Source organism: Brevibacillus sp. GCM10020057 (genome assembly GCF_042683565.1).
Taxonomy (GTDB): domain Bacteria; phylum Bacillota; class Bacilli; order Brevibacillales; family Brevibacillaceae; genus Brevibacillus.
This window is the reverse complement of record NZ_JBHUJW010000006.1, coordinates 1-57671: the sequence shown is the minus strand read 5'-3', so window position 1 is coordinate 57671 and position 57671 is coordinate 1. Positions and strand designations below refer to the sequence as shown.

Below are 57671 nucleotides of genomic sequence, written 5' to 3'. Positions count from 1 at the left end.
ATCTGCCGGTCATCCAGGAAAACCTGAACAACTCGCTCATGCTCGTCACGGCACTCAACCCGCACATCGGGTACGAAAACGCCGCCGCCGTCGCCAAGCTCGCCCACAAGGAAGGGCTCACGCTCAAGGAGGCCGCCATCCGCAGCAATCTGTTGACCGAGGAACAATTCGACCAGGTCGTCCGCCCCGAGCAGATGATCCATCCGAAAGAGTGACCGCCAGCCCATGCTGCCGGTCTTTTTTTGCTGTCCATGGAGCGCCGTTACTCCTTTCTCTCCGTCACTTCCCCCCACGCTAAAAGCCCCGACTGACGCTGCCTTTTCCCTCTCTTTATGTTTTCTTTACCTTTCTCTGCTATAGTGAACGTAAAAGTACATGTACCCCAGAAACAGGAGAAGGAAGCTATGCGGATACTCATTGTGGACGATGACAAGGAAATCGTGGAGCTGCTTGCGATTTATCTCGGCAACGAGGGCTATGAGATCGAAAAGGCGTTTGACGGGAAGGAAGCACTGGACAAATTGGCCCAAAAGGAGTTTCACCTGGTCATTCTGGATGTCATGATGCCAAAGCTCGATGGATTGGAAGTCACCAAACGCGTGCGGAAAAACTCGCAGATCCCCATCCTGATGGCCAGTGCGAAGGCGAACGACATGGACAAGATCATGGGCCTCATGACAGGCGCGGACGATTACGTCGCCAAGCCGTTCAATCCGCTGGAGGTAGTGGCAAGGGTCAAGTCGCTGCTGCGCCGCGCCAATTACAGCCATGCCAATCAAAAGCAAGACAACGTGATCGAGGCAGGCCCGCTGATCATCGACAAGCAGAGCCATGTCGCGCAGACCAAGGAAGGCGTACCCATCAAGCTGACCGCGCTTGAATTTTCCATCCTTTTTTTGCTGGCCAGTCATCCCAACCGCGTATTCAGCTCCGAAGAAATTTTCGACCGCTGTTGGAAAATGGAGAACATCGTGTCCTACAAAACCGTGATGGTCCACATCAGCAACCTGCGAGAAAAGCTGGAGAAGGCGACCAATGGAGAAAAAGTGATCCAGACCGTATGGGGGGTAGGCTATAAAATTGAGGCTTAACGTCCGGGACTTCCTGCGGATTTTGCTCGAAATCATGCTCGGCTTGCTCTTCCTGTTTGCTGTATTTCAGGCGCTGTCCTTTTTCGCCAACAACTATCTGTATCGGATACCCGACATCAAAAATTTTGTGTGGAAGTTCCGCAATACCTATGGCTTTGACACGTTTAAAATCCCGATTCTGCTGTTGTCGACAGGTCTGTTTGTGGCATGGACGCTGGTTCGCATCCGGAAATTCAAGGAACAAAAGCAAATGAATCAGATCATCGAAGAGCTTCACTACATTGCAAAGGGCAATTACGATCATCAGATTTCGATCAGGCCGGCGGGGAGCCTGGGGAATGTCGTGGACAGTATTCACGCCCTCGTCAAAAGCACGACCGATGCGATGGAGGAGGAACGCAGGCTCGAGCAGTCGAAGGACGAGCTCGTCACGAATGTCTCGCATGATCTTCGTACGCCGCTGACCTCGATCATGGGCTATCTGGGATTGATTGAGCAAGGAAAGTACCAGGATGAAAATCAGCTTAGACAGTACACCCATATCGCGTATGAAAAAGCCAAGCAGATGAACGTACTGGTAAACGATTTGTTTGAGTATACAAAAGTGCGCAACCGCGGTGCGTATTTGAACAAAACGCAGTTTGACCTGGTGGAGCTGGTCGAACAGGTTGCCGTAGGCTTTCGTATCGCTGCGCATGAAGCGGGCCTGCAGCTGCAAGTGGAAACGCCTGATGAAAAGGTAGAAATGTGGGGCGATACGGACAAGCTTGTACGTGTGCTGGAGAACCTGATTTCCAACGCCATCAAATACGGTCGAGACGGTACGATGATCGCCGTTCGCCTGTTTCGTGTACCGGATGGCGTATCCTTTTCGGTCGCGAACAACGGCGCGCCGATTCCCGCTGAAGCCCTGCCCAATCTGTTCGAGCGTTTTTTTCGGGTCGAGGCCTCGCGTTCCAAAGAAACAGGCGGTTCTGGTCTGGGGCTGGCGATTGCCAAGAGCATTATTGACCTGCATCACGGTCGGATTGCGGTAACGAGCACGGCTGAATGGACGACGTTTACGGTATGGCTTCCGCTCCCCGGTATGCAAGCTTCATAATCTCTTTACCCTTTCTTTAGAAACGATTTTGAGTTTTTTTAATCGAAAAGCCTATCCTTACGGTGTGAAAGAAACGTTGCTCTTACACTGGAAGGAGAGGCTTTTTTGCATGAAACGGACCACGGTGGCAGGGCGGTTTACGGAAACAAAGAAGTTGCTGGAAAAGGGGGTTTCATACCGATGAAAAAAGGAATCCATATTTTGCTGCGAGCTGCCCTTCTGGGTGTTTTTGCACTGTATTTGACACTGGTGATAAAAGTCATCCTCTTTAAATTTCGCTGGACGAATGCGGGAAAGGTATTCCCCTCGATCGCCCACAGCTTATCGCAGCCGCAGGTCATCTGGGAGAGTCTGATGAACAGAGGGAACCTCATTCCTTTTCATGAAATCATAAAATATATCGACAATTTGTTGGCAGGGGGAAATATGCATAGTAACGTCAATTTCATAGGCAACGTGATCGCCTTTCTTCCTTTTGGCTTCCTGCTTCCTTTTCTGCAAAAGGAGAGAAATCGCTCTCTGGTGACCGTCACGATCCTGTCCTTTCTCTTCAGCCTGTGCATAGAAGGGACACAATTGCTCGCCAGCATCGGGAACTTTGATGTCGATGATCTTTTGTTAAATACGGCAGGAGGCATGATCGGATACGGGCTGTTCCGAGGGTTTCGGTCCATTTTTCAACAGCGGCACCCGAAAAGAGTCACACACGAGGAACCTTTATAAAAAATGCGATTGTCGTTTTTCATCAGATCCTGCTCTTCCCCTTGTTTTGTCCCAAAGTAAACAAGTACACTTAAAAAGGATCTGCTCGGACAAATATTCGGAAGAGAAGGTGTATTCTCTTTGTTTGATAAAGCGACAGAAGTCTTGCAGAAATATTTTGGCTACCCGTCCTTTCGAGAAGGGCAAAAGAAAATCATCGAGAGCTTGCTGGAAGGCCGCGACACGTTGGGGATCATGCCGACAGGGGGCGGGAAATCGATCTGCTACCAGGTTCCGGCGATGCTGTTTGACGGGGTGACAATCGTCATCTCGCCACTGATCTCCTTGATGAAGGATCAGGTCGACGTGCTGGTCAGCATGGGCATTCCCGCCACGCAAATCAACAGCTCCCTCGATTCCTCCGAAGTGCGCGAGCGGCTGCGGCTGGCGGCGCGCGGCGAGTACAAGCTGTTGTACATCGCCCCGGAGCGTCTGGAATCCGACTCGTTCCGGGCGTTGATTAGGGACGTGCCGATCTCCTTTGTGGCCGTCGACGAAGCGCATTGCGTCTCCCAGTGGGGGCATGATTTCCGCCCGAGCTATCTGGAGATCGCCCGTTTTCTGCACGCGCTGCCCAAGCGTCCTGTCGTCGCTGCGCTGACGGCAACGGCTACGCCGGAGGTCACGGAGGACATCCGCCGCCAGCTGACCTTGATGGACGAGCGCACTTTCATCACCGGCTTTGGCAGGGACAATCTGATCTTGTCCGTGCGCAAAGGGGAGAACCGGCGCCGCTTCATCGCCGACTACCTGCGCGCGAACAGCCAGCAGGCGGGAATCATCTACGCGGCGACGCGAAAAGACGTGGATGCCCTGCACGCAGACCTGCACAAGCGCGGCTTTTCCGTCACGAAATACCACGCTGGACTGTCCGAGGAGGAGCGGGCGCAAAACCAGGAAGCCTTCCTCTATGACGACGTCCGCACGATGATCGCCACCAATGCGTTCGGGATGGGAATTGACAAATCCAACGTTCGCTACGTCATCCACTACAACATGCCGAAAAACCTGGAGGCGTACTACCAGGAGGCGGGCCGCGCCGGGCGCGACGGAGAACCGAGCGAGTGCATCCTCTTGTTTCAGCCGCAGGACATCCAGACCCAGACCTTTTTCATCGAGCAAAACCAGCTGACAGAGGAGCGTAAGGAGCACGAGTACAAAAAGCTGTACGCCATGATCGACTACTGCCGGACGCCGCGCTGCCTGCAGCAGTACATCGTCCAATACTTTGGCGAGACCGACGCTTTGGCCTGCGGAAAGTGCGCGAACTGCACGAACGACACGGAGCTTGCGGACATCACGCTGGAGGCGCAGAAGATTTTCTCCTGCGTGAAAAGGATGCGGGAGCGCTTCGGGGCGGCACTCGTGGCGCAGGTGCTGAAAGGCTCGAAGAACAAAAAAGTCTCCCAGTTCGGCTTCGATCAGCTGCCGACGTACGGTCTGATGAAGGAGTACAAGGAAAAAGAGATTGCCGACCTGATCCAGCTGCTGATCGCGGAAGGCTATCTGCAGGTGACGGAGAGCCAATACCCGATTGTGAAGCTGGGCGAAAAAGCGCTGCCTGTGCTCAAAGGCGAAGAGCAGGTGTGGCAAAAGATCGCGCTCCGTCCTGTCCAGCAGCAGGAAGACGACGACCTGTTCGAGCGTCTGCGTCAGCTGCGCAAGGAAATCTCGCAGCGCGAAGGCGTGCCGCCGTACGTCATTTTCCACGACAGCACGCTCAAGGAAATGAGCAGCCTCTGTCCGACCGACAAGGCGGCCATGCTCCAGATCAAAGGCGTGGGCGAGTCCAAATATGACAAGTACGGCTTCCTCTTTTTGGAGTGCCTGCAGGCATACGCTGCGGAAAAATCGCTCCATTCCGTTTAAGCACCAGCTGCCTGCTGCCGGAACCATTGCTGATAACGCAAACAACCGCGCCCGAGTGGGACGCGGTTTGTTTGCGTTGGGACCGGCCAGTTCACGCGCCAGTCCGCTTCAGCCGCGCACCTGTTTGCGCAAATTTGCGAGGTACGCGAGGAATGCCAGCAGCAGCACGCCCTGCCCCACGATGGCTCCCGAGACGGAGGCGCCGGCGTAGACGATCAGGTAGTATATGCCGGAGCCTGCTGCCATCAACGTGTTTTCCACAAAGTTTTGAATCGCGATGGTCTTGCCGGAGCCGACCAGCTCCTTGCCTTTTTCCTGGAGGATCGTGTTCATGGGGATGATGAAGACTCCGCCCATAAAACCGACGAGCAGCAGGAAGCAGATAGCGATCGGCGTGAAGTGAATCCACGGGAACAGCACAATGATCAGAAACATCCCGAAGCCGTAGGCCAAGGAGCGCGTGAACTGCTGCAACGGGATCAGCCGGGGGGCCAGGAACGCTCCGACGATAATGCCGATGGACGTTGTGGCGAGAATCAGCGAGACGGAAAAGCTCTGCGGGTCGATGCCGAGAGCCGCAGGTATCCATGCCAGTACCGCCACGCGCAGCACCGCCGAGCTCATCCAGAACGAGCCTGTTCCGACCAGCGAGAAGCGGGTGTCGGGACGCTGCATCAACAGCCGGAAGTCGGCAAAAAAGCGCCGGGTTTCTGCGCCGTAGCGGATGTCCGCCTTGCCCGCCATGCGCGGGATAAAGAAAGTCATGCCAAGCGACAGCAGGTAGAGGGCGAGGCATATGGCCGACGAGGTGAGCGGGGCCGTCATGGAGGCGATCGCTCCGCCGCCGCCGATCCCGAGCAGGATGGCGATGATTGTATACGCTTCGATCCTGGCGTTGGCCCGGAACAGCTCATCTTCGTTTGCCGTCAGCTCCGGCAGGATGCCGTATTTGGCCGGGGAGTAGACGACAGCGCCGACCCCGATGGTGAAATAGGAGAGCATCAGCAGCAAAATGCTGGAATGGTCAATGACGAAGAGCAGCAGGACGCCGACCGCCTTGATCAGGTTGCCGGTGACGAGCACGAGCGATTTGGGATGCTTGTCGGCGAACGGCCCGACGAGCGGCGCGAGAAAGATGTACGGCAGAAAAAAGGAAATGGATACGAGTGCGAGCAGCGCGGGAGAAAAACCGTTCTCCCGAAGCAGATTGGCGATCACAAACAGGATCATGTTGTCGGCAAAGGCGGACAGAAATTGGGTAAAGTACAAGGCTTGCAAAGGCTGTATGCGGATGTTCACAGTGATTCCCTCTCGCTTTCGGCCAGCTGTTTCAGACTGACGTAATCGGTTTTTCCGCTGCCCAGGAGCGGAAGTGCCTTGATTTGCTTGATGGCGCCGGGGATGAGCAGCGGCGAGTATTGCTTTTGCGTCGACCAGGCGCGCAGCTGGGCGAGCTGGGCAGTCTCGTCTGTGGTGTAGAGCAGGATGCGCTCGCCCTTGCGCGGGTCGCTGACGGTGATGGCAGCGAAGCCGGAGTGCCCGAAGCATTCCATGGCGATTTCCTCGACCAGATTGAGCGAGACCATCTCGCCGCCGATTTTGGCAAAGCGCTTCAGCCGGGATTGGATCGTCAGGTAGCCTTCCCGATCCACTTCTACCAGGTCCCCGGTCTGATACCATTCCTCTGCCGGGACGAAACCTTGGCCGTGAATCAGGTAGCCTTTCATTACATTCGGTCCTTTGACCAGAAGCTGCCCGCCCTTCTCGATGCCCTCGACTGGCTCCAGGCGATACGACATGCCTGGCATCAGCCGCCCCACCGTTCCCGGCTTGTTTGCCAGCGGGGTGTTGAGCGACAGGATCGGAGCGGTCTCCGTCGCGCCGTAGCCTTCAAAGATGCGCACCCCGAACTTTTCCATCCACAGCTTGCGCACGTCGTCTTTCAGCTTTTCCGCCCCCGCAAACACGTAGCGCAAGGAGTAAAAATTGTACGGATGCGCCATCCGGCCATATCCGGCCATGAAAGTCGAGGTGCCGAACAGGATCGTCGCATTCTGGTCGTACACCAGCTCACAGATCGCCTTGTAGTGGAGCGGGCTGGGGTACAGAAAGACCGGAACCCCTTTGACGACGGGCAAGAGCGTCCCTGCCGTCAGCCCGAAGCTGTGAAACATCGGCAGTGCATTGAAAAACTTGTCGCGGGACGTGATGTCGATGACGCTGGTCACCTGCTGGATGTTGGCGTACAGGTTCGTATGCGACAGCACGACGCCTTTTGGCTTGCTCTCGCTGCCGGAGGTAAAGAGGATCAGCTCGTTATCCGCCGCCTGCGCTTTTTGCCGTGCCAGGTAGCGGAGCAGAGCAGCGAGTTTGTCAAAAGCCGTGGCGGCTGCTTTCAAATCTTCCAGGTAGACGATCGTGACCTGCGCTTTCAGTCCTTCGATCACGTGCTCCAGCTTGCCTTTCTCGATAAAGACGCGCGATGTCAGGACCGTGTCGATGTGTGCTGTCTCGCAGCATTCGAGCAGGGAACGGACGCCGAGGGAGAAGTTCAGGATGGCCGGTGTCTTCCCGATGCGAAACAGCGACAGGAGCGTGACCAGATGCCCGACGGAATTGGGGAGGAACACGCCGACGGCTGATTTGCCGGACAGCTGCGCCTTCAGCTTTTCGCCGAGCAAATAGCTGCCGATGAGCAGCGTGCGGTAGTTGATCGCGGTGCCCATGTCTTTGGCGATCTCCATCGCCGCGCCGTTCAGGCGGGCTGCCTCCAGCACTTCGTCGAACAGATTGACGCCAGGCTTCATGCGGCTTTGGAACAGTTCGTTTTGCAGCGTGCGCAAGATCAGGTCGCTTGCGGACGCCTTTTGCTCGCGCATGGAGCGCTTCTCGTCGCGTTCGATGACAAAAGGCGTGCCGACGGTCATCGTGACGTCAGGCAGCAGCCGGAGTCGCAGCTTTCCTTTCAGGTAGGAAAAGATGGAGCGTTCCAGCCCGTTGATGGCGACAGGATACAAGGTCGCACCCGTGCGAAGGGCGAGGTAGCCGACTCCGCTGTAGATTTTCATCAGGCTGCCGGTGGTCGTGATCCGGCCTTCCGGGAAAATGACCAGTGTCTCGCCGCCGCGAATGACCCGCAGCATGTGGCGGATGGAGTACGGATTCAGCGGATCGACGGCAATGTGTTTGCGGAAACGAAGGAAAAATGCGAATTTCTTTGCGATTTCCGTATTGACGACGAAGATCGCTCCTTTTGGCAGACAAAACGACAGGAGTACAGCGTCCAGGAGCGATACGTGGTTGGGGATGATGATAGATGGCTGCGTGAGATCGATTTTGTGCAGGCCGATGATGCGCGGACGGAACCAGAGCATCAGGATGGCCTTCAGGAAGGCATGAATGAGAAACATGAAAACCACACCTTTACAAAGAATGATGGCGTTTCGGATAGCTTTCATTGTAAAGAGTGGAGCGTGTAAAAAAAGTACCAACTTTTATTGGTACCTGGTCATAGCCCCTGGTGGGACTGGTGGACAGAGAGCGGGGAGCAGCGCCGCGGCAGGTCAGAACAGCTTTTTCTGACGGGCCTTGGCGGCGGCTTCCTTGCTCGTTTTGACGCCCATTTTTTTGAGGATGCGGTTGATGTGGTTCTTGATCGTGCGCTTGGTGATGTGCAGGGACTGCTCGATTTGGGCCTGCGTCTGCCCCTGGTGGATGAGCTGCAAAATTTCTTTCTCGGCAGGCGAGAGCAGCTTCTGGTTTTCCTCGTTCTTCAGGCGCAGAAATTCGCTGCGCAGAGCCGCCGCTGCCGTAGGATGAATGGCGGACTGGCGCAGATGGGCGGCCCGGATGGCGTCGGGAATTTCCTTGAAGCTGGTCTTGCTGATGTAATTGACCGCCCCTGCGGAAAAGGACTCGATGATTACGTCCTCGGTCGTCAGCGAGGTCAGCATGATGATTTTGCAGTCGGGGGAGAGCTGGATCAGTTCCATGGCGGTTTCGATGCCGTCCAGATTGTTTTCCGTCAGGTTGATGTCCATCAGCACGACGTCCACGCTCGCGGGCGAAAATTTTCTGATGGCTTCTTCCCTGGTCTGGGCTTCTCCCGTGACAGTGATGTCGGGCTCTTTGTTCAAGTAGTCGGACAGCCCTTTTCGCCAGACGGGATCGTCTTCCACGAGCAAGACCTTGATCGCTTCCATCGTTTACGTCCTCCCTTCTACACGTTTTTGGGGAAACAACAGATAGACTGTCGTGCCGCGTCCCGGTTCGCTTTCGATCTCCAGCCGGCCGTGGTGCTTTTGCATGACGTTGTAGCAGTACGACAGGCCGAGACCGAAGTTTTGAGCCGTCTTTTTGGTAGAGAAAAAAGGATCGAGCACATGCGGCAAATTTTCGGGGGAGATTCCGACCCCGCTATCCGCCACGGCGATGACCAGATGCTTCTTGGACAAAAACAGCTGCAAGCGCAGGGTGCCTCCGGTCTTCATCGCTTCAAAGGCGTTCATGCACAGGTTGGTGAGCATTTCCCGCAGGTGTACAGGATCGCAGCGCAGAAGCAGCGATTCGTCCAACTCGGCCAGAACGGAGACCTGTTGTGCTTCGGCGTACGGCTGGAGCGTCTGCGCGACCTCTGCGATCACACGGATCGGTTGGACGGTCTTCTCTTGCAGGACGATGTCGCGCAGCTGCTCCTGGATGCGGTTCATCATCTCCAGAATATGCCGGGAGGACGCGGCCAGCACAGCGGCATCTTCCCGCAGGCCGGGCTGCCTGGTGTCTGCGGCGTATGCGTCGATGCGGTCGGCGTAGAGCGAGATTTTTCCGACCTCGTTTTTGATCGTATGGTTGATGATTTGCGCTCCTGATGTCAGGGCGCGCAGCGTGCTGTCCAGCCGGCGTTTTTCCACGCGGAGCCGCACGCCGAGAAAGCCGTATTTCAAACTAATGGCGACGATCAGGACGAACTGGATGACGACCACCAGGATGTTGTAGCGCCACGCCTCGTAGTCGTTCTGGATGCGCATGACGTAGATGAACAGAAAGACGAAAAACAGCGGCACGATAATCAGGATATTCGTGAAAAAGCTGTTCTTTTTGACGAGAGGGTCCTTCTCGCTGCGGTACTGCAGGACGAGCAGCGCGCACGCCGCCAAAAAGTAGGGGATCACCCAGACGATCATGATCCGGTAGTTGAAGGCGAGCACGGGATAGATCGGCGTGATCGCCAGCATGATGAGCGGCGGAATCAGGGCGGCGTACTGGATGATCGCTTTGGTCTTGCGTGAAAAAGATTCACAGGAATGCACGGCGAACATGAGAAACGCGTAAGGCAGGCCGTCCTGGGTGAGAGCGGACACGCAGCGACTCAGCACGCGCAGCGCGGTACTCCATTCCGGGTGAACAGCGAGCGCGCCTGCCCAGTCAGGCAGGATAATCTCATCGATCACGGCCGCCAAAAAGCCTCCACTCCCCACAAAAGCAGTCGCACTCGCCCAGCGGATCGATGTGCGCCGAGGGTCGGTGAACAGTACGAGCAGGCCGAGCGCCCATATGGTAAACAAAATGAAAACCATCATCGTAGGATGTTCTCCTGTCGTTTGGATAAGTCTATTATACCGTACGGGCGATTAATGAGCGTTATATTCTGAATTGCTACATTAAAGTGTCTTTGCGAATATCATTGTCGACAAAAATCGTGTAAAATCGATGAATAGCAGAAATTTCTAGCACGTTGGGGGCGTTCTATGAGAAAAGATACACTGCCATCTCAAGAACAACAGCGGTTTGGAGGTGAGGCAAGCACATGAGCGGTTTTTTGAAGAAGCATCTGATCGTCCGCATTTTGCTTGGCATCATCCTTGTCCTTCTGCTGATTGCGGCGGGCAATCTGGTAATCCAGTTGGTGCAGACCAAATCAGCTGTCGAAGAGGGCATCAACAACTACAATATCCGCATCGCCCAAAGCTACGCTGCTGGCTTCAAGACAGAGAGATATGTCGAATTTTTGAAGCAGCCAGAGGAGACCGACCTGTACTGGTCTATCCGCCAGGAGCTGGATACCTTTCGGAAACAGATCGATGCCCGTTATGTGTACCTCGTACGTTTTGACGAGAACCGCGTGCCGCTCCTCATGATCGATGGGTGGCCTCCGAATGATCCGGACGCTTCCCCGATCAATGAAGTGACCGATATGCCTCCTGATGCTGTCATCGAAGTCATGGCGGGCAATCCTGCCAGTTCTCCCGTCATTGATAATCCGAAGTACGGCTCTTATTTATCGGCCTACGTCCCGCTCAAGGACAGCAGCGGCGCGGTGATCGGCGCGCTGGGGATCGACACGGACGTCGACGTGTTCGAGCAGCTTGTTGCGAAAGTTATGTGGAAAAGCCTGCCGTTTTACGTTCTGATGCTGGCTGTAACCGTGCTCGCCATCGGCGTCATTATCTGGTTCGTGCAGCGCGCTTTGCGGCCGCTGCATACCGTAAAGGAAAGTGCGGAAAGGATGGCAGCAGGTGATTTGGCTGAAGCGCAGGTCATTTTGCGGTCCCATCCGGTTCGCTCGACCGATGAGATTGGAACGGTCTATCAAGCGATGCTCTTCATGTCCGAAAACTTGCATTCGAGAGTGCGCGGCCTGGTGCTGAACATGGAGCGAACCTCTGAACAGCTGGTTGCATCCACTACGGAATTCAAAGAGAGCGCCGATCTCATGCTGGACATGGGCAACAGCTTGAATGTAACGGTGAAAACGATTTATGAAGGGGCGCATACGCAAAAGAAAAGCGCGGAGGACAGCGTCATGGCGATGGAGGAGATCGCGCATGGCATTGCCAAGATCGCGGAATCTTCTGCGACGGTTTCTGCGGCTTCTGTCGAGGCTCTGGAAATGGCGAGATCCGGCGACGAGGCCATGAATCGAACGAACCAACAGATGCAAGATATTCAAAGCTCTGCTGAACAGACGCTGCGCCTCGCTGTGCAGCTGAAAGGCTATACGGAGGAAATCGAGCGTGCTCTGCACGCGGTCCGCAGCTTTACGGATCAGACGAAAATTCTCGCGCTCAACGCGTCCATCGAGGCAGCCCGCGCCGGAGAGCACGGACGGGGCTTTACGGTAGTAGCCAATGAAGTGGGCAAGCTGGCTGACGCATCCGCTTCGGTGGTCAAGCAGATTACCTCCTTGCTCGATCAGATCGGCATGCAGACCAACTCGATCAGCGCGGAAATGGAGGTCGTCTCGAGCCAGATCGCGGCGGGAGTCCAGCTGTCGGGCGAGGCGGGGCAGTCGTTCTTGCACGCGGTCCGCGCATTCCGGCTGGTCAGCGAACAGATCATGGAGGTCTCTGCCACCACCGAGGAGCTGTCGGCTGGCTCAGAGGAAGTCGTCGCCCAGTTCAGCAGCATTGCCCATATCGCCAGTGAAGTCTCCGCACAGACGCAGCAGATCCAGGCGATGTCCGACAAACAGCTCGGCATGATGCAGCGGGTGCATGAAGTGTCGGATCTGTTGAATGCCAATTCGCAAGGGATGCGGCAAGCCATTCAGCAAGTTAATGTGTGAGGAAAATGTTCCTGCTTATGAAACCGGTTGCCTTTCAGGAGGCAGCCGGTTTTTCCAGTATTGCTTATGTTGCGCGGTCATATTGCCTGACAAAGAAGGTTTTCCCAATTGCGTATGGAAATGGAACTGACATGAGGCAATCTTGCCATCAGATGAACGGCAGGTGATAGCATGAAGCGTTTGGACCTCATTTATCAGAAAGTTGCGGAATTAGGTCCCGAGATAAGGGTGAGCGCCGGCGAATTGGCCGAAATGCTCGGACTTACCCGCGCCAATGTGAGCAGCGACCTCAACCGGCTGTGGAAGGAAGGCAAGATAGAAAAGGTAGAAGGCAGACCGACGCTGTTTCACGCGAAGCAGACGCAAGAGACGCTGTACCGGACCGAGACGGCGCTGGACAGGCTGGCCAAGGGCAACAAGAGCCTGGTCACGCCGATCGAGCAGGCGAAAGCGGCCGTGCTGTACCCGCCGCGCGGGATGCACTGCCTAATTCTCGGGGAGACCGGGGTGGGGAAGTCCGGATTCGCCGCGCTGATACACGAATTTGCCATCGACATCGGACGGCTGGACAAAAATGCCCCGTTCGTCGTCTTTAACTGCGCCGATTACGCCAACAATCCGCAGCTTTTGTACAGCCAGCTGTTCGGTGTGAAAAAGGGCGCCTATACCGGGGCGGAAAACGACAAGCGAGGGCTCGTGGAAAAAGCGGACGGCGGCATTCTGTTTCTCGATGAAGTCCATCGGCTGCCTGCAGAGGGCCAGGAAATCTTTTTCACCTTCATGGACAAAGGGACCTTCCGACGCGTCGGAGAGACGGAGGTCGAGCGGACGGCACAGGTGCAGATCATCTCTGCAACGACAGAGAATCCGGAGTCGAGCCTGCTCAAGACGTTTATTCGCCGCATCCCGATGATTATCAAGCTGCCATCCCTCGAGGAGCGTGGGATCGAGGAACGCTTCGGCCTTCTGGTGAACCTGTTTCGCGAAGAAGCGTTCCGGCTCGGCCGCGAGATTCAGATTTCGGCCAGCGCCATCCACGCCTTTTTGTCGTATCATTGCCCGAACAACATCGGCCAGCTGAAAACGGATATTCAGCTGACGTGTGCCAGCGCTTACGCCGACTTTATCTCGTCGCAGAAAAAACAGCTGCAGGTGTCGGTGCAGGACTTGCCCCATCACGTGAAGCAGGGGCTGCTGCTGGCCAAGGAGCGGAAGGCTGCGCTGGAGGAGCTGGTCGGCAAGGATCTCACCAGCTTTGTCGTGCAGCCTACCCAGGACAGCATCTCCATCGAACGGGAGCAGGAGGATGCGGCCAACAGCGTCTATGAAAAAATCGAGCAAAAAATCCACGAGCTGCGCAACCAGGGGGTCAGCGAGGAAGAGCTGGAATTTGATATCGAGAACTACTTTACCCGCTTCATCAAAGGTGTGCACCAGCGCATCAACAAGGTCGACATGTCGCGCATCATCGATCCCGTCATCATCCATCTGGTGGAGGAAATCGTACGCTACGCCGAGTCGCGGCTGGGCAAGATTTTGAGCCAAAAGGTCATTTTCGGGCTTGCCCTGCACATCCAGACATCCAAGGAGCGTCTCGCCCAAGGGAAACAGATCACCAATCCGCACATCAACAGCGTCCGGATCAAGTACAAAAAAGAGTTTGCGGTAGCGCTGGAATGCGTGCGCATGATCGAGGAGGCCATCCTGATGGACCTGCCGATCGACGAGGCAGGCTACCTGACGATGTTTTTTGTGCTGGACGACGAGAGTATGCAGCAGGAGCGGGAGACGATCGGCGTGCTGGTCATCACGCACGGCAGCGGGGGAGCGACGGCGATGGTGGACGTCACCAACCGGCTGCTCGTCACGGAGTACGCCAGGGCGATCGACCTGCCGCTGGAGCAGGAATACATGAACGTGCTGGAGCAGGCGATCAAGGTCGCGCGGGAGATCGGGAGCGCGGCGGGGCTGCTGCTGCTCGTCGACATGGGCTCTTTGCTGGGCTTTGGCGAGATCATCGAAAAGGAAGTCGGTATCCCGGTCAAGGTGATTCCGATGGTCAGCACGCCGCACGTCATCGAGGCGACGCGCAAGGCCATGCTCGGCCATTCGCTCGAAGACGTGTACCGCGATGTCAGCAGTCTCGCGCTGGCGCAGCGTGAGGAGCAGCAGGCGAAGCAGCGGACGAAGCCGCCGGTGCGCAGTCAGGCGCCGGCTCTGGCTATTGTGGCGGCCTGCCTGTCCGGCGAAGGGAGCGCCTTGTTTTTGAAAAAAGTGCTGGAGACACGCCTGCGGTACGATAAGCAGCTTCTGGAGATCGTGCCCCTCCAGTTGATCGACAGGGCACAGGCGCGCCTCCAGCTGAAGCAGTTCAAGGCGGAGCGAAAGGTGCTCTGCATCGTGAGCAACTACATTCTCGACAAAGACCTGCGCTGCTACGGGATGGATGACGTCCTGAACGGGGAGGCGCTGCAGGACATCCAGCAAATGATCGACCTGGAGGAGGCGTTCCTGAAAATGGTCGAGACGCTGGGCGAGCATCTGACCACGGTAGACGGCCAGCGCGTGCTGGAGGACGTAAGAGGGAGCCTGGCGCGCATGGAAGAGCGGCTGCACAGCGTTCTCGTCTTCGATACGAGGATAGGCGCCTATTTGCACATCTGCTGCCTGATCGACCGGCTCAAGGCAGGGCTTCCCACGGTCGCCTACGCGGGCAAGGAAGCCTTTCTCGCAGAGCAGCGGCGGCTGTACAGCGTGGTGCGTCACGAACTGCAGTTGTTGGAGGAGCAATATGAGGTGCGCATGAGCGATGACGATGTGTGTTACATCATGAACTTCTTTTTGCAAAACAAAACACTTGTGTGAGCAGTGTTTTTAACCTGGCGGAGATGGTTGGTTTTTCCAAAACACTAAAGCGCTTACATCAAAACACTATGTTTTGAACCGGGGAGGCTTGCCGGAAAAACCGCTGCGCTTTGCGGATTTCATTGTAAGCGCATACAGAAAATGGTGTTTTGGCACACGGCTTGCTAAGTATAGAGAGCATATCGAGTCGAAGGGAGGGGAAGGAAGTGAATATTTTGCTGTGCTGCGCCGCAGGTATGTCTACCAGTCTGCTGGTGCAAAAAATGGAGAAGGCAGCCAGGGAAAAGGGGCTGGACGCCAGGATCTGGGCGGTTTCCGCCGACGAAGTCAAGAGCAACATCGATCAAGCAGACGTACTCCTTTTGGGACCACAGGTTCGTTACAAGCTGGCCGAGATGAAAAAGGAAGGGGAAGCCAGGGGAATTCCTGTGGATGTCATCAGCACAATGGATTACGGTACATTGAACGGAAAAAATGTACTGGAATTTGCGCTTCGTCTAAAAAAATAGAGGAGGGTGCGTATGGCGGGATTTGTTTCTTTCCTGGAAGGGCGCGTTATGCCGGTTGCGGGCCGCATCGCGGAGCAAAAGCATTTGCAAGCCATTCGTGACGGAATCATTTTAACGATGCCTTTGCTTATCATCGGGTCTCTTTTCCTCATCATCGGCTTTCTTCCGATACCTGGCTACAGTGATTTCATGAGCGGAATATTCGGAGATAAATGGCTCACCAAGCTGCTGTACCCGGTCAACGCCACCTTCGATATCATGGCGCTGATCGTCAGCTTTGGCATCGCCTACCGGCTGGCGGAGAAGTACAAGGTCGATCCGCTGTCCGCAGGGGCGATCTCGGTGGCATCCTTTCTGCTCGCCACTCCGTACAATACAATGTTCACGCCGGAGGGGGCCAGCACGGCCGTCGAAGTAGGCGGTGTCATCCCGGTCGCGCTGATGGGCAGCAAAGGGCTGTTCGTCGCCATGATCCTCGCGCTTTTGTCCACGGAAATTTACCGCAAGATCGTTCAAAAGAAGATCGTCATCACGATGCCGGACGGTGTGCCGCCTGCAGTGGCTCGTTCGTTCGTCGCTCTGATTCCCGCCGCAGTCGTGATTCTGGTCGTCTGGCTGCTGCGCATCCTCATCGAGAATACGTCGTTCCAAAGCATCCACAATATCGTCTCCGATCTGTTGGTAGGGCCGCTGAACGCGCTCGGGAGCAGCCTGTTCGGAGCGATTTTCGCAGTGCTCATGGTGCAGCTGCTCTGGTCGCTCGGTCTGCACGGAGCGGCTATCGTCGGCGGGGTCATGGACCCGATCTGGCTCTCGCTGATGGATCAGAACCGGGCTGTCTTTCAGGCTGACCCGAACGGCGAGCTGCCGAATGTCATCACCAAGCAGTTTTTTGACCTCTGGATCTACGCGGGCGGGTCGGGAGCGACGCTGGCGCTGGTCGTGCTCATGCTGCTGCGGGCCCGCAGCGAACAGATGAAAAACATCGGCAGGCTGTCCATCGGTCCTGGACTGTTCAACATCAACGAGCCTGTGACATTCGGGATGCCGATCGTCATGAACCCGCTCCTCATCATTCCGTTTATTCTCGCGCCCATCGCGCTGGTCATCGTCAGCTACGTGGCCATGTCGCTGGGCTGGGTAGCCAAGCCGAGCGGCGTAGCGGTGCCGTGGACGACGCCGATCATCATCAGCGGCTATCTGGCGAGCGGCGGAAAAATATCAGGCAGCGTACTCCAGCTCGTTAACTTCTTCGTCTCGCTGCTGATCTACTATCCTTTTTTCAGGCTGTGGGACAAACAAAAGCTGGCGGAGGAGCAAGCCACGAAAGCGGCGGACACTACTGCTTCTCTGTAATCCGGCCAGGGGAGTGGGCTTGACATGAAGCTGATCGTAAATGCAGACGATTTTGGCTATTCCAAAGGCGTCAATCTGGGGATTATCGAGGCCCATGTCGAAGGAATCGTATCCTCTGCCACCATGATGATGAACATGCCGGAAGTAGGGCACGCCTTGCGTCTGGCTTCCGAGCATCCCGGGCTGGGGGTCGGCGTGCATCTGGTGCTCACCTGCGGCTCTCCGCTGGAGGCGAATGTTCCCTCGCTGACGGATGAGCATGGGCGTTTCCGGCGAGGACAGAGCCATCTTGCAGAGGCGTCTGCGGAGGAAGTGGAGCGCGAGTTTACCGCGCAGTTGGAGCGGTTTCTTCGCTCGGGGCGCAGACCGACGCACCTGGACAGCCACCATCACGTCCACGCTCATGAAGTCATTCTGCCGGTCGTGCTGCGCCTGGCAGAGAAATACGAGCTTCCTGTGCGTTTTCCGTGGATGATTGCGCAGCAGGGGCGCGTAGCACATCCGCGCATACGCACGACAGAAGGCTTTTCCCAGCGCTTTTACGGCGATGGCCTGACGGTCGAGACGCTGCTTGGCATCGTGGACGACCTGGCGGATAGCTCGACTGCGGAAATCATGACCCATCCGGCATATGTCGATGAGGAGCTGCTCACGGGCAGCTCCTACGCCATACCGCGCACCCGGGAGCTGAAGATTTTGACTGCTCCGGAGGTAAAGGAATACATCAAAAGCAAAAAGGTACAGCTCGTGACCTTTAACGAAATCGGATAGGTGGAGATGGATGTGGATCATACGGAAGTGATTTTCCAACTGATACTGCACGGTGGCAACGCAAGGAGTCTGGCGATGGAAGCGATCGCTCTGGCGAAGAACAAAGACATGCCGGGGGCGCAAAAAGCGCTGGCAGAGGCGGGCGAAGAGCTTAGCCGCGCCCATCACAACCAGACTGCCCTGATCCAGAAAGAAGTGTCCGGCGAAAAGACACAGATCAGCATGCTGCTGATTCACGCCCAGGACCATTTGATGAATGCCATGACGATCAAGGATTTGGCCCATGAGTTCGTCGAGCTGTACGGCCATATTCACGAGAGCAAGGGGGCGGGAGTGTGAGTGGAATCAAGATCGTGACCATCGGCGGAGGCTCGAGCTACACGCCTGAGCTGGTAGAAGGGTTTATTAAACGATACGATGAATTGCCTGTCCGGGAGCTGTGGCTCGTGGATATTCCGGCCGGGGAGAAGAAGCTGCAGATCGTGGGAGCGCTGGCCAGGCGAATGGTCGAGAAAGCCGGCGTGCCTATCCAAATCCACCTGACGCTCGATAGGAGAAAAGCGTTGGAAAATGCTGATTTCGTGACGACGCAAATCCGCGTAGGACAGCTCGACGCGCGGGTGAAGGACGAGAAAATCCCGCTCAAATACGGCGTCATCGGGCAGGAAACGAACGGTCCCGGGGGACTGTTCAAAGGACTGCGCACCATCCCTGTCATTCTGGACATTTGCCGCGACATGGAGGAGCTGTGCCCGAACGCCTGGCTGATCAACTTCACCAATCCGGCCGGGATGGTGACGGAAGCGGTACTGCGCTACACCAACCGCAAAAGGGTCATCGGTCTGTGCAACGTACCGATCGGGATGAAGATGGGCGTGGCTTCTATGCTGGGAGTCGACGCATCGCGCGTCCACATTGATTTTGCCGGGCTGAATCACATGGTTTTCGGCCTGGGCGTCTACCTGGACGGGGAAAACGTGACTGCCCAGGTGATCGACAAGCTCACGGGCGAGCAGTCGGGCATTACGATGAAGAACATTCTGGACCTTGGCTGGGACAAAGATTTTATCAAGGCGCTGGGCATTTTGCCGTGCCCGTACCATCGTTATTACTATCAGACGAAAGCGATGCTCGAGCACGAGCTGGCGGAAGCGCAAAAAGGCGGGACGCGCGCAGAGGTCGTGAAAAAGGTCGAGGAAGAGCTGTTTGAGCTGTACAAGGACCCTGACCTTGCCATCAAGCCGCCGCAGCTGGAAAAGCGGGGCGGCGCGTACTACAGCGAAGCGGCCTGCAACCTGATCCACTCGATCTACAACGACAAGCGCGACATCCAGCCGGTCAACGTGCGCAACAACGGCGCGATCGCGAGCATCCCCGACGATTCTGCCGTCGAGGTCAACTGCGTGATTACCCGTGAAGGGCCGATTCCGCTGGCTGTCGGCGATCTGCCCGTGCCAGTGCGCGGTCTCGTGCAGCAAATCAAGTCATTTGAGCGGGTCGCGGCAGAGGCCGCTGTCACCGGCTCCTACCATCAGGCGCTGCTGGCGATGACCATCAACCCGCTGGTTCCCGGAGATGCGGTCGCCAAGCAGATTCTGGACGAGATGCTGGAGGCGCACAAAGATTACTTGCCCCAGTTTTTCAAGCCGGTGTCCTGATGCGGGAAGGTCTCTCGATACAAGAAGGAAAAGGGGGCAAAGAGAAATGATCCGGCTTACCGTGGAAGTTTCCGTCAGCGGCGGCCTCCATGCACGTCCTGCGTCCGTTCTGGTCCATTTGCTCAACCAGCATCAATCGGCCACCAAAATCATCTATAACGGGAAAGAGGCGAACGGCAAAAGCATCCTCAGCGTCATGGCACTTGGGGTGAAGGCCGGAGATGAGATTACGTTTGAGGTGGAGGGCACAGACGAGCAGCAGGCCGCAGCGAGCATTGAACAGTTGTTTGAAAGCGACTTTGCCGTATAACGGCATACAGGAAGCGATGGAAAAAGCCAATCACCGGCAGGAACGCAGGTGATTGGCTTTGCTCTTGTCACGGTTCAGCGGCGGAACGTGACGATCACTTTGAAATAGTCGCCGTCGATGTCGATGTGCAGCGTGCCGCCTTGCAACTCGACGATGCTTTTGGCGATCGCCAGGCCTAGACCGGAGCCTTCCGTATTGCGCGACTGGTCGCCCCGCTTGAAGCGTTCAAACAGCTCGTCGGCAGCAAAGTCGATTTCGTAGGCGGAGACGTTTTTAATCGACAGGATGACCTCGTCCTGCTTTTCCGCCAGATGAATGTGGACGCGAGTATGCGGCATGGAGTATTTCAGGGCGTTGCCGATCAAGTTTTCAAAGACGCGCCATGTCTTTTTGCCGTCGAGCGGCGCGTAAATTTTCGGCTGCTCGATATTTACGCGGAAGGTCAGCGCCGATTCTTCCGTTTTGTCGCTGAACTCGGCGATCGCCTGATTGAGCAAGGCAGAGACGTTCACCTGCTCGATGTTCAGCTCGACCGAGCCGCTCGCCGTTTTCGCGGCCTCGAACAGGTCGTCGATCAAGACTTTCAGACGATTGGTCTTTCTCTCCAGGATGTCCACGTAGCTTTTGATGTCTTCCGGAGTCAGGTCATCCCGTTTGAGCAGGTCGACGTAGTTGATGATGGACGTCAGCGGCGTTTTCAGATCGTGGGACACGTTGGTAATCAGCTCGGACTTGAGCCGTTCGCTTTTCATCTGGCTTTCCACGGAACGCTGCAGTCCCTGCTTGATGTTGTTGAGGGAGTGAGCCAGGTCCGCCAGTTTGCCGCGCGGCTTTTCCACGATCGTCGTATTCAGGTCGCCCGCGGCCATTTGGGAGGCGCCGAGCAGAACTCTGTTCAACAGCGCGATCCGCCGGAAGATGTAGGGCAGTACGAATATGGCGTAGAACATCCCGTACAAAAAGACGGGAACCAGTAATGCCTCTATTCTTTCTACAAGAGCGACAAAGCCTAACGCCACGCTCATTCCCAACCCGACTGTCAGCGTGAAGATGAGAGCCACCTTGAAAAATACGCTGCGGTTGGAGTAGCTTTCTTGCAGCAAGGCGCGCTGGCGAAACAGCAGACTCTTCTGCCACTGCGCGTGCAACTGCTCCGGATTGCTGCATATGTACCAGCCCTCAATGACGTAGAGCAGGAAAAAGGCAGTCAGAGGGAGCATGACGATCATGGTGAAAATTTGCTCCAAGCCGATCGGAAATGCGAAGAAATTCACGTTGAATGCGGTAGACAGATAGATCACGATCGCTGGAAGCAACAGGACGATCCGGATGTCTACGGGGATGCGCCGCAGCAGTCCCAGAATTCTTTGCGCGACAGGAAGCTGTACAGCGCGGTGCTTCACTGTGTACCAGAGCAGTCCGGCGCTCGCCAGAAGCGTGCCGGCGAGCAGAGTGCATTCTGCCATGAGCCGATCCTGTATGGAATTGTAGTACACGGCGTCTGCGAGAATTTGGCTGTACCCGTCGGAAATGCGCGGCACGTAGATGATGCCTTTCCACTGTTTGAGTTGGAACGAACGGTTCAAATCGGCATATGATCTCGAGAGCGCAGCAGAGCTTTGCGGGAACTGATAGAAAAAGAGGGCAGCATCCCGCAGCTCGGCCGCTGTCGGCTCGTGGTCGAGATTCGTGTACACAGTGCCACGTTTTGCGTCCCGAATGTAGTATTTAAAAGAACCGTCGCGGAGGGTCAGGCTGCTGCTGCGCTCCTCGTACTCCTGATCCTGTTCCTTTATGAGTTCGTTCAGCCGATCTTCCGTTTCCGAGCGGACGAGTTCGGCTGCTTCGGCAAGCTTCGCTGTCTGTTCCTTCGTCAGCCTGGCGACTTCATTGGCATTCCCGGCTCGCTGCGCTTCCTGGATGCGGCTTTCGTATTCATCCCGGATCGTCTGCTGTCTTTCGCGGAGGCTTTGGGCCTGCTCGGTTTGGATCTGCTTGACGACCTCCGCGGAGAGCTTATCCTGTGCCTGTTTGTTTGGATACCCTGCAAAATCGACGTGAACGCTCTGGATCAGATCGACTTCGGTGTACAGCTCGTTGAAAAAGGACTGGCTGTCAAAGTAGTAGTCCTCGCGCAAATACTCGCGGTGGTCGTAGAGATCGACGACTGTCAATAACGAAAGGGACAGAGTCAGCAGCAGCGCGAGTGCGGCAGGCAGCACGTAGCGGCTATTTTTCAATTTTGTATCCAATTCCCCATACCACCTTTAAATATTTCGGATCTTTCGGGTTGATCTCGATCTTTTCCCGTATGCGCCGGACGTGGACCGCAACGGTGTTTTCTGCATGGAGATAAGGCTCCTTCCAGACGCGCTCGTAAATTTCCTCGATGGAAAAGACGCGCCCTTTGTTTTCCATCAGCAGTTCGAGAATCTTGTACTCGGTTGCCGTCAGCCGCACTTCATTGCCGTCTACGGTGACGGTCTTGGTGTTCTTGTTCAAGGTCAGCCCGCGCACCTGAATCTCGTCTTCTGCCATCCGCCAGTTGCCCAGATTGGTGTAGCGGCGCAACTGGGATTTTGCCCGCGCCACCAGCTCCAACGGATGAAACGGCTTGGTGACGTAATCGTCGGCCCCGACGTTGAGTCCGAGAATTTTGTCGGTATCCTCGGACTTGGCCGACAGCATGATGATGGGGATGTTGCGCTCCTGGCGAATCCTGAAGGTCGCCGTGATCCCGTCCATTTTCGGCATCATGATGTCAAGGATGATGAGATGGATGTCATGCTCTGCCAAAATGTCCAGCGCTTCCAAACCATCCTCCGCCTTGTAGACGGTAATCGATTCGTTTTTGAGATAGATTTCAATCGCGTCCCTGATTTCCCGTTCGTCGTCAACGACAAGGACATTGTGATTCGTCATCGTCACTTCCCACCTCGTGTTTCTTTGCATGCTTCTATCTTACCGGGCAGTTTTAACAAATTCGTATAGAAAACTCTTACATTTTTCTTAATATCAAGCTATGTATCGAGGAAAATGAAAAAATGAAAGACCGTACCAGCCTTCCAAGAGGCGGATACGGTCTTGTCTTTTGCCGTGGCGGTCTTACTGCTGCGAGTCGGGGAAGAGGCGGGAGCGCGTCAGGAAGCGCACACCCTCCGGTCCTTCGAGGGAAAACATGCCGCCGCGCCCGCTCACTACATCAATAATGAGCTGCGTATGCTTCCAATACTCGTACTGCGCTTTTCCCATGTAGAACGGGCAACCGCCGATCTCGCCCAGCAGCACGTCCTGGTCGCCGACGAGAAACTCGCCCAGCGGATAGCACATGGGGGAACTGCCGTCGCAGCAGCCTCCTGACTGGTGGAACATCAGGTCGCCGTGCTTGGCGCGCAGTCGTTCGATCAATTGCAGGGCCGCTTCGGTAGCGATTACCTTTTCCTGCTGGCTCATCGATCAAAAGAAGCCCAGAGCCTGATCGCTGTAGCTCACGAGCAGGTTTTTGGTTTGCTGATAGTGGGAGAGCATCATTTTGTGCGTCTCGCGCCCGATGCCGGACATTTTGTAGCCGCCGAATGCAGCGTGAGCCGGGTAGGCGTGGTAGCAGTTGGTCCAGACGCGGCCCGCCTGGATTTCACGGCCTACGCGGAAGGCGGTATTCACGTCGCGGGTCCAGACACCGGCGCCGAGGCCGTACAGCGTGTCATTCGCAATCGAGAGCGCTTCTTCCGTGTCTTTGAAAGTCGTGACGGACACGACCGGACCGAAGATTTCTTCCTGGAAGATGCGCATTTTGTTATGGCCTTTGAAAACGGTAGGCTGGATGTAGTAGCCGTCCGCCAGATCGCCTTCAAGCTGGGCGCGGCTGCCGCCGATCAGACAATCTGCGCCTTCCTGTTTGCCGATGTCGAGGTAGGAGAGGATTTTTTCCACCTGCTCGAGGGAAGCCTGTGCTCCGATCATCGTGTCGGTATCGAGCGGATTGCCTTGCTTGATGGCTGCTACGCGTTTTACGGCGCGCTCCATGAACGGCTCGTAGATGCTCTCATGAATCAGGGCGCGGGACGGGCATGTGCACACTTCGCCTTGATTGAGCGCGAACAGGACGAAGCCTTCGATGGCCTTGTTCAGGAAAGCGTCGTCTTTGGCGTACACATCCGGGAAGAAGATGTTCGGCGATTTGCCGCCGAGCTCCAGCGTTACCGGAATAATATTTTGCGAAGCGTACTGCATGATCAGGCGGCCGGTCGTCGTCTCGCCCGTGAAGGCAATTTTGGCGATGCGGTTGCTCGAGGCGAGCGGCTTGCCGGCTTCCAGACCGAAGCCATTGACCACATTGACGACGCCTGGAGGCAAAAGGTCGCCGATCAGCTCCATCAGCACCATGATGGAAGCAGGTGTCTGCTCGGCAGGCTTGAGAACGACGCAATTGCCTGCAGCCAGAGCAGGAGCGAGCTTCCACGTCGCCATCAGCAGCGGGAAGTTCCACGGAATGATTTGGCCGACGACGCCGAGAGGCTCATGGAAGTGGTAGGCCACTGTATCGTTGTCGATCTCGCCGAGCGTGCCCTCCTGCGCGCGGATCGCACCGGCGAAATAGCGGAAGTGGTCGATCGCCAGCGGAATGTCGGCAGCCAGCGTCTCGCGCACAGGCTTCCCGTTTTCCCACGTTTCGGCGACGGCGAGCAGCTCCAGATTGGCTTCCATGCGATCTGCGATTTTCAGCAGGATGTTTGCACGCTGCGCCGGGGATGTGCGACCCCAGGCCGCTTTTGCTTCATGGGCGGCGTCCAGAGCCAGCTCGATATCTTCCGCAGTCGAACGGGCTACCTCGCAGAATACTTTGCCGGTGACCGGCGATACGTTCTCGAAGTATTCCCCTTTTACTGGCGGTACCCAGTTTCCTCCGATGTAGTTCTCATAGCGCTTCTTGAACGTCACCTTAGATCCGGCTTGGCCGGGCTGAGCGTAGATCATGCGAACCCCTCCTCATTTCACTTTATGGTCTTTACGCTGTTTCCTAATAGCAATACCCGTACCAATTGCAGGAACCGCGTCGTGACAGCGTTTTCAATCGCGGGCAGAGAGAGGTTTGCTCCTTTTTGAAACAGCGGGTGTTCCATATCGGAACAGGTAGAGGATGGCAATCTCGTGCTATAATGGAAAGGAATGATTTTGAGGGAGGGAAAGAGCGTTGTCTACGATTGTCCAAGAGTCATGGAAGCGCTGCCGGGAATCGAAGCTCATTGCCACGCAGAAGGCGAATGATCAAATCATTTCCACCAATCGAATCAAAGAAATCATTCAGGAAAATCACCCTCTGATTCGAGAAAGCCTGCCTCTTTTCAACAAGCTGTCCCCGTTCCTTTTGTCCACGGAGCACATTGCACTGTTGTCCGATGCAAGCGGCAATATCATTCATACCGTGGGCGACCCGGCTTTTGCCGACCAGGCGCAAAAAGTGCAGCTGCAGGTCGGGGCGAACTGGCAGGAGAGCAACAAAGGAACCAACGCCATCGGTACGGCACTCATCGCCCAGCAGCCGATCCAGATTCATGGGGAGCAGCACTATTTTCGGGAAAACCAGTTTCTGACTTGCTCCTCCTCGCCGATCTTCTCGCCCGCGGGAGAGCTGCTGGGCGTAATCGATATCAGCACGAGAAAAGAAAACACCCATCCGTTCGCCTTGACGATCGTCTGCATGATCGCCGAGGCGCTGCAAAACCGCCTCCTGTTTATGGAGGCCGAGCGGGTGATGATGCTCCCGCCGTCACACCGGGACCAGTCCCGCACACAGAAAGGGCTGCCCCTCATCGGTCTGGACCGCGACGAGCGAATCGTCGGACTCAATGGGAGGGCAAAGCAGCTGCTCGGTCCGGATGTGATCGGCAAAGAGCTGGACCCGCTGCTGGAGCGGAGCGGGCGGACGGTGCAGGACAATCGGCCAAGGGTATGGCCGTCGGCAGCGGCTGCGTCTCCCGCTTCTGCCCCCAATCAAAATCTGGACCCGAAAGAAAAGCCTGCTCTGAAGCAAAATCCGGCTCCGACAAGCCAGCTCAAGCCTTTCCCGCGCCTGGCAGGTTCGTGCCCGCGCTTTCTTCAGGCGAAGGCGCTGGCGCAAAAGGCGGCGCAGGTCGACTTTCCCGTGATGATCCTGGGGGAGAGCGGCACAGGCAAAGAGCTGTTTGCCCAGATGATTCACCAGACGGGACCAAGGGCCGATGAGCCGTTTATCGCAGTGAATTGCAGTTCGATTTCTGAAAATTTGATTGAGAGTGAATTGTTCGGCTACGAGGGCGGGGCGTTTACCGGCGCGCAGCGCGAAGGCCGGATCGGAAAGTTTGAAGCGGCGAAAAAAGGGACGATCTTTCTGGACGAGATCGGCGACATGTCCTTGCGGGCGCAAGCGGCGCTGCTGCGGGTCCTGCAGGAAAAAGTGGTGACGCCCGTGGGAGGCAACCAGTCGAGGCCGGTTCACGCGCGGGTAATCGCCGCGACGCACAGGAATCTGCCCGAAGAAATCAAGGCGGGCCGTTTTCGCGCCGATCTGTACTACCGCCTCAAAGGTGTGCTGATCGAGCTGCCGCCGCTGCGAAAGCGCAGCGACATTTTGCAGATCGCGATGCACCAGCTGAAGCAAATCGCCCCGGACCGTCCGCTTGTCTTGTCCAGAGAAGCCCAGGCGATGCTCTCGGCGTATTCCTGGCCGGGCAATGTGCGGGAGCTGCAGGGCGTGCTCATCCAGGCCGCGTTTTTGACAGATGGCGACGTGATCGGCTGCGAGCACATCCAGCTGGAAGGGCTGGAGGAAGAACACTTGCAGGCAGCCGCCGAGCCGGGCGTGAAGCCTTTGCGCGAGACGGAGTGCGAGGCGATCCGCAGGGCCTTGCACATCAGCCGGGGCAACGTCAGCCAGGCTGCCAAGCTGCTCCAGATTGGCCGGAACACCTTGTACCGCAAAATGGCGGATTACCGTATCTTGACGCAGATGAATCAGGAGGAGCCATGATCGCCCTATACAGGTCACTTCCCGCCGAGAGGAAGCATTTGCCGGGAGATTTTGCCCGGTTTGTGCTGGGCGGGTCTTTCTTTTGTGCCGAAAAGAGGGTTCCGGGGAAAGGAGAAGTGACTACAATGTGGAATGTAGAAGTTGGTCATGAAACAACGAATTCACCGATTGCAGGGAGGAACGCATGAAGCCGATTGTGGAGATTGCCAGGACAGTTGGTATCGAAGAGCAGGATCTGGAACTGTACGGAAAGTTTAAGGCCAAATTATCAGACGAACTGTGGGAGAAGGTCAAAGATCGCCCGGACGGCAAGCTGATCCTGGTGACCGCGATGAACCCCAACCCGGCGGGAGCAGGCAAAACGCTCACGACGATCGGACTGTCCCAGTCGCTGAATGCGATCGGGAAAAAGGCGATGGCCGCGCTGCGGGAGCCATCCCTTGGCCCGTGCATGGGCATCAAAGGGGGCGCCACAGGAGGCGGCCAGGCACAAATTCTTCCGGCGGACGAAATCAACCTTCATTTTACCGGTGACCTACACGCCATTACTTCAGCGCACAATTTGCTCGCTGCCATGATCGACAACCATATTTTCCAGGGCAATCCCCGCCGTTTGAATCCGAAAAAGATCGTCTGGAAACGGGCGATGGACATGAACGACCGCGCCCTGCGCAACATCGTGGTCGGTCTCGGCGACGGAAACGGTATGGCGCGGGAAGACGGCTTCATGATTACCACCGCATCGGAGATCATGGCGATTTTGTGCCTGAGTGAGAATATGGCTGACTTGCGGGAGCGGCTGGGCCGCATCATCATCGGCTACGATTTCGACGATGAGCCGGTGCGGGCCGAAGAAATCCACGCGGTCGATGCCATGTGCGTCCTGTTAAAAGAGGCGATCAAGCCGAATCTGGTGCAGACCATCGAAGGGACGCCTGTCCTCGTCCACGGCGGGCCGTTCGCCAACATCGCGCATGGCTGCAGCAGCGTCATCGCGACGAAGACAGCGCTCAAGCTGGCGGACTACGTCGTGACGGAAGCGGGCTTCGGCGCCGATCTGGGCGCAGAGAAGTTTTTTGACATCAAATGCAGAATGGCGGGCCTGACACCGGCAGCGGCAGTGGTCGTCATTACGGTGCGGGCCTTGAAATACAACGCCGGGATTAAAGTAGCCGACCTGGATGCGGAAAATGTGGAAGCGGTGAAGCAAGGCTTCGCCAACGTCCGCCGTCATATCGAAAACCTGAAAAAATTCGGGGTGCCAGCGCTGGTGGCGATCAATCATTTTACGACAGACACAGAAGCGGAGCTGGACGCAGTCGTCGCTTTGTGCACAGAGCTGGGCGTGGAAGCCGCAGTGTCCGACGTCTGGGCGGAGGGCAGCCGCGGCGGAGTGGAGCTGGCAGAAAAAGTCGCGCGTGCAGCCGGGCTGCCTTCCTGCTTCCGTTTCCTTTACGAGGAAAGCCTGTCGATCGAGCAAAAAATCGGGACGGTCGTCAAGGAAATCTACCGCGGCGCCGATGTCGCCTTCTCGCCGGCTGCCCGCAAAACGATGCAAAAGATCGAGGAGATGGGGATGTCCCATCTGCCGGTATGCATGGCGAAAACGCCGTACTCCTTTACCGATCAGCCGCATATTTTGGGAGCGCCGACCGGCTTTACCATCTCGGTCAGCGAATTGCGCATATCGGCCGGAGCCGGTTTTGTCGTGGCGCTGACGGGCAGCCTGGTCACAATGCCGGGGTTACCGAAAAAGCCTGCCGCCGAGTCTTTGTACATCGACGAGGATGGCCAGATCAGGGGTTTGAGTTAAAAGAAAGAGAGACGAGTGAAAAGCTGACGACCTGTGCGCGGGTCTGTCAGCTTTTTTGCATGAAATGGTGAAGGGGATATGAACCATCAGGCGAACGTCCCGGTTGCCTGCAACATATGGTTATGGGTAAGTAATTTTGCCGAAAGCGAGGATTGCACCACGAATGACTCTCTATCTCGATTACAAGTCGCCATTGATCCAATACTTCGATGACGTCAACAACAATCGGCTGTTTACGAGGGACAATCAAAACTACATCAATGTCCTGTCCGCGCAGACGCTAAATTCGCTGGACAACACATCGCTTCTGGACATTTTCCTTAGCCAGGGAAGCGTAGTCGAACCGCACTACCACCAAAACGCGGCCGAGCTGGTCTATTGCGTAGCGGGAGCGGCCAGCGTCTCCTTCATCAATCCGTTCACGAATGTCGTCTCGACCTATCCAATCACACCGGGGCAAGTCACGAACATCCCGCAAGGATGGTGGCATTGGGAGGTGGCGCTGACAGACAATACGCACCTCATCGCCATCTTTAACGCCCCGATACCTGAAGTCATTCTCGCCTCCGACATTCTCCGGTTGACGCCGAGCAATGTCATGGCGCACACGTACTGCCTGAATGAAGCGCAGCTGAGGGAGACGTTGGCTCCGATCCGGATGTCGACCTTCATCGGCCCGCCTGCCAACTGCTACCAAGGGTATGTCCAAAGCCCGCCTCCAGTGCAGCCAGAGGTATACGGCTATCAGCTTCCTGGTCCGTCAGCGCCGATGCCTTCGCAATACGGGTACGGTCAGCCGCAGGGTTTCCCCTACGCGCCGCAAGGACAGTACCGGCAATTTTAGCAAAAATCTGTTGCGAAGAATCGGCCGCTGGCTGGTTTCTTGCTCCTGTAGGGGGAAGCAAGAACAGAAAAGGAAGTATACCGATTGCAATCTGATGAAATACGTGGTACGATTACAGCTATGTTCTTTCTGGGTGCTTTTGTACAATCGGGGATAAGAGGGCCTGTTCCGGATCGTAAGGAATAGCGCCCTTTTTTAGTGAGAATTTTATAGAAGAAGGTCAGAAAAGGAGACTGAATTACATTGAGTACATTTTATGATTTTGGTTTGCATCACTCCATTGTGAGAGCGTTGAGCAATATGGGCTTTGAGGAAGCGACGGCCATTCAGGAGCAGACGATTCCGACCGCCTTGCAGGGACGGGATTTGATCGGACAAGCGCAGACAGGTACAGGGAAGACCGCCGCGTTTGGCATTCCGCTGGTCGAGCGGCTGGACGAAGAAAGCGGCAATGTCCAAGGGATTGTCCTGACGCCGACGCGCGAGCTGGCTGTGCAGGTAGCGGAAGAAATCAACAAGATTGCCCAGTTCAAAAGAATCACGGCGTTGCCGATTTACGGCGGACAGGACATTACGCGCCAGATCAAGGCGTTGAAAAAACGTCCGCAAATCATCGTGGCGACGCCGGGACGGTTCATGGATCACATGCGGAGAAGAACGATCCGCCTGGATGCCATCGAGATCGTCGTATTGGACGAGGCCGATGAAATGCTGAACATGGGCTTCATCGACGACATCAAGGAAATTTTGCAGGAAGTGCCGGACAACCGCCAGACGCTCCTGTTCTCGGCAACGATGCCGCGCGCGATCCAGGAAATCGCGCAGCAGTTCATGACGGAGCCGACACTGATCTCGGTCAAGCCGAAGGAAGTGACCGTTCCGAACATTGAACAGCAGTATATGGAAGTGTCCGAAAAGCAAAAGTTCGACGCCCTCTGTCGTCTGCTCGATATCCACTCTCCGGAGCTGGCGATCGTCTTTGGCCGCACCAAGCGCAGAGTAGACGAATTGTCGGAAGCGCTGACCAAGCGCGGTTACGGAGCGGAAGGAATTCACGGCGACTTGAACCAGGCCAAACGGGACAGTGTCCTGCGCAAGTTCAAGGAAGGCACGATCGAAGTGCTGGTTGCGACCGACGTAGCGGCGCGCGGTCTGGATATCAGCGGGGTTACGCACGTATTCAACTTTGACATCCCGCAAGACTCCGAGAGCTACGTTCACCGGATCGGCCGTACGGGCCGCGCAGGAAAAACAGGTCTGGCGATCACGTTCGTCACCTCCCGCGAGATGGACCATTTGCGCCTGATCGAGCGCGCGACGAATCGCCGCATGGAGCGCCGCCCTGTCCCATCCATGGCAGAGGCGCTGGAAGGGCAGCAGCGCATGGCAGTGGAAAAATTGCTGGAAGCGGCCGGGCTGGAAAATCTGCAAGCGTACAAAACGCTGGCAGAGCAGCTGCTGGAGGAGGTTGATTCCGTCACGCTCGTATCCGCAGCCCTCAAGCTGCTGACGAAAGAACCTGATCTGACGCCAGTCCGCCTCACAGAAGAAGCGCCGCTGCGCGTCAGCAAAAAGAAATTCCCGCCAAAAGGCAAAGGCAGCTCGGGCGGATACGGTGCAAAACGACCGCAGCGCCCGCGCAGCGGCGAATTCCGTCCCCGCTCCGGTGAATCTCGTCCCCGCACGTCGGATTCCCGTACGCGTGGAGATCGCCAACGCTAAAGAATTCAGCAGATAAATGGTTTGCCGACAAGGCTTTCGCATCGCAGCGGGAGCCTTGTTTTTTTGCCTTTATAGACCCTCCCTGCCCGCCAAATCGTGGATTTGCCGCTTTTTTACGCTCTTTCGGTAGTTTTTTTCCGGAATCAGAAAGAATAAGCGACGTGAGCAAGATGACTGATTTCCCAACAAAATCGCCCGCAATACCTTGGTGCCCGGGCTGGTGCAACGGCTGCTTTATTAACTTTTGTCAACATGATGCAAGACAACACCTCTATTTGATTTTGTTGTGACGCTAATGAAAACGCTTTATATTTAACGTAAGCAATAGAACTTTTTAATTCTGTCATGATCTTATGAATGAAAAGGAGGTCCAAGTATGGGAAAAGTAGCCACAAGTAATCAAGCGTCAGGTGGTGTTCGCGTCTCAGTACAAAAGTTTGGCCGGTTTTTGAGCGCGATGGTCATGCCGAATATCGGTGCGTTCATCGCCTGGGGATTGATTACCGCACTCTTCATTCCAACGGGCTGGTTGCCCAATGAAAATCTGGCCAAATTGGTAGGGCCGATGATCACGTATCTGCTGCCGCTCTTGATCGGTTATACGGGCGGTAAAATGGTTCACGATGTACGAGGCGGCGTAGTCGGTGCAGTCGCCACGATGGGGGTCGTCGTCGGTACAGACATCCCGATGTTCATGGGTGCCATGATTATGGGGCCGCTCGGCGGTTGGGTCATCAAGAAAGTTGACCAACAGCTGGAAGGAAAAGTAAAGTCCGGTTTTGAAATGTTGGTAAATAACTTTGCCGCCGGGATTATCGGCGCGCTGCTGACGCTGCTCGCCTTCCTCGCGATCGGACCGGTCGTAGAAGGCTTGAGCAAAGCGCTTGCCGCTGGCGTGCAAGTGATCGTAAGCGCCGGTCTGCTGCCGCTGGCGAGCATCTTCATCGAGCCAGCCAAGATTATGTTCCTGAACAATGCCATCAACCACGGTATCTTGAGCCCGATCGGTCTGGATCAGGCTGCCAAAGCAGGACAGTCGATTTTCTTCCTGCTGGAGACCAACCCGGGACCGGGACTTGGTATTTTGCTGGCATACTGGCTGGCTGGCCGGGGCAATGCGAAGCAATCTGCTCCAGGTGCTGTCATCATCCACTTCTTCGGCGGGATTCACGAGATTTACTTCCCGTACATCCTGATGAACCCTCGCCTGATTCTGGCGGTTATCGGCGGCGGTATGGCAGGCGTGTTCACCTTCACGCTTCTGGGCGCAGGTCTGGTAGCGCCACCATCGCCGGGTAGTATCTTTGCCCTGAGCGCTATGGCCCCTCGCGGAGGTTTGCTCTCGGTATGGGCCGGTGTAGCCGTAGCAGCGATTGTCTCCTTCGTGATTGCATCCGCCCTGCTGAAAATGAGCAGCAAAACGGATGAGGACGAGTTGGAAAAAGCAACGGAAAAAATGCAAGAGCTGAAAGGCAAAAAGCCTGCGGTGCAAACGGAAGTAGCAGCAACGGCAATCAACGCTTCTGATGTGAAGAAAGTCGTATTTTCCTGCGATGCCGGGATGGGCTCCAGTGCGATGGGGGCGGCCGCCCTGCGGAAGAAATTCCAGAAAGCCGGCCTGGACAGCATTACCGTCATCAATACGGCGATCAACGACATTCCGAATGACGCTGATATCGTCATTACGCACAAATCGCTGACGGAGCGTGCCATTGCGAAGGTACCTCACGCTGAGCACATTTCCATTGACAACTTCTTGAATAGTCCGGAGTACGACAATCTCGTCAACCGTCTCGTGTAAAGGGAATCAACGCTAGTGAGAGCTAGCGTTTTCCCTCTTTATGCCATCAAGGGGGTCTTCGGCGGAGCTGCGCGCTTCTTGCGTGTTTCTAAAGGGAAATGGGGTGGGATCTTGCAGGTATCTTCACGGCAACGGGCGATCATCGAAATTTTGTTGCAGGAGCAAAAGGACGGCCTGACGGTAGCCGTCATCGCCGAGCAAATCGGCGTGAGCACCCGGACCATTCACCGGGAGCTGGATGCGCTCGAAACGTATTTCGCTCATTACGGGCTGCAGCTGGTGCGAAAAGCCGGGGCGGGAGTGGACGTGGTCGGCTCCGAAGAAGAGAAGCAGTCGCTTCGTGCCCATTTGCTGCATCAGACGACAACCGAATACACCGCTCAAGAGAGAAAGGTGCTGATTCTGTGCGCCCTTCTGGAAGCGACAGAGCCTGTCAAGCTCATTTCCCTCGCCCTTGACCTGAAGGTGACAACGGCTACGATCAGCCACGATCTGGATGATTTGGAGCTGATGCTGGCCAACTACGAGCTGAGCCTGCTGCGGAAGCGAGGCTACGGCGTGGAACTGGTCGGATCGGAATCTTCCAAGCGCAGGGCGATCAGCCGCTTGCTGGCGGATCATCTCGACGACCATCAAGTGATTGAGATCATTCGGGAAAACATCCAAAACAAAAATTTGCGGGACGTCGATTCCATCTCGGAGCGACTCCTGGGCCTGATCGACAAGGAGAAGCTGATCAAGGTCGAGAGCGCCCTGAACCGTCTGGAGGAAGAGCTTCCTTACTCGCTGGCGGACAGCGCCTACATCGGGCTGGTTACCCATTTGGCGCTGGCGGTGGAGCGAATGGAAAAGGGCGAGAACATCCATTTCGACGAGGGTACCTTGAGCGAGCTTGCGGGCACGCCGGAGTACGAGGTAGCCCAGACGATCATCGAGCGGCTGAAGCAAACGTTTCAGATGGAGATGCCGGCAGCGGAGATTGGATATATCACCATGCATCTGCGGGGAGCCAAGCTGCGAAATTCCCAGGACGAGTCACTCTGGCCGGAAAATGCGGAGCTGGTGGCTGCCACCCGGCGTCTGATTCAGTATTGCGAAGACCGTCTGGGGCTGCCGCTGCGACAGGACAACTCTTTGTATCACGGATTGTTGACGCATCTCGAGCCGGCACTCTACCGGCTGAGGCGCAAGATGGAAATACGCAACCCCATTCTCGAGCAGATCAAGGCGAATTACCCGGAGCTGTTCTCCGCTGTGAAGGAGTCTGCGGCACGCGTATTCGGAGGGCTACATGTGCCTGATGAGGAAATCGGCTATCTGGTCATGCATTTCGGAGCCGCGATGGAGCGGACGAAGCAGGAGCAGCAGCGCTACCGTGCGCTGGTCGTTTGCTCGAGCGGGATCGGGTCATCCAAGATTTTGGCGACACGCATACAGAAGGAAATACCGGAGATCGTCAGCTTGAAAAATCTTTCGCTGTTTGAGGTCGGCCGTGTTCCCGACCACGAATACGACTTGATTATCTCCACCATTCCTTTGCCGTCGAGTCCGATGGAATACGTGGTGGTCAGTCCGCTGCTGCCGCAGGAGGACATCCAGAAGATCAAGTATTATTTGCACAAGGCCGGACAGGCGAAGAAAAGGCCGGGCATAAGGTCAGAGAGCCCGCCAAAAAAGGAGCCGGCTGGTCGAAAGTTGCAAGTGCTCAGTCGCTATGCCGGATATGCGGCGGAACTGGTTGAGGGTTTGCGGGTGAGCGCGTGGGACAACCGGGGGCAAGACATAGCGAACGTGTTGACGCAGATTGGCGAAGAGCTGCAAGGAAGCGGCGTCATCCGCAACACGAAGGCCGTCGTCCGGCAACTGCTCGACCGGGAAAAGCTGGGCGGGCTCGGGATACCGGGCACTTCCATGGCGCTCTTTCATGGCAAGAGCGAAGAAGTAGGCACCGTCTCGTTTACGATTCACGTTCTTGCACAACCCGTTTCGCTCAAATCGATGGACGATCAGGAAATGCCGATTCGTTTGCTGCTCCTGCTGCTCGGCCCCAAGGACGTGTCGCGGGAAGGGTTGGAGGTACTTAGCGAGGTCAGCTCGCTGCTGATTGAAGAGGAAGCCCAACGCATTATTGAATCAGGAGAAAGCCAGCACATTGCTGATTATATAGCAGGCAGACTGTATTCCTTTTGCCTGAAACAGACAGGATTGGAGAGAGCCAAATGAACAACGTTTTGACAGCAGAGAAAATCATGATGAACGCAAAACCATCCAGTAAAGAAGAAGCGATCCGATTGGCCGGAGAGCTGCTGGTGAAAGCTGGCCATGTCAACGGCGCCTATCTGGAGAAAATGCAGGAAAGAGAGCAGCTGGCGACCACGTATATCGGCAGCGGAGTAGCGATTCCGCACGGGACCAACGAAGCGAAGCAGGAAATCCGCTCGACCGGGATCTCTGTTGTGCAAGTTCCGGATGGCGTCGATTTCGGCGAAGGAAATACAGCGTATTTGCTGATCGGCATTGCGGCTGTCGGGGATGAGCATCTGGAGGTACTCTCCAATATTGCCGTGATTTGCTCGGAGGAAGAAAACGTCACGCGCGCCGTTCAGGCGAAGACGCCGGAAGAAATCATCTCCCTGTTCGCAGAAGGGGTGTGACGTTTCCATGATCGCGGTACACTTTGGAGCAGGAAACATCGGACGAGGATTTATCGGGCAGCTCTTGAATCATGCGGGCTACGAAGTCGTGTTTGTGGATGTCAATCAGGCGCTGGTCGATGAATTGAACCGCCGACAGGCATATGATGTGCAGCTCGCGACACCGGGTACGCCGGTATCTGCGGTGCGCGGGGTGCGCGCCATCAGCGGGCAGGACACCGAGGCTGTGGCCCGGACGATTGCCCAGGCAGAGCTGGTTACGACCGCAGTCGGCCCGCATATTTTGCGACACATCGCCGGTGCGATCGCACAGGGCATTTCCTTTAGGTTGAAAGAAGAGAATGTGCGGCCGCTCAACATCATCGCGTGCGAGAACATGATCGGCGGCAGCGCGGAGCTGAAACGTCATGTCGATGAATATTTGACGGCAGAGGAGCAGGGAAAGGCGAAGGAACTGATTGCTTTCCCAAATGCCGCTGTGGACCGGATTGTCCCGCTGCAGCAGCATGAGGACAAACTGCTCGTGACCGTCGAGCCGTTCTTTGAATGGGTGGTGGATCAATCGCAGATCGTTGGCGAGACGCCTGCCATCGAAGGAGTCACGTACGTGCAGGATCTGGCTCCGTACATCGAGCGCAAGCTGTTCACCGTCAACACCGGACATGCTGTCATTGCTTATCTGGGTTATCTGTACGGGTATGCGACCATCGACGAAGCGCTTCGGGACGAGGAGATCCAAAGCGCTGTCAGAGGAGCCTTGCAGGAGACCGGGGCGCTCTTGGTCGAAAAATATGCTTTCGAGAAGAAAACACACGCAGCCTATGTCGAAAAGATTTTGGGACGTTATGCCAACCCGATGCTCGGGGACAACGTCACACGGGTAGCGCGCTCGCCAATCCGCAAGCTGTCGGCAAATGACCGCCTGGTCGGTCCTGCCCTGCAGTGTGTGGAGCGCGGCCTGTCTGCGCACAATCTGGGCCTCGCGATTGCGGCAGCCTTGCTGTTTGACTACGCGGAAGACCCAGAGGCACAGCAGATTCAAGCCGCTCGCAAGCAGCAAGGCGTGGAGCATGCATTGCGCAGCTTCACAGGCATTCCTGAAGGGCATCCGCTGGAACAGATCGTGCTCGAAGCGATTCGTTCCCTGCAGGAAAAAGCCGGTACCCAATAAGCTAGGAGGAGCATCGATGTCGCAAACAATCACTGGTGTGAAGGCTTCGGCAGGTATTGCCATCGGGAAGGTGTTTATGCTGTCCACCCCCGATTTTGAGATCAAAACGACCTCCATCGAAGATACGCAAGCGGAGATCAGACGTTTTCAGGATGCGCTGGACAGGGCGAAAGCGGAGCTGCAAGGAATCGCCAAGCATGTCGAGGAGAGCATGGGGGCGGACAAAGCCGATATTTTCAAGGCGCATCTTCTGGTGTTGGAAGATCCGGAGTTGGTGGATGCCATCCAGTCCAGGATCGAGCAAGACCGGGTCAACGCGGAGAGTGCGCTGGATGAAGTGGCATCCGGTTTCATTCTGCTCTTTGAACAGATGGACAACGAATACATGAGAGAACGCGCGGCCGACATCCGCGATGTGACCAAGCGCGTGATGGCCCATCTGCTCGGCGTGGAGTTTGCCACTCCTGCCGACCTGAAGGAGGACGTCATCGTCATTGCTGAAGATTTGACGCCGTCGGATACAGCGCAGCTGGATCGTCGGTATGTCAAAGGCTTCGTGACTGACATCGGCGGACGGACGTCTCACTCCGCCATCATGGCCCGTTCCCTGGAGATTCCCGCAGTGGTCGGCACGAGAGAAATTACGCGACTGGCCCGCACCTCGTCCATGATGATCGTGGACGGGCATGAAGGCATCGCCATTCTCGATCCGAGCGAAGAAGAACTGGCGGCCTACTCGCGCAAAAGAGCGGAAGACGACGCGCGGCGGGAAGAGCTGGCGAAGTTGATTCACCAGCAAACGGTGACAGTGGACGGGCACCACGTCGAGCTGGCCGCGAACATCGGCAGCCCGCAGGACCTGGTTGGCGTGCACGCGAATGGGGCGGAAGGCGTGGGGCTTTTCCGCACGGAGTTCCTCTACATGGGACGCGACAGCTTCCCGACGGAGGAGGAGCAGTTCCAGGCGTACCAAGAGGTGCTGAAGCAAATGGACGGCAAGCCGGTCGTCATCCGCACGCTCGACATCGGCGGGGACAAACATTTGTCCTATCTCGATATGCCGGAAGAGATGAACCCGTTCCTTGGCTTTAGGGCCATCCGCCTCTGTCTGGACAATCAGGAGCTGTTCCGCACGCAGCTGCGGGCCTTGCTGCGAGCCAGCGTGTACGGCAATCTGAAAATCATGTTCCCGATGATCGCGACTCTGGAAGAATTCCAGCAGGCCAAGTCGATCCTGGAGGAAGAGAAAAAAGGGCTGCAGGATCGCGGGATCGCCGTCTCCGAACAAGTGGAGGTAGGGATCATGATCGAGATTCCTGCCGCAGCCATGATGGCTGACCAGTTGGCGGAAGCAGTAGACTTTTTCAGTATTGGAACAAACGACCTGATTCAGTATACTATGGCTGCGGACCGAATGAACGAACGGGTCGCGTACCTGTACCAGCCGTATCATCCGGCCGTCCTGCGCCTGATCCACCAAGTCATCCAGGCTGCCCATGCCAAAGGCAAATGGGTGGGGATGTGCGGGGAAATGGCCGGCGATCAGGTCGCCATTCCGATCTTGCTGGGAATGGGCCTGGACGAGTTCAGCATGAGCGCCTCCAGCATTTTGCCGGCTCGTCGTCTGCTTGGCCGCATGAGCAGAGAAGAGGCGGCAAAACATACAAGGACCATTCTTTCGATGAGTTCGTCCCGGCAGGTAGAGGAGTTTGTTCGGAGCACATTCGTTGAAATCGACAGCTAAGGAGGTGTAACCAGATGGAACAAAGAAAAATCGTCGTTCAGCTTGCCCAAGGCTTGCATGCCCGACCAGCGGCTACGTTTGTGAAAGTCGCCACTTCGTTTGCAAGTGAAATCAAACTCGTCAAAAAGGAAAAAACGGTCAACGGCAAAAGCATCATGGGCATCATGGCGGCAGCGATCGCCAAAGGCGAGGAAATCACGCTGATCGCTGATGGCCTGGATGAAAAAGAAGCGATCGAAGCGCTGGAAAAAGTGCTGCTCAGTCAGGAATAGCCCGTATTCGCGGCAAGCAAGGGGCTGTCCAAAAAGGGAAAAATTGTAAACGTTTTTGAACGGCAAAAGGGGCGTCTCAAAGTCAAAATATTGGCTTCGGGACAGCCCCTTTTTTGTAGGCGCAGCCTGGCAACCTCATGGTCTGCCTCTACGCTTCACTGCTGACCGCTGAACCGGGGCGTCAGCCTTTTTTGCCTGCGCTGTTCGTCCAGCAGCTCTGCCATTCGTTGGCGGACGGGCTCGGTCTTGGGGGTGGCGTAGACAGGGGAAGCGAGGTTGAACACTTCCAGCGGGTCGTCGGTCAGATTGTACAGCTCGTATTCGTCAGGGACCGCGGGGCAGGCATCGCCGGTCTGTTCGCCGGAAAAGTAGCGGGAGTATTTCCAGACCGTCTTTTTCTGGTCGAAGCGCACGTAAGCGATGACCGTCTCGACCTGGTTCGGGGGAATGACGGATTGGTAGGGCTGTCCGAGCAGGCTGACCTGGTGCTGGCCTTTGGTCACATCGTCATCCGTCATGAAGTAAAGGGGCTCATCCAGCCGCTGCGGCGTGCCCGTTCCCAGGATCAGGGGGGAGAGGTCGCGGCCCACCGGAGGGCGCACTTCGCTGTGGGTCTGCGCAAGCTCCTTCTGCAAAGCAGCCGGATCGGCACCGATCAGTCCGAGCAGCGTCGGGAGCAGGTCGACGTGACAGCTAAGCTGCTGCGTCACTTTTGGCACCGGAAAGAGGAGAGGGTTGTGAATGATGAGCGGCACGTGGATGACCTCTTCATAGGCACAGTACCACTTTTGATGCAGATTGCCATGGGCACCGAGCAGGTCGCCGTGATCGGCGGTGAATACGATGATGGTGTCCCGGTAGAGCGGCGAGTCGGCGAGCGTCTGGAGGATGCGCATGATTTGCTGGTCCGCATTTTTTTGCAGCTGATAGTAGATGCGGCGGTAAAAGGCATGGTCCGTGATGGGCTGAAAGGCATGCGGGTAGACGTCCCGGTAGCTCGCCTGGCAGCGGGGCTTCGTCCGCAGCGTTTCCCGCTGGGTAGGCGGCGGCTCGACGTGTGGTACGGTATCCTCGACGTGAAAGCGAAAGAAAGGCAGCTGCGAGGCAATATCGCCGAACAGCACGATGTCATGCGGATTGACGAACGACGCGACGAGCAGCCAAGGCTGGATCTCGCTTTCGGGGGAATGCTGCTGCTTTGCTGCAAGCTGGCGGAGCAGGGAAATGACATCGGAGCTGTAGACGACGTCGCGGCCGTTGACGCCGAATGCCGCAGACGATCCGCTGTTGTGGGGAGCACCTCCGGCAGGCTCCGGTCCGATCCAGCCGGAAAAGCCGTAGCCGTCCAGGCGATCGGCCTGCAGGTACAGCTGCTCCAGCCCGGGGGCGGGAATGCCGGTGCCGCGCTGGTAGCTGGGAACGGATTGATGCGTGCCGGGTATGGAGATGTCCGCGTTGGAAATATGCCATTTTCCTTTGTAATAGGTGCGGTAGCCGGCGGCCCGGAAGTAATCGCCCAAAGTCGGGACAGTGTTGGGGTCAAGCCAGAACATGTCGCTGTCCGCAGGCCTTTTGGCGGCCCCGCTCGTCTGGCTGACGCCGTGCAAGGACGGGTATTGCCCGGTAAACAGCGTGGCCCGGCTGGGACAGCAGGCTGTGGAAGACACGTAGTGGCTGATAAATTCCAGGCCGTGGCTGCGCAAAAAGCGATGCGCCTGGAGCTGCTTTTTGCTCCATGCCTTGATCGCTGGTCCTTCATAGACGGGGGGATAGCGTTCCTCATCGACGAGGATCAGGAGTATGTTGGGGCGTTTCCGCAGCGGGCGTGTTGACATGGCGACAGCCTCCTTTCCGGCAGACGCTACCATCATACGAGCGGAGCGGCTGTCCTAAACCAAAAAATTCGCCGAAATCACTGTTTCGGCGAAGGAAAGGGAAGACAGCGGCTGGCACAAGGCATGTGCTAGAGGAGCCAATACGACAGGACAGACAGCAGGACAGACGTGATCGACATGGCGATCAACGGGCGGGCGGCTTTGGTGCATAGCGCGCGAAGGTTGACATTCAGGCCGAGTCCGACCATCGCCATCGTCAGCACAAAGGTAGTGACTTGCGAGACGCCGTTCTGAAAGCGCTCGCTCACGGAAATGTGCGGTCCCAGGACGTAGCTGCCCAGGACACTCATGGCGAGGAAGCCGAGCAAAAACCACGGAAACTCAATTTTCGCCCCGTCTTGTACATTGCCGGTGCGCTTCCTCCTGTACATGAGTAGAAAACAGAGCGGGACGAGCAGCAGGACGCGCCCCAGCTTGGCGAGCAGGCCGATTGCCAGGCCATCCTGTCCGGCAGGGGCGGCCGCCAGGGCGACGTGTGCGATCTCGTGCAGGCTGATCCCTGACCACATGCCGTACTCGACAGGGAAAAGAGGCAGATAAGGACGCAGCACAGTGTAGAGGATAGAGAAGACCGTGCCGACCAGCGCGATGATCCCGACACTGATCGCGGTGTCTTCTTCCTTGGCTTGCAGGATGGGCGATACGGCGGCAATCGCTGCGGCGCCGCATACCCCGGTGCCGATGCCCAGCATGAGGGAGAGCGATGGATCGGCTTTCAGCCATTTTGCCAGGAGGACGGTGAGCAGGATGGCAAAGGCGATCGCGCCCGCATCGTAGACGAGCAGCCCGAGACCCTGGTGCAGCACGACGTCGATGTTGAGCTTTAATCCATACAAGATGATCGCCAGGCGCAGCAGCCGCTTCGCGGAGAACTGAATGCCGGGCCGGATCGCTTCGGGATACCCCCAAAGCTGCCGGTAGGCGACGGCGATCAGGATGGCACAGGCCAGCGGGCCGACCCGGTCAAAGCCCGGTATGTTGGATAGGCCGAATCCGAGCAGTGCAAGCAAAAAAGTAAACGCGACTCCGCCGATCCAGTGGGAGCGGGGGGATGCTGTTGCGTCTGTTTTCACAGCTGCGGAGCTTCGGTCAATCGGCAGGTTTTCTTTGATGTGAGCAGCCATGTTGACGAACTCCTCTCGCGTTGTTTCTTTATATCAGCGTACTGCATGTATTATCATAAGGAAAATAAATCATCTGCATGGCTATGATAAGTAAAATGGTATAATTAAAGGACAACCAAACGCGGGAGGGTAGACAGTGGATCAACAATTGCGCGTTTTCGTGACGGTAGCGGACCGACAGAGCTTCTCTCGGGCGGCGGAGGAGCTGCATATGACGCAGCCTGCCGTCAGCCAGTACATTTTGGCGCTGGAGCGGGCCATCGGGACGAAGCTGCTGGAGCGAACCAACAAGTACGTCCGGCTGAATCGTGCAGGCGAGATCGTGTATCACCACGCCAGAGAAATTCTCGGCCTGTACACGCGCATGCAAAGTCTGGTGGACGACCTGATGAATACGCCGAGCGGCCGCCTGACCATCGGCGCGAGCTACACGTACGGGGAATACGTCCTGCCCCATGTGGTCGCGACAATGCGCAAGCACTACCCTGCCGTCACGCCGACGATCACGATCCACAATTCGGCCGTCATCGCAGAGCAGGTCGCGAATCGCCAGCTGGATGTCGGCATCGTGGAGGGGGAGTACGTCGATGACAAGATGTGCATCGAGCCCTTTGCCGATGATCGCATGTACCTGATCGCTTCGGCGCATCATCCGCTGGCTGCCAGGGAGAAAGTCGAGGCCGCCGAGCTCGAGGGCGAGACGTGGATCGTGCGCGAAGCAGGGTCCGGAACACGCGAAGCGGCGGAGAAGATGTTCCGCCAGTTGAACATCACGCCGGCGAAGCGCATGGAATTTGGCAGCACACAGGTAATCAAGGAATCGGTAGAGGCGGGACTGGGCATCAGCCTGCTCTCCTATTGGGCCATTCGCAAGGAGCGCAAACTGGGAACGCTCTGCACGCTGAAAGTACCGGGCACACCTGTCACCCGGCATTTTTCCCTGCTGACGAAAGCAAATGAGTTTCATACGAAAGCGTTGGATATTTTTATGGATCTCATCCGCAATCATGTGCCGGAGGGGGCCCATACGTGAAGCGGTCGCAACTTCCTTTCTGGTCTCTCGGTAGGGGAGTTGTTTTCGTTTTTGCCAGGCGGCGTACACTCGCTGCGTATAGGAATGGCACTGCGAATCGAATAAGTGAGCGAACCCGTGCGCGGGTGTGCGACAGCCGTTTCTTTACCGCCTGGATGAATAATGGGACAGAATGGTGTAAAATGGGAGAAATCCTCTAAATGGATGTGGGGTCATGTTGTTGCTCGAACAAATCGTCGCGGTTATTTCCATCGGCAATCTCATGCTGGCCGCTGTCCTCATCTTTATGGAACGGCGCAACATTGCGGCTACCTGGGCCTGGCTGATGGTGCTGCTCTTCTTGCCGGGGGTCGGCTTTTTGATTTATCTGCTCTTTGGCCAAAAACTAAGCAAGAAGAAGCTGTACCGGCTGAAGGAGGGGGAGTTCTCCCACTTCCGGGCAGCTATTGACAGACAGAAGCAGCTGCTCGAGAGCGGCAACCTGAACGTGAACGACCCCGCCATGGAACGGCACCGCGATATGATCTACATGAACGTGGTCAGCGACGGGGCGTATTACACGCAAGACAACTCGGTGCGGATTTTTACGGAAGGGAACAGCCTGTTTGACGACATGCTGCAGCAGATTGAACAGGCGCGCGAGCACGTTCACCTTATGTATTACACGATTCGCAACGACGAACTCGGGACCGATCTCATGAATCTGCTCGTCAAAAAGGCTTCGCAAGGCGTGAAGGTCAGGTTGCTGTACGATGCGGTAGGATCAGCGGGCATCCCGGCGCGGTTCTTTCGTCCGCTGCTCGCAGCGGGGGGAGAAGCCGTAGCCTTTTTCCCGGCTGCTTTTTCTTTTATCAACTTTCGGGTCAATTTCCGCAATCACCGGAAGCTGACGATCATCGACGGCAAGATCGGCTACATTGGCGGCTTCAATATCGGAGACGAATACTTGGGCAAGAAAAAGCTCGGCTATTGGCGAGACACCCATTTGCGGCTCGAGGGCAAAGCCGTCTACATGATGCAGGCGCGTTTCTTCCTCGACTGGAATCTGTCTTCCCCGAAGCGGATGGAGGAATCGCTGACGTATTTTCCGGAGATGCACGGTATGGACAAAGGGATCGGAATCCAGATCGTCTCGAGCGGCCCCAATTCCGAGAAGCAGCAAATCAAGCACGCCCACCTGAAAATGATTTACAAGGCGCGCAAAAAAATCTACCTGCAGACGCCGTACTTCATCCCGGACGACAGCATGTTGACCGCACTCAAAATGGCGGTCATGTCGGGCGTGGATGTGCGCGTCATGGTGCCGGGGAAGCCGGACCATCTGATGGTGTTTTGGGCGACCCATTCCTATTTGGGCGAGCTGCTGAGAAGCGGGGTGCGCTGCTTTTTGTACGAAAAAGGATTCATGCATGCCAAAACGATCGTGGTCGACACACAGCTGTCTTGCGTGGGAACCGCCAATATCGACATCCGCAGCTTCAAGCTCAACTTCGAGACGAATGCCTACCTGTTTGACACGCGGATGGCGCAAAAGCTGGAGGAGCTGTTCATCGCCGATCTCGCCGACTGCCGGGAAATGACGATGGAGGAATACTTGAACCGGCCGATGCGCTCGCGGATTCAGGAATCGCTGACGCGGCTGTTGTCCCCGATTTTGTAGCGCACATCGCAAAGGAAATAGCGAAATGAAATACCCGCACCTGGCATCATCAGCCGGGGAGCGGGTATTTTGCGTGGGCGCATGTGCTTTTTTCGCCAACTATTGCAACAAGGAGTGAATGCAGCGCGGCAACATGTCCAGGAGCGTGCCGAACGCGTAATCGACATCGAGCCGCTCCGTCCACTGGTGAGCGTCCCGTCCGATTGGCCCGAGGTTCATGACAGGCACATCGAAGGCTTCCAGCTCGTGCAGCGGGATAGAATAGCCCCGATCCCACATCGGCATGTTCGCCACGAGCGGCTGCATCGAGGCCGCCGGGTATTGCAAGCCTACGTAGCTCAAGTCGGAGATGCCGCCGAAGTAATGCTGATGGACCAGCGTGACCTGGTGCTGCCCCTGTGCGTAGGCTTCCATCTCCGCCACGGTTCGCTGTATGGCCTGATGCTGGCGGGAGCTGACTGCGGGGTAGAACGGCGGCGCAAAGAACAGGACGATCATCGGGGACAGCTCCTTGCACAGGATCGCCAGCTGGTCGACCAGCTCGATGGTCAAGTCGCGGTCGTCCTTGCCGCACCGGTTGGCGACCACTTCGGCCTGGAGGCGGTTCAGCCGTTCCTCGCCGTAGGTGCGCACGGCATACATGTGCAACTGCTCGTAGGTCATCACCCGAATGGACAGGTCGCGCGGTGTGAACGGCGCATTTGCGACAAACTGGCTGACATGTCGGACATACGTCTGGCGGATTCGCTCCGCGACGCGTTCGGCTGCTGCGAGAAGCGGCTGCACGACGTCCTCCATCCGTTTTTCCAGCAGGAACAGGTTAAACAGGGTGACGGCGCGGTGCGGGATTTGCACGGAATATTCTTTTTTCAAGTCCTTCTGCAGCAGGTTGGTAGGCGGAGGGGAGGCTTCCCCCTCGACGATCTCGCAAAACGAGGTGTTCAGCTCCAGCTCGCAAGTAAGCTGGGAAGCCATAAAATTGCCGTTCAGGCCGGCAAAAGGCTCTCCCACATGCGTTTCCTTTCCGTAGCAGAGGAAGCCGGGCAGCACCTTGCCGATAGAGCCGGTGTACAGGTACTTGTTCTGGTCGCCGGGAAAGCGGGTGAACATCGGCTCCGAGTTCAGGACAGCCTTGTAGTGCAGGTCGTATTCTTCGGCGAGGGCGAGCAGGGCGGGGACGGCAGCGCGCATCCCGACGGAGTTGACCTCCTCGTCCGGAACGGTCAGCAGCAAAAGATTGCCGTCGAACTCCCCGGCGCATGCGCGCTCGATCATCGACATGTGCAGGGTGAGACCGCACTTCATATCCATCGTCCCGCGGCCGAACAGCCAATTGCCGCTGTGCAGGTCGCTTTTGACCTCGGCCGGCATGTCGGCGGCATTTTGCTGAAACAGCGGAGTGAGGGTCTGGGGATCGAACGCATGGGTGCGCCATGTGCCGTAGTCTTCCACATCGACGACATCAAAATGGCTGACGAGAATGACCGTGTCACGGACCCCCTCCTTTTTTGCGAGCGCCGTGACGAAGTGGCGTCCATCCTCTGTCGGATTGGCGCGTACACGGTCGGGATGAGCCTGAAAATAGGGCAGGGTGCGCAGCTGCTCTACGACATAGCCTGGCAGCTCCTTTTCCGCCGCAGAACCCGTCACGCTCGGAATGCGGACCAGACTGCACAGAAGATCAACCAGCTGTTCTTTTGTTTGCCATTTACTCATGAAAAACGCCTCCATTTTCCGCAATATGAAATGTGTTTCCGCATTGTGGATAAAAAATTAAGGAAGTCCGCCGATTTTCAGCGAGATTTCCTTTGCGCCCAGTTTGGCTTGCTCGATCAGAAGCGCCAGCCGTTCGTCGGTAATCCGGTAACTGGGAACGCCAATGCTCAAAGCGCCTGCTACTTTGTGGTTGTGGCCGATGATCGGCGCGGCGACCGAGGCGGTTCCTTCGGTTTTTTCGCCGTAACTGACGGCGTAGCCGTTTTGCCTGATGAGCGGCAGCCGCTCCAGCAGTTCCCGCCGGGCTTCCGCCTCCGGGATGAGCTGGGCTGCGATGCTTGCGGCTTCCGCAGGGTCCATATTGGCCAGCATCGTCTTGTTCGCCGCGCCGATGTGCAGCGGAATCCGCTCGCCCAGATTGTCGATGATCCGCACCGTCATGGGACCCTCTACCCGTTCGAGGACGATGGCGCTCGTACCGTGCGGGATGCTTAAATAGACGGTCTCTTTCACCTCGGAGGCGAGACGCTCCATCACCGAACGGGCGACTGCGCGCATATCGATCTTGTCCAGCAGTTGCAACCCGATCTCCATCCAGGTGTAGCCGAGCTTGTACTGCTTCGTCTCCGGGATCTGCATGATGAGCCCGTATTTCATCAAGGTACTGATCAGGCGGTGGACCGTACTTAGCGGGAGTGCCGTCCGGTCGGCGATATCCGAGATCGACCAGCTCGACTTGTTTTCGTCAGAGATCAGGACGTGGATGATGCTCATCGCCCGATCTATCGATTGTACCAACGTGTTTCCCCCTATGCTCTGCCGCGCAGGAGCGCAAGTGAAAGGCGCTCGGGCAGGATCGTTCTTGCTTCAATCTATCAGAATTTTTCAGACAGTTCAATATGCTCGCCGCATCTGTTACCTCTTGTCTGCAGGCACGTTGTACTCCATTTCATGAAATGGGAGCCGAGCGGGCGAAAGCAGGCAGTGATCTGTTTGTACGGGGCGGATTGTGGCAGGAGTTTTTGGGGGAAATCCGAACGTTCGTATTTAATGTTCGGATTTTCTTTTTGAACTTGCTGATTGTGTACAACTTCAGGTGTAAATTTTTTGTAAACACGAATAAATGGGTGTATTATTATTGACATGATTCACATAACCCGTTATGATTCAAATGGTTGATAGACCTACAACTGGCTCGATGAATCTCGCAATTCGTATATCCTCAGAAATATGGTTTGAGGGTCTCTACAGGGAACCGTAAATTCCCGGCTACGAATGGGGTTGTTCTGACACACCCTGTTCGTCGGCCGGGAATTTTTTATGCTCACGAGGGGGAAACGAACATGAAGAAGTATGATGTGATCGTGGTGGGAGCAGGTCCGGCAGGGATATTTACGTCTTATGAGCTGACGCGAAAATGGCCGCAAGCCAAGGTGCTCTTGATTGACAAAGGGCACGACATCTACAGCAGGCGCTGTCCGATTCTCGAGGAGAAAATCAAGCTCTGTCCGCCGCCTGCGGGCAAGAAAGACTTCGCGGGCTGTCTGCCGGCCTGTTCCATCACCAGCGGTTTTGGCGGAGCGGGAGCGTACAGCGACGGGAAATTCAACATTACCACAGAATTTGGCGGCTGGATGACGGACTACCTCAGCCCATCCACTGTCCTGAATCTGATCAAATACGTCGATGCGATCAATCTGGAGCACGGGGCCACCGAAGTCATTACGGACCCGACGACAGAGACGATCAAAAGCATCGAGCAGCGCGGATATGCAGCAGGTCTCAAGCTGCTGCGGGCACAGGTGCGCCACCTTGGTACGGAGCAAAACCTGCAAATTTTGCAGTCGATCTTTGAATACCTCAAGGACCGCATCGACATGCTGTTCAAGACCGAGGTCGAGGACATCCTCACAGTCAAGGAGCAGGACGGCCACCGCGTCAAAGGCGTCGTGCTGAAAAACGGGGAAGAGTACGAAAGTGGCTTCGTGGTCATCGGACCGGGCCGGGACGGTTCGGCATGGCTGACCGATATTCTGAAAAAGCGCCGCCTCAAGATGTACAACAATCAGGTGGATGTCGGGGTGCGCGTCGAGACGTCCGACATCGTGATGCGGGAAATCAATGAGCATTTGTATGAAGGAAAGTTCATTTTCAATACATCCGTAGGCACGCGTGTCCGCACCTTCTGCAGCAATCCGTCCGGCCACGTCGTCGTGGAAAACCACAGCGGGGTCATGGCGGCAAACGGCCACTCGTACAAAGATCCGGCGCTCGGCTCGACCAATACGAACTTTGCGCTGCTGGTTTCGCACACCTTTACGGAGCCGTTCGACAAGCCGAACGAATACGCCAGGGAAATTTGCAAGCGGGCGAACGACCTGTCAAGCGGCGGGGTCATCGTGCAGAAGTACGGCGATATTTTGCGCGGCCGCCGCTCTACGGAATCTCGCATCCGCGAAGGATTCCTGGAACCTACGCTGAAAGAAGCCGTGCCGGGCGACCTCGGCCTGGTGCTGCCGTACAACACAATGAAAAGCCTGATCGAAATGGTGGAGGCACTGGAAAAAGTGACGCCGGGGATCGCGTCGGAGCACACGCTGTTCTATGGGGTCGAAGCGAAATTTTACTCGGCTCGTCCGAAGCTGACGGAAGAATTCGAGACCGAGATCAAAGGCCTGTTCTGCGGCGGAGACGGGGCAGGGATTACCCGCGGTCTGGCGCAGGCAGGTGCGGCAGGCGTCTGGATGGCGCGCAATATCGTCAAGCGGATGCAATAGCGCAGCCGGGCAAAAAGAAAAAGGCTTCCCTTTCCGATAGCGTCTGGTGCGCGCCGGGAGAGGAAGCATTTCTTGCGGAAAGAGCGGGTTGGGTCAGATGCTGGTCAAATTTTCGTTCATTTTCTTCAGGACGCGGTTAAAGGTCGCCAATTCGTCCTCGGATATGTCGCGCAGGGCGGCTTGTTCGAGCTGGACGGCGGCCTGTAGCCATTCCGGGAATTTTTCCAGCGCTTGCGGCGAGAGCGACACGTAGCGCTCCCGTTTGTCCTCGCCTTCTGCGCGGATGACCCAGCCCAGTTCTTCCAGACGGGTCAGCGTCCGGGTAATCGTCGGCGCCTCCACGTGAAGGTAGTTGCTGATTTGAACCTGTGTCAACGTGTTGCGGCAGTACAGGCACATGAGGATGGCCCATTGCGAGCTGTACAAGCCCATGGGCGAGAGCACGCCGTTCAGCTTTTTGCTGAAAAATCTGGCAGTTTGACTGACTTTATGTCCGTAATATTGCATGAGTATCCTTCCTCCGAAAAAGCGGGTCCGATATGCCACACACATTCTTGCTTGCGTAAATATGTACAAAAAACATACTAACAGCTTCGATTGTATAAGTAAATGCTTATCTGGCTGTTCAAAAACAACGTACCGACCCGGCAAAGGAAAAGCTGGTGCCGATCGATGAGCGCATCAGCTTTTTCTTTGTCGTTAGTTTGTCTTTGCCGCAAAACGGAAGCGGCCTTGGCAGTCAGTCAGCCGCCAAAATGCTGAGTGGACCTGCCTCGTTGATGATCGGCTCCAGGTCGTAGACGGAAATGGGAAACATGGGGAAGCCGACGTAGTACGGCGTGATTTCATAGAGCTGAAAGTAAATGACCAATGTCTTGTCGGCGAGATAAAAATCCTGGTCGGGCTTGATCGTCGTAAAGTCGCCTAAGGTCGGAATGTTTCGCTGCTTGATTTGCCTTTTGATGTTGTCAGACAGGACGGTGATGTAATCGCTGCCCGGTTTGAACAGGTCTCTGAGAGCAAACAGCTTTCCCGTATCCACATCAGCGGAGACAGATCCAAGGAAAGTCATCCCGTGAGCCATGTGCGGGGTGTAGGCGTAGTTGTTCATGGTGGCGCTGAAAATGCCGCGCTGGTTGTTTTTGATCTCGTAGCTGCCCTGCATCTGGGTATTTCCTTCTGTCTGCACGCGCTGCTGCTCATGGATCAGTCCCTGAACGGTCTGCAGCAAGGACCGGTTGATTTGCTGTTCGGCCTGGCGATTGGCGAGTCCCGACAACTGCGGGTAATAGATGGTCGTATTCGGCCGGGTAATCGTACGCGTCAATACGGTGACGGGCAATCGGTTCAATTCCACTTGTGTTAGTCCTTTCTTCTCTGAAATAGGAATCTGTCATGTCAGCTTATTCGGAGGTGGGCGAATCGGTTTCTGTATTTTTGCAGTTTTTTCACGTGTACAGGGACATTTCTCCAACTATAATGGGAGAAGAATCCGATATAGAAAATAGACAAGATAAGGAGGGGGCAAAATGATTCAGTTGGTGCGAAACACCTTGACCAACAAGGAAGGATTCATGATTTTTGTTCTTTGGAATCATTTGTGGATGGCTGGGCTGATCGCATACCAGGAAAATGTGAATTTCTGGAAGATCATTTCGTTTGGCCTTCTGGTGACGTTGGTTGTATCGGCATACTATTTCATTCGCAAAGACAGTATCGTGATTCGCTATCTTGTTGCCATCGGACTTATGTTCTACGCTATTTCCTTCGATCATTTCAGTTCGGAGCAGGAAGTCGCTTTTCTCGCGTTTATCGTCATGGGTTTTTTGGCGGCCTATCTGGACTGGAAGTTGGTCGTATTTGCGGGGGTCGCCCAGATCCTTGCGACGCTGATCGGCTTTTACACAGGCACTTATCAGATTTTTACGGGAGATTACACCGAGATCAATCTCGCCGTGCGCATCGTGGCGATTCTGATGATGCTCGCTGCAGTGACGTACCTTTGTCAGGCCGGACAAGCCTCGTTGAACAAAGTGAATGCGGCGCGGCGGGAAGCCGAGGAGAAGGAGCAGCGTCTGGCGGAAATGCTGGAGCACATCCAGATGATTACAGAGCAGCTGGACCGCACGACCGAGCATGTGCATGAACATGCGGAAGGCACCAAGCGCAACACCGATGACATGATGATCGCCTTCAAGGAAGTGGCGACCGGGATGGAATCGCAGGCGAACTCGACGGTGAAGATCGAGGAGGAAGTGCAGTCGATCGACCAGGAGATCGTCGCAGTCACGTCGCAGACGAATACGATGAAGAGCGAGTCCGAGCAGAGCAATCAGCGCCTGGAGGAGAGCATCGTGATGATGCAGGAGCTGTCGGGGCAGATGGAGCAGATCGTTTCCGCTGTCACGATTGCAGCTTCGACCATTCACCAGCTCAATCGCCAGGCGAACCGCGTCGAGGAAATTGTGGGGGCCATCAATCAGATTGCCACACAGACCAACCTGCTGGCGTTGAACGCAGCGATCGAGTCGGCGCGGGCCGGCGAGCACGGACGGGGCTTTGCCGTCGTAGCGGATGAAGTGCGCAAGCTGGCCGAGCAGAGTGCCACTGCGACCCAGGAAATTACGGAAATCTTGAAGTCTTTGCACCAGGAAAGCGAAAATGCGGTTCAACACATCAGCACGGGCGAGGAATCTGTCGCCAAAGGTCAGGAGCTGGCGGTCAAAACAGTTGCCTCGATCGAAGCCGTGCGCGCAGGGATGGTCACGTTCCTGGCGGCAGCCGAGCATGTACGCTCCAGCATGGACCGCGTCAAGCTGCGCTCCGGGGAAGTGGCGGGCGAGATGTCGACCATTACTGCCGTCACGGAGGAGTCGCTGGCGAATCTGGAAGAATTGTTCGCCACGGCAGAAAATCAACACCAAAAAGTGCGGGAGATCACGGAGGAGTTGGGCGAGCTGACTACGCTGTCCCGCCGCTTGCAGCAGTCGTTCCAGAAGAAGTAAGCAGTTAGAATCGAAGGAGTCTGATTGAGGTGCTGACCAATTTGAAGATCGACCCCGCGCTGCTGCCCGAGCGCGTCATCGTATGCGGAGACCCGAAGCGTGCCGCGCTGATTGCCTCCAGGCTGGATCATCATCGTCCGCTGGGGGAAAACCGGGAATATCACAGTTACGCGGGAGAATGGAAGGGCGTGCCGGTGGGCGTCGTCAGTCACGGTGTAGGCTCGCCGGGCGCGGCGGTCTGCTTCGAGGAGCTGGCCAAGGGCGGCGCGAAGGTCATCATCCGCGTCGGAACCGCCGGGTCGTACCAGCAGGAAATACAGCCGGGCAGCCTCGTCATCAGCACCGCCGCTGTCCGCCAAGACGGCTTGACCAGCCAGATCGTGCCGCCGGGCTTTCCGGCCGTGGCTGATCGCCGGGTCGTCGAGGCGCTGGCGCAAGCGGCCAGGTCCAGCCAGTCCGGCTTGCACATCGCAGAGGGCATCACACTGACGCTGGATGTGTTCTACAACGGCGTGCTGGATTTTCCGCACAAGCTCTACCAAAAGGCAGGTGTGCTGGCAGTAGAGATGGAAAACTCCGCCCTGTTCGTGATCGCCGCCCTGCGGGGAATAAAAGCAGGTGCCATCTTGGCGATTGACGGCTTCGCAGACGCAGACCTGCTGCAAGACTACAACCCCCACACAGAAACGCTGGCCAAAGCCGTCGAGGCCGAAGCCCTGATCGCGCTCGATGCGGTCATTCGGGTATAAGCGGCTATACATGAATAAAAGAAATTTTGGACAGACTGGTCTGTCCGAATGAAGCTGCCCCTCCTGCCAAAATGCTGCGGGAGGGGCGGCTTTTTCCATGTCGGCGTCTGTGAAAGTCCCCTCCTGTCTTTTTGTCACGCACAAAAGGAATTTCTCGCAAGACATTGAAAAGATGGGCAAGGACTTCAAGTCGTCGCATAAGGATAGATAGGGAGGGAACGGACATGAACATTTGCATGGCACATCGCGGCTGGTCGGGCAAGGCGCCGGAAAATACGCTGGCGGCGATCCGGCTTGCCCTGGAAGAGCCGGCGATCCGGGCGATGGAGATAGATGTGCAGCTGTCCCGCGACGGCGTTCCTGTACTGATTCACGACTTTACGCTCGAGCGCACGTCGAACGGCAAGGGGCTCGTCAAAGACCACACGCTGCAAGAGCTGCGCGAGCTGGACGCAGGCAGCTGGCTGGACGAGAAGTTCGCAGGAGAGCGCATCCCGACGCTGGACGAGGCACTGCAAGCCGTAAAAGGCCGCTGCACGCTGAACATCGAGCTGAAGGCGACGAGCGACATGTACCCGGGCATCGCGGAAAAAGTGCTAAAGCTAATCGAGCGGCATGACATGAAGAGACAGGTGTACATCACGTCGTTTGACCATGACCTGATCCGTCAGGTGCGGAAGCTGGATGCGGACGTCACGACCGGCCTGATTGTGTACGGGCGCCCCGTGCTGATGATGGAGCAGCTGCAGGAGGCAGGAGCGAGCGTTTTGTCCATGGGTTATCCGTATTTGACCCGCGAGCTGGCGGTCGAGGCGATCGAGCGCGGCTGCCAGGTGATCGCGTGGACGCTGGATGATCCCGAGCACATTCGCACAGTCATGGCGTGGCACCCGGACGTGCAGATTTGCACGAACCACCCGGATCGGATGCTGGCACTGGCATAAACAGGACAGGGGACGGCAAAAGGCCGCCGGAGCGAATGTGAAGTGCACCCTTTAAAGTAGACATTGGAAAAACCCCCAGGGAAATCCGATGTAACTTTAGGGGGTGCATTTTTCATGGCAATCAAAGGACATATTGAGGAAAAATGGACATACCGTCAAATCACCGAGCATTTCCACATCCAAGATAAAGATCGTGTAAAGAAGTGGATGCGGACATACAAGCAACTTGGAAAGTTTGGATTGCTGGATCAACGTGTCTACAAAATGGGGTCTTGACCGCACATCATAAGGGGCTATTTTCCCAGTGTAGAGAATAGTGGTAGTTGAATACTATTTATTTTCGAGGAAAATTGTATAATTAATACAGAGAAAACAATTTTAGGGAGTGGTGGGAATTTAGCTCTCGTGATAAATCAATTGGAGGTAATTTATATGTCAAACAAACATATTGCTATTTTGCTTAGGTTAGCATCTGTTATTTTAGCATGTGTAGGTTATTACATACTAGTTAATAGTTCACAACATGGCTATATGGAATTCATGTTTTATTTATCAGATTCACAAACTAACGTTAGTTCTTCCCCTAGTACATTTAATATTTTATTAGAAGCCTTTATTAAGCAATACCAATTAATCGGATCTATATTATTAGTCGTCGGAATATTTCTCACTCTTAAAAAATAGGTGGAACAACATTTTGTTTGGCATGTTATTACAAATTATAAAAAAGCTCCACTTGCCTGTTAAGTGAAGGGCCCTCCAATTGTTAGACACACCTAACAATTGGAGGTATTTTCCTCGGATTTTTGAGTCATTCGCACACCTCCTGCCGCCGCGCTGCTTATGATAGGAAAAAGGCAGCTTCGCCAAGGAGTGACACAGGGCCATGATGCATCCCGATACCGAATTGCGCTATATCAACGATCAGATCGGGTACGGTGTGTTTGCCACCAAGTTTATCCCCAAAGGCACAATCGTTTGGGTACTGGATGACCTGGATCAGGTATTGGAACCGTCATTTGTGGAAAAACTGGACCCATTACGAAAGCAGGAAGTGCAAAAGTATTCGTTTAGAAACCAGTTTGGCCAGTACATTCTCTGCTGGGATAAGGCGCGGTATGTGAACCACAGCTTTCATGCGACATGCGTAGCGACGATGTACGACCTGGAGCTGGCAGCGCGAGATATTCATCCCGGCGAGGAGCTGACGGACGATTACGGAACGTTGAACCTGGATGAACCCTTTGACTGTTTCCCGGAAGCCGGTACCGACCGTTCGCGGGTGATGCCGGATGATTTGCTGCGTTACTATCGGCAGTGGGACGAAATCGCGGCAGGGGCGTTCGAGCATTTTAACCATGTCAAGCAGCCGCTGAAGCATCTCATCCGTCCCGAGCACAGGGAAAAGCTGAACGCCATCATGGAGCATCGCATGCCTCTCGACTCCGTGATCCAGCTTTACTATAAGCCCCCGTCGAAAAAATGACAGGAAGGGAGACTTCATCGGGCCGGCCTACGGCCCGATTTTGTTGAACTATGTCAGGAGAATCAGTATTATGGAATGTAAAGGTGAAGTGAAAGGTTGATTTCGTTGGAAAATAAAGTGGCGTCATCCAATTTTATCCGCAATATTGTGATCGAAGATTTGCAAGAAGGCAAAGTAAAAGAAGTCATTACCCGTTTTCCCCCGGAACCGAACGGGTATCTTCATATTGGACATGCAAAGGCGATTTGCCTGAACTTTGAACTGGCGCGCGAGTTTTCCGGGAAAGCCCACCTGCGCTTTGACGATACGAATCCGCTCAAGGAAGACACAGAGTATGTCAACGCAATCAAAGAAGACGTGAAGTGGCTCGGCTTTGAATGGGACGGGCTGTTCTTTGCTTCTGACTATTTTGAGGAGATGTACAATCGCGCGGTGGTCCTCATCAAAAAAGGAAAAGCGTACGTGGACGATCTGTCTGCCGAAGACATGCGCAAATACCGCGGCACGTTGACGGAGCCTGGCGTAGAGAGCCCGTTCCGCAACCGCTCGGTGGAAGAAAACCTCGATTTGTTTGAACGGATGCGCAACGGCGAATTCAAGGACGGAGAAAAAGTGCTGCGCGCCAAAATCGACATGGCTTCCCCGAACATCAACATGCGCGACCCGGTTCTGTATCGCATTTCCCATGCGACGCACCACAACACGGGGGACAAGTGGTGCATCTATCCGATGTACGACTTCGCCCATCCGCTGGAGGATGCCATCGAGGGCGTGACCCACTCGCTCTGTTCGCTGGAGTTCGAGGATCATCGCCCGCTGTACGACTGGGTCGTCGCCGAGTGCGAGATGGAGCATGTGCCGCGCCAGTACGAGTTCGCCCGCCTGAATTTGACCAACACCGTCATGAGCAAGCGGAAGCTGAAACAGCTCGTAGATGAGAACATCGTAGATGGCTGGGACGATCCGCGCATGCCAACCATCGCCGGATTCCGCCGTCGCGGCTATACGCCTGAAGCGATCCGCAACTTCGCCAGGGAGATCGGGGTGGCTCGCAGCAACAGCACGGTCGACGAGAAAATGCTGGAGCACTTCATCCGCGAAGACCTGAAGCTCAAGGCACCGCGCACCATGGCGATCTTAAATCCGCTGAAGGTGGTCATCACCAACTATCCGGAAGGCCAGGTCGAGATGCTGGAAGCGGAGATCAATCCGGAAAACGAAGAAATGGGCAACCGGCAAATTCCGTTTTCCCGCGAGATTTACATCGAACGGGACGACTTCATGGAAAACCCGCCGAGCAAATACTTCCGCCTCTTCCCGGGGAACGAAGTGCGCCTGAAGCACGCCTATTTCATCAAATGCAACGACGTTATCAAGGATGCGGACGGCAATGTGATCGAGCTGCACTGCACGTACGATCCCGAGACCAAGAGCGGCAGCGGATTTACCGGACGGAAGGTAAAAGGGACGATCCATTGGGTAGAGGCCACCCAGGCGGTTCCTGCCGAATTCCGCCTGTACGAGCCGCTCATTCTCGACGAGGAAGACAGCGAGGGAACGTTCCTGGAAAACATCAATCCGAACTCCCTCGAAATCCTGAATGGCTTCGTAGAGCCAAATATGAAAGAAGCCAAGCCGCATGACAAATTCCAGTTCTTCCGCCACGGGTACTTCAACGTCGATCCGAAGCATACGACGGCTGACAAGCTCGTCTTCAACCGCATCGTGTCGCTGAAGAGCTCGTTTGAACTGCCAAAAGGATAAGAAGCGCCAAACGCTGCTGGCACGGGAAACTGTGCCGGCAGCGTTTTTCATTTTGGGCAGCGGCTTGGCGCAGCCGAATTTTACAAGAAAAAGCTCTTCACCGTAAAACGTGCTTGATCTCCCTCTATCGCAGTTTTTCGTAGTTATGTAGCCGGTTTACACTCCAGTCTAATGCGAATCTTGAATCTCTCTAGATTGCGGTAGCCGTAGGCTCTTCGTTTGATCACCTTCACTTTGTTGTGTGTCCCTTCAATCTTGGCATTCGTTACCCGAAAGGAAAAATAATTCTGAATGGGCTCTCTCCACTGGACAATCGTTTTGGCAATGGAACGAACCGCAGGAGTCGGAGAATAGAGATGGTCGTCCATCCATTTCTGAAGTGCTTCCTCGCCTGCCTCTTGGGTTTGAACGGCATACACGGCTCTGATGTCTTGAAGAGCAAAGTAGAGTCGTTTGAGATGTGGATCTTCTGCTAACCAATTCTTCAGTTCCTGAAGCTCTTCGGGCTTCAACTTGTCAGGGATCGTATGGAGCAGGCGTTGTTCATGTCTGCCCCGACGATGTGTTCCACGAGCATGAGTGCGTTTTCGGGTAGCTTCCAACGCTTTCGAGAAAAGCTGGATCACGTGAA

The 57671-nt window shown here is 55.9% G+C and carries 46 protein-coding genes, 1 pseudogene and 1 riboswitch (1 of these 48 running past the window's edge); of the genes and pseudogenes, 32 read left to right on the top strand and 15 right to left on the bottom strand.

Annotation, left to right across the window (positions count from 1 at the left end):
- The 5 genes from fumC to recQ form a co-directional block, all read left to right on the top strand.
- Positions 1 to 215: the final stretch of a class II fumarate hydratase gene (fumC, locus tag ACFSO0_RS02090; protein WP_376875634.1), read on the top strand. It extends 1174 nt beyond the left edge of the window; the window shows 215 of its 1389 coding nt (coding positions 1175-1389); its start codon lies off the left edge, out of view; its stop codon occupies positions 213 to 215.
- Positions 216 to 404: 189 nt separating this feature from the next.
- Positions 405 to 1091 carry a response regulator transcription factor gene (locus tag ACFSO0_RS02085; RefSeq protein WP_376875631.1) on the top strand — a complete coding sequence of 229 codons (687 nt, stop codon included), beginning with the start codon at positions 405 to 407 and terminating at the stop codon, positions 1089 to 1091.
- 34 nt (positions 1092 to 1125) lie between these two features.
- The gene (locus ACFSO0_RS02080; RefSeq protein WP_483862231.1) at positions 1126 to 2193 is read left to right on the top strand and encodes a sensor histidine kinase; all 1068 of its coding nucleotides are present in this window, start codon (positions 1126 to 1128) and stop codon (positions 2191 to 2193) included.
- 180 nt (positions 2194 to 2373) lie between these two features.
- A complete protein-coding gene (locus tag ACFSO0_RS02075) occupies positions 2374 to 2916 on the top strand; it encodes a VanZ family protein (RefSeq protein WP_376875626.1) in 543 nt (180 codons plus the stop codon).
- Positions 2917 to 3036: 120 nt separating this feature from the next.
- A complete protein-coding gene (gene recQ, locus ACFSO0_RS02070) occupies positions 3037 to 4824 on the top strand; it encodes a DNA helicase RecQ (RefSeq protein WP_376875623.1) in 1788 nt (595 codons plus the stop codon).
- A gap of 108 nt (positions 4825 to 4932) precedes the next feature.
- Here recQ and lplT read toward each other — a convergent pair whose 3' ends face one another.
- From lplT to ACFSO0_RS02050, 4 genes are all read right to left on the bottom strand, one after another.
- Positions 4933 to 6123, bottom strand: a complete 1191-nt coding sequence (gene lplT / locus ACFSO0_RS02065; RefSeq protein WP_376875620.1) for a lysophospholipid transporter LplT — start codon at positions 6121 to 6123, stop codon at positions 4933 to 4935.
- Positions 6120 to 8234 (bottom strand): AMP-binding protein, encoded by a 2115-nt coding sequence (locus ACFSO0_RS02060; protein WP_376875617.1) that lies wholly within the window; start codon positions 8232 to 8234, stop codon positions 6120 to 6122. Before ACFSO0_RS02060 ends, lplT begins: the two co-directional genes overlap by 4 nt.
- A 153-nt stretch (positions 8235 to 8387) precedes the next feature.
- Entirely contained in the window at positions 8388 to 9026 is a 639-nt protein-coding gene (locus ACFSO0_RS02055) for a response regulator (RefSeq protein WP_376875614.1), read from the bottom strand.
- A gap of 3 nt (positions 9027 to 9029) precedes the next feature.
- Positions 9030 to 10403 carry a sensor histidine kinase gene (locus ACFSO0_RS02050; RefSeq protein ID WP_376875611.1) on the bottom strand — a complete coding sequence of 458 codons (1374 nt, stop codon included), beginning with the start codon at positions 10401 to 10403 and terminating at the stop codon, positions 9030 to 9032.
- Between the two features lie 227 nt (positions 10404 to 10630).
- Here ACFSO0_RS02050 and ACFSO0_RS02045 point away from each other — a divergent pair, with 227 nt between their 5' ends.
- From ACFSO0_RS02045 to ACFSO0_RS02010, 8 genes are all read left to right on the top strand, one after another.
- Positions 10631 to 12388 (top strand): methyl-accepting chemotaxis protein, encoded by a 1758-nt coding sequence (locus ACFSO0_RS02045; RefSeq protein ID WP_376875608.1) that lies wholly within the window; start codon positions 10631 to 10633, stop codon positions 12386 to 12388.
- A gap of 171 nt (positions 12389 to 12559) precedes the next feature.
- Positions 12560 to 15253, top strand: coding sequence for a sigma-54-dependent transcriptional regulator (locus ACFSO0_RS02040; protein ID WP_376875605.1), 2694 nt, complete (start codon positions 12560 to 12562; stop codon positions 15251 to 15253).
- 206 nt (positions 15254 to 15459) lie between these two features.
- Complete coding sequence (locus ACFSO0_RS02035; protein ID WP_376875602.1) at positions 15460 to 15762, top strand: PTS sugar transporter subunit IIB; 303 nt, start codon at positions 15460 to 15462, stop codon at positions 15760 to 15762.
- Positions 15763 to 15774: 12 nt separating this feature from the next.
- Positions 15775 to 17118 carry a PTS cellobiose transporter subunit IIC gene (celB, locus tag ACFSO0_RS02030; protein ID WP_376875599.1) on the top strand — a complete coding sequence of 448 codons (1344 nt, stop codon included), beginning with the start codon at positions 15775 to 15777 and terminating at the stop codon, positions 17116 to 17118.
- Positions 17119 to 17142: 24 nt separating this feature from the next.
- On the top strand, positions 17143 to 17889 hold the full coding sequence (gene chbG, locus ACFSO0_RS02025; RefSeq protein WP_376875596.1) for a chitin disaccharide deacetylase: 747 nt from the start codon (positions 17143 to 17145) through the stop codon (positions 17887 to 17889).
- A 6-nt stretch (positions 17890 to 17895) separates the two neighbouring features.
- Complete coding sequence (locus ACFSO0_RS02020; protein WP_376875593.1) at positions 17896 to 18228, top strand: PTS sugar transporter subunit IIA; 333 nt, start codon at positions 17896 to 17898, stop codon at positions 18226 to 18228.
- On the top strand, positions 18225 to 19547 hold the full coding sequence (locus ACFSO0_RS02015) for a 6-phospho-beta-glucosidase (RefSeq protein ID WP_376875590.1): 1323 nt from the start codon (positions 18225 to 18227) through the stop codon (positions 19545 to 19547). The genes ACFSO0_RS02020 and ACFSO0_RS02015 overlap by 4 nt, the downstream gene beginning before the upstream one ends.
- Before the next feature lie 46 nt (positions 19548 to 19593).
- Entirely contained in the window at positions 19594 to 19857 is a 264-nt protein-coding gene (locus tag ACFSO0_RS02010) for an HPr family phosphocarrier protein (RefSeq protein ID WP_376875587.1), read from the top strand.
- 74 nt (positions 19858 to 19931) lie between these two features.
- Here the strand turns inward: ACFSO0_RS02010 and ACFSO0_RS02005 are convergent, their stop codons facing one another.
- The 4 genes from ACFSO0_RS02005 to adh all read right to left on the bottom strand — a co-directional run bounded on the left by ACFSO0_RS02005 (position 19932) and on the right by adh (position 24834).
- Positions 19932 to 22109, bottom strand: a complete 2178-nt coding sequence (locus ACFSO0_RS02005) for a histidine kinase dimerization/phospho-acceptor domain-containing protein (protein WP_376875584.1) — start codon at positions 22107 to 22109, stop codon at positions 19932 to 19934.
- On the bottom strand, positions 22087 to 22779 hold the full coding sequence (locus tag ACFSO0_RS02000; protein ID WP_376875581.1) for a response regulator transcription factor: 693 nt from the start codon (positions 22777 to 22779) through the stop codon (positions 22087 to 22089). The genes ACFSO0_RS02005 and ACFSO0_RS02000 overlap by 23 nt, the downstream gene beginning before the upstream one ends.
- 183 nt (positions 22780 to 22962) lie before the next feature.
- Positions 22963 to 23310, bottom strand: a complete 348-nt coding sequence (locus ACFSO0_RS01995; protein ID WP_376875578.1) for a DUF779 domain-containing protein — start codon at positions 23308 to 23310, stop codon at positions 22963 to 22965.
- A 3-nt stretch (positions 23311 to 23313) separates the two neighbouring features.
- Positions 23314 to 24834 (bottom strand): aldehyde dehydrogenase, encoded by a 1521-nt coding sequence (gene adh / locus ACFSO0_RS01990; RefSeq protein ID WP_376875576.1) that lies wholly within the window; start codon positions 24832 to 24834, stop codon positions 23314 to 23316.
- Positions 24835 to 25051: 217 nt separating this feature from the next.
- Between adh and ACFSO0_RS01985 the strand changes: the two genes are divergently transcribed.
- From ACFSO0_RS01985 to ACFSO0_RS01940, 10 genes and pseudogenes are all read left to right on the top strand, one after another.
- Complete coding sequence (locus ACFSO0_RS01985; RefSeq protein WP_376875574.1) at positions 25052 to 26866, top strand: sigma-54-dependent Fis family transcriptional regulator; 1815 nt, start codon at positions 25052 to 25054, stop codon at positions 26864 to 26866.
- A 172-nt stretch (positions 26867 to 27038) separates the two neighbouring features.
- A pseudogene (locus tag ACFSO0_RS01980) lies at positions 27039 to 28679 on the top strand (formate--tetrahydrofolate ligase); the annotation flags it as partial.
- Between the two features lie 163 nt (positions 28680 to 28842).
- Complete coding sequence (locus ACFSO0_RS01975; protein WP_376875571.1) at positions 28843 to 29523, top strand: cupin domain-containing protein; 681 nt, start codon at positions 28843 to 28845, stop codon at positions 29521 to 29523.
- Between the two features lie 243 nt (positions 29524 to 29766).
- Positions 29767 to 31245, top strand: coding sequence for a degradosome RNA helicase CshA (gene cshA / locus ACFSO0_RS01970; RefSeq protein WP_376875568.1), 1479 nt, complete (start codon positions 29767 to 29769; stop codon positions 31243 to 31245).
- A gap of 376 nt (positions 31246 to 31621) precedes the next feature.
- Entirely contained in the window at positions 31622 to 33046 is a 1425-nt protein-coding gene (locus tag ACFSO0_RS01965; RefSeq protein WP_376875565.1) for a PTS mannitol transporter subunit IIBC, read from the top strand.
- Positions 33047 to 33157: 111 nt separating this feature from the next.
- A complete protein-coding gene (locus ACFSO0_RS01960) occupies positions 33158 to 35269 on the top strand; it encodes a BglG family transcription antiterminator (protein WP_376875562.1) in 2112 nt (703 codons plus the stop codon).
- A complete protein-coding gene (locus ACFSO0_RS01955) occupies positions 35266 to 35700 on the top strand; it encodes a PTS mannitol transporter subunit IIA (RefSeq protein ID WP_376875559.1) in 435 nt (144 codons plus the stop codon). The genes ACFSO0_RS01960 and ACFSO0_RS01955 overlap by 4 nt, the downstream gene beginning before the upstream one ends.
- 7 nt (positions 35701 to 35707) lie before the next feature.
- Positions 35708 to 36871: a mannitol-1-phosphate 5-dehydrogenase gene (locus tag ACFSO0_RS01950; RefSeq protein ID WP_376875556.1), complete on the top strand. Its 1164-nt coding sequence runs from the start codon at positions 35708 to 35710 to the stop codon at positions 36869 to 36871.
- 16 nt (positions 36872 to 36887) lie between these two features.
- Positions 36888 to 38615, top strand: coding sequence for a phosphoenolpyruvate--protein phosphotransferase (ptsP, locus tag ACFSO0_RS01945; RefSeq protein WP_376875553.1), 1728 nt, complete (start codon positions 36888 to 36890; stop codon positions 38613 to 38615).
- Positions 38616 to 38629: 14 nt separating this feature from the next.
- A complete protein-coding gene (locus tag ACFSO0_RS01940; RefSeq protein WP_376875550.1) occupies positions 38630 to 38887 on the top strand; it encodes an HPr family phosphocarrier protein in 258 nt (85 codons plus the stop codon).
- 155 nt (positions 38888 to 39042) lie between these two features.
- On the opposite strand, the gene ACFSO0_RS01935 is transcribed toward ACFSO0_RS01940, so the two are convergent.
- Positions 39043 to 40722, bottom strand: coding sequence for a sulfatase family protein (locus tag ACFSO0_RS01935; RefSeq protein WP_376875547.1), 1680 nt, complete (start codon positions 40720 to 40722; stop codon positions 39043 to 39045).
- A gap of 128 nt (positions 40723 to 40850) precedes the next feature.
- The gene (locus ACFSO0_RS01930; protein WP_376875544.1) at positions 40851 to 41906 is read right to left on the bottom strand and encodes a YeiH family protein; all 1056 of its coding nucleotides are present in this window, start codon (positions 41904 to 41906) and stop codon (positions 40851 to 40853) included.
- Between the two features lie 136 nt (positions 41907 to 42042).
- Here ACFSO0_RS01930 and ACFSO0_RS01925 point away from each other — a divergent pair, with 136 nt between their 5' ends.
- Complete coding sequence (locus ACFSO0_RS01925; RefSeq protein WP_376875541.1) at positions 42043 to 42939, top strand: LysR family transcriptional regulator; 897 nt, start codon at positions 42043 to 42045, stop codon at positions 42937 to 42939.
- A 214-nt stretch (positions 42940 to 43153) separates the two neighbouring features.
- Complete coding sequence (cls, locus tag ACFSO0_RS01920; protein ID WP_376875538.1) at positions 43154 to 44599, top strand: cardiolipin synthase; 1446 nt, start codon at positions 43154 to 43156, stop codon at positions 44597 to 44599.
- Between the two features lie 99 nt (positions 44600 to 44698).
- On the opposite strand, the gene ACFSO0_RS01915 is transcribed toward cls, so the two are convergent.
- Both ACFSO0_RS01915 and ACFSO0_RS01910 read right to left on the bottom strand, forming a co-directional pair.
- Positions 44699 to 46315 (bottom strand): M20/M25/M40 family metallo-hydrolase, encoded by a 1617-nt coding sequence (locus tag ACFSO0_RS01915; RefSeq protein WP_376875535.1) that lies wholly within the window; start codon positions 46313 to 46315, stop codon positions 44699 to 44701.
- Positions 46316 to 46372: 57 nt separating this feature from the next.
- The gene (locus tag ACFSO0_RS01910) at positions 46373 to 47113 is read right to left on the bottom strand and encodes an IclR family transcriptional regulator (RefSeq protein WP_376875532.1); all 741 of its coding nucleotides are present in this window, start codon (positions 47111 to 47113) and stop codon (positions 46373 to 46375) included.
- 394 nt (positions 47114 to 47507) lie between these two features.
- Positions 47508 to 47607, top strand: a riboswitch (purine riboswitch).
- A 51-nt stretch (positions 47608 to 47658) separates the two neighbouring features.
- Between ACFSO0_RS01910 and ACFSO0_RS01905 the strand changes: the two genes are divergently transcribed.
- Positions 47659 to 49092 carry an NAD(P)/FAD-dependent oxidoreductase gene (locus ACFSO0_RS01905; RefSeq protein ID WP_376875529.1) on the top strand — a complete coding sequence of 478 codons (1434 nt, stop codon included), beginning with the start codon at positions 47659 to 47661 and terminating at the stop codon, positions 49090 to 49092.
- A 93-nt stretch (positions 49093 to 49185) separates the two neighbouring features.
- Here the strand turns inward: ACFSO0_RS01905 and ACFSO0_RS01900 are convergent, their stop codons facing one another.
- Both ACFSO0_RS01900 and ACFSO0_RS01895 read right to left on the bottom strand, forming a co-directional pair.
- Positions 49186 to 49599 (bottom strand): MarR family winged helix-turn-helix transcriptional regulator, encoded by a 414-nt coding sequence (locus ACFSO0_RS01900; protein ID WP_376875526.1) that lies wholly within the window; start codon positions 49597 to 49599, stop codon positions 49186 to 49188.
- Positions 49600 to 49831: 232 nt separating this feature from the next.
- On the bottom strand, positions 49832 to 50449 hold the full coding sequence (locus tag ACFSO0_RS01895; RefSeq protein WP_376875523.1) for a DUF3298 and DUF4163 domain-containing protein: 618 nt from the start codon (positions 50447 to 50449) through the stop codon (positions 49832 to 49834).
- A 172-nt stretch (positions 50450 to 50621) separates the two neighbouring features.
- Between ACFSO0_RS01895 and ACFSO0_RS01890 the strand changes: the two genes are divergently transcribed.
- The 6 genes from ACFSO0_RS01890 to ACFSO0_RS01865 all read left to right on the top strand — a co-directional run bounded on the left by ACFSO0_RS01890 (position 50622) and on the right by ACFSO0_RS01865 (position 57040).
- Positions 50622 to 52097, top strand: a complete 1476-nt coding sequence (locus ACFSO0_RS01890) for a methyl-accepting chemotaxis protein (RefSeq protein ID WP_376875520.1) — start codon at positions 50622 to 50624, stop codon at positions 52095 to 52097.
- A gap of 29 nt (positions 52098 to 52126) precedes the next feature.
- Positions 52127 to 52846: a nucleoside phosphorylase gene (locus ACFSO0_RS01885; protein ID WP_376875517.1), complete on the top strand. Its 720-nt coding sequence runs from the start codon at positions 52127 to 52129 to the stop codon at positions 52844 to 52846.
- A gap of 224 nt (positions 52847 to 53070) precedes the next feature.
- A complete protein-coding gene (locus ACFSO0_RS01880; protein ID WP_376875514.1) occupies positions 53071 to 53790 on the top strand; it encodes a glycerophosphodiester phosphodiesterase in 720 nt (239 codons plus the stop codon).
- Positions 53791 to 53904: 114 nt separating this feature from the next.
- Positions 53905 to 54066, top strand: a complete 162-nt coding sequence (locus tag ACFSO0_RS01875) for a hypothetical protein (protein WP_376875511.1) — start codon at positions 53905 to 53907, stop codon at positions 54064 to 54066.
- Between the two features lie 610 nt (positions 54067 to 54676).
- Positions 54677 to 55276, top strand: coding sequence for an SET domain-containing protein (locus ACFSO0_RS01870; protein WP_376875508.1), 600 nt, complete (start codon positions 54677 to 54679; stop codon positions 55274 to 55276).
- Between the two features lie 96 nt (positions 55277 to 55372).
- Positions 55373 to 57040: a glutamine--tRNA ligase/YqeY domain fusion protein gene (locus ACFSO0_RS01865; RefSeq protein ID WP_376875505.1), complete on the top strand. Its 1668-nt coding sequence runs from the start codon at positions 55373 to 55375 to the stop codon at positions 57038 to 57040.
- 143 nt (positions 57041 to 57183) lie between these two features.
- Here ACFSO0_RS01865 and ACFSO0_RS01860 read toward each other — a convergent pair.
- Positions 57184 to 57671: transposase (locus tag ACFSO0_RS01860; RefSeq protein WP_376875502.1), on the bottom strand; the 488-nt coding region annotated here is incomplete at its 5' end.

Excerpts from the sequence above, each read along its gene's own strand:
- ACFSO0_RS02085 (WP_376875631.1), top strand. The coding sequence starts at position 405 with ATGCGGATACTCATTGTGGACGATGACAAGGAAATCGTGGAGCTGCTT.
- ACFSO0_RS02080 (WP_483862231.1), top strand. The coding sequence starts at position 1,126 with ATGCTCGGCTTGCTCTTCCTGTTTGCTGTATTTCAGGCGCTGTCCTTT.
- ACFSO0_RS02075 (WP_376875626.1), top strand. The coding sequence starts at position 2,374 with ATGAAAAAAGGAATCCATATTTTGCTGCGAGCTGCCCTTCTGGGTGTT.
- ACFSO0_RS02060 (WP_376875617.1), bottom strand. The coding sequence starts at position 8,234 with ATGTTTCTCATTCATGCCTTCCTGAAGGCCATCCTGATGCTCTGGTTC.
- ACFSO0_RS02055 (WP_376875614.1), bottom strand. The coding sequence starts at position 9,026 with ATGGAAGCGATCAAGGTCTTGCTCGTGGAAGACGATCCCGTCTGGCGA.
- ACFSO0_RS02050 (WP_376875611.1), bottom strand. The coding sequence starts at position 10,403 with ATGATGGTTTTCATTTTGTTTACCATATGGGCGCTCGGCCTGCTCGTA.
- ACFSO0_RS02045 (WP_376875608.1), top strand. The coding sequence starts at position 10,631 with ATGAGCGGTTTTTTGAAGAAGCATCTGATCGTCCGCATTTTGCTTGGC.
- ACFSO0_RS02040 (WP_376875605.1), top strand. The coding sequence starts at position 12,560 with ATGAAGCGTTTGGACCTCATTTATCAGAAAGTTGCGGAATTAGGTCCC.
- celB (WP_376875599.1), top strand. The coding sequence starts at position 15,775 with ATGGCGGGATTTGTTTCTTTCCTGGAAGGGCGCGTTATGCCGGTTGCG.
- chbG (WP_376875596.1), top strand. The coding sequence starts at position 17,143 with ATGAAGCTGATCGTAAATGCAGACGATTTTGGCTATTCCAAAGGCGTC.
- ACFSO0_RS02020 (WP_376875593.1), top strand. The coding sequence starts at position 17,896 with ATGGATGTGGATCATACGGAAGTGATTTTCCAACTGATACTGCACGGT.
- ACFSO0_RS02010 (WP_376875587.1), top strand. The coding sequence starts at position 19,594 with ATGATCCGGCTTACCGTGGAAGTTTCCGTCAGCGGCGGCCTCCATGCA.
- ACFSO0_RS02000 (WP_376875581.1), bottom strand. The coding sequence starts at position 22,779 with ATGACGAATCACAATGTCCTTGTCGTTGACGACGAACGGGAAATCAGG.
- ACFSO0_RS01995 (WP_376875578.1), bottom strand. The coding sequence starts at position 23,310 with ATGAGCCAGCAGGAAAAGGTAATCGCTACCGAAGCGGCCCTGCAATTG.
- adh (WP_376875576.1), bottom strand. The coding sequence starts at position 24,834 with ATGATCTACGCTCAGCCCGGCCAAGCCGGATCTAAGGTGACGTTCAAG.
- ACFSO0_RS01975 (WP_376875571.1), top strand. The coding sequence starts at position 28,843 with ATGACTCTCTATCTCGATTACAAGTCGCCATTGATCCAATACTTCGAT.
- ACFSO0_RS01965 (WP_376875565.1), top strand. The coding sequence starts at position 31,622 with ATGGGAAAAGTAGCCACAAGTAATCAAGCGTCAGGTGGTGTTCGCGTC.
- ACFSO0_RS01955 (WP_376875559.1), top strand. The coding sequence starts at position 35,266 with ATGAACAACGTTTTGACAGCAGAGAAAATCATGATGAACGCAAAACCA.
- ACFSO0_RS01950 (WP_376875556.1), top strand. The coding sequence starts at position 35,708 with ATGATCGCGGTACACTTTGGAGCAGGAAACATCGGACGAGGATTTATC.
- ptsP (WP_376875553.1), top strand. The coding sequence starts at position 36,888 with ATGTCGCAAACAATCACTGGTGTGAAGGCTTCGGCAGGTATTGCCATC.
- ACFSO0_RS01940 (WP_376875550.1), top strand. The coding sequence starts at position 38,630 with ATGGAACAAAGAAAAATCGTCGTTCAGCTTGCCCAAGGCTTGCATGCC.
- ACFSO0_RS01935 (WP_376875547.1), bottom strand. The coding sequence starts at position 40,722 with ATGTCAACACGCCCGCTGCGGAAACGCCCCAACATACTCCTGATCCTC.
- ACFSO0_RS01930 (WP_376875544.1), bottom strand. The coding sequence starts at position 41,906 with ATGGCTGCTCACATCAAAGAAAACCTGCCGATTGACCGAAGCTCCGCA.
- cls (WP_376875538.1), top strand. The coding sequence starts at position 43,154 with ATGTTGTTGCTCGAACAAATCGTCGCGGTTATTTCCATCGGCAATCTC.
- ACFSO0_RS01915 (WP_376875535.1), bottom strand. The coding sequence starts at position 46,315 with ATGAGTAAATGGCAAACAAAAGAACAGCTGGTTGATCTTCTGTGCAGT.
- ACFSO0_RS01905 (WP_376875529.1), top strand. The coding sequence starts at position 47,659 with ATGAAGAAGTATGATGTGATCGTGGTGGGAGCAGGTCCGGCAGGGATA.
- ACFSO0_RS01900 (WP_376875526.1), bottom strand. The coding sequence starts at position 49,599 with ATGCAATATTACGGACATAAAGTCAGTCAAACTGCCAGATTTTTCAGC.
- ACFSO0_RS01890 (WP_376875520.1), top strand. The coding sequence starts at position 50,622 with ATGATTCAGTTGGTGCGAAACACCTTGACCAACAAGGAAGGATTCATG.
- ACFSO0_RS01880 (WP_376875514.1), top strand. The coding sequence starts at position 53,071 with ATGAACATTTGCATGGCACATCGCGGCTGGTCGGGCAAGGCGCCGGAA.
- ACFSO0_RS01875 (WP_376875511.1), top strand. The coding sequence starts at position 53,905 with ATGGCAATCAAAGGACATATTGAGGAAAAATGGACATACCGTCAAATC.
- ACFSO0_RS01870 (WP_376875508.1), top strand. The coding sequence starts at position 54,677 with ATGATGCATCCCGATACCGAATTGCGCTATATCAACGATCAGATCGGG.